The sequence below is a fragment of the Desulfobaculum sp. SPO524 genome (assembly GCF_044987625.1).
Taxonomy (GTDB): Bacteria; Desulfobacterota; Desulfovibrionia; order Desulfovibrionales; family Desulfovibrionaceae; genus Desulfobaculum.
In genome coordinates, this window is sequence record NZ_JBJDSB010000002.1 from 1,025,331 (window position 1) to 1,081,356 (window position 56,026).

The 56,026-nt window shown below is 59.3% G+C and carries 57 protein-coding genes (2 of these 57 only partly in view); 25 read left to right on the top strand and 32 right to left on the bottom strand.

Translation table 11 applies throughout. The features are described from left to right. From ACI3L3_RS10135 to ACI3L3_RS10185, 11 genes are all read right to left on the bottom strand, one after another. Positions 1-878, bottom strand: partial view of a N4-gp56 family major capsid protein gene (locus ACI3L3_RS10135; protein WP_404844988.1) — the 5' portion only. 226 nt of this gene lie to the left of the window's left edge; the window shows 878 of its 1,104 coding nt (coding positions 1-878); its start codon is at positions 876-878; its stop codon lies beyond the left edge, outside the window. A 32-nt stretch (positions 879-910) separates the two neighbouring features. Next, positions 911-2,131 carry a hypothetical protein gene (locus ACI3L3_RS10140; RefSeq protein WP_404844989.1) on the bottom strand — a complete coding sequence of 407 codons (1,221 nt, stop codon included), beginning with the start codon at positions 2,129-2,131 and terminating at the stop codon, positions 911-913. A gap of 103 nt (positions 2,132-2,234) precedes the next feature. After that, positions 2,235-2,426, bottom strand: coding sequence for a hypothetical protein (locus ACI3L3_RS10145; RefSeq protein ID WP_404844990.1), 192 nt, complete (start codon positions 2,424-2,426; stop codon positions 2,235-2,237). Then, positions 2,423-4,450: a hypothetical protein gene (locus tag ACI3L3_RS10150; RefSeq protein WP_404844991.1), complete on the bottom strand. Its 2,028-nt coding sequence runs from the start codon at positions 4,448-4,450 to the stop codon at positions 2,423-2,425. Before ACI3L3_RS10150 ends, ACI3L3_RS10145 begins: the two co-directional genes overlap by 4 nt. A 2-nt stretch (positions 4,451-4,452) precedes the next feature. Continuing rightward, positions 4,453-5,961 (bottom strand): hypothetical protein, encoded by a 1,509-nt coding sequence (locus ACI3L3_RS10155; protein WP_404844992.1) that lies wholly within the window; start codon positions 5,959-5,961, stop codon positions 4,453-4,455. Further along, a complete protein-coding gene (locus ACI3L3_RS10160; RefSeq protein ID WP_404844993.1) occupies positions 5,921-6,526 on the bottom strand; it encodes a terminase small subunit in 606 nt (201 codons plus the stop codon). The genes ACI3L3_RS10155 and ACI3L3_RS10160 overlap by 41 nt, the downstream gene beginning before the upstream one ends. A 3-nt stretch (positions 6,527-6,529) precedes the next feature. After that, complete coding sequence (locus ACI3L3_RS10165; protein WP_404844994.1) at positions 6,530-6,910, bottom strand: hypothetical protein; 381 nt, start codon at positions 6,908-6,910, stop codon at positions 6,530-6,532. A gap of 5 nt (positions 6,911-6,915) precedes the next feature. Further along, positions 6,916-7,470, bottom strand: coding sequence for a hypothetical protein (locus tag ACI3L3_RS10170; RefSeq protein WP_404844995.1), 555 nt, complete (start codon positions 7,468-7,470; stop codon positions 6,916-6,918). A 379-nt stretch (positions 7,471-7,849) separates the two neighbouring features. Beyond that, the gene (locus ACI3L3_RS10175; protein ID WP_404844996.1) at positions 7,850-9,256 is read right to left on the bottom strand and encodes a hypothetical protein; all 1,407 of its coding nucleotides are present in this window, start codon (positions 9,254-9,256) and stop codon (positions 7,850-7,852) included. Then, positions 9,253-9,828, bottom strand: coding sequence for a DUF4406 domain-containing protein (locus ACI3L3_RS10180; protein ID WP_404844997.1), 576 nt, complete (start codon positions 9,826-9,828; stop codon positions 9,253-9,255). The genes ACI3L3_RS10175 and ACI3L3_RS10180 overlap by 4 nt, the downstream gene beginning before the upstream one ends. A 36-nt stretch (positions 9,829-9,864) precedes the next feature. Beyond that, positions 9,865-12,396 carry an AAA family ATPase gene (locus tag ACI3L3_RS10185; protein WP_404844998.1) on the bottom strand — a complete coding sequence of 844 codons (2,532 nt, stop codon included), beginning with the start codon at positions 12,394-12,396 and terminating at the stop codon, positions 9,865-9,867. A 454-nt stretch (positions 12,397-12,850) separates the two neighbouring features. Between ACI3L3_RS10185 and ACI3L3_RS10190 the strand changes: the two genes are divergently transcribed. Continuing rightward, positions 12,851-13,468, top strand: coding sequence for a type IV toxin-antitoxin system AbiEi family antitoxin domain-containing protein (locus ACI3L3_RS10190; RefSeq protein ID WP_404844999.1), 618 nt, complete (start codon positions 12,851-12,853; stop codon positions 13,466-13,468). 155 nt (positions 13,469-13,623) lie between these two features. On the opposite strand, the gene ACI3L3_RS10195 is transcribed toward ACI3L3_RS10190, so the two are convergent. From ACI3L3_RS10195 to ACI3L3_RS10245, 11 genes are all read right to left on the bottom strand, one after another. After that, positions 13,624-13,875 carry a hypothetical protein gene (locus ACI3L3_RS10195; protein ID WP_404845000.1) on the bottom strand — a complete coding sequence of 84 codons (252 nt, stop codon included), beginning with the start codon at positions 13,873-13,875 and terminating at the stop codon, positions 13,624-13,626. After that, complete coding sequence (locus ACI3L3_RS10200; protein WP_404845001.1) at positions 13,872-14,486, bottom strand: glycoside hydrolase family 108 protein; 615 nt, start codon at positions 14,484-14,486, stop codon at positions 13,872-13,874. The genes ACI3L3_RS10195 and ACI3L3_RS10200 overlap by 4 nt, the downstream gene beginning before the upstream one ends. Next, the gene (locus tag ACI3L3_RS10205) at positions 14,465-15,016 is read right to left on the bottom strand and encodes a VRR-NUC domain-containing protein (protein ID WP_404845002.1); all 552 of its coding nucleotides are present in this window, start codon (positions 15,014-15,016) and stop codon (positions 14,465-14,467) included. Before ACI3L3_RS10205 ends, ACI3L3_RS10200 begins: the two co-directional genes overlap by 22 nt. Beyond that, on the bottom strand, positions 15,006-15,248 hold the full coding sequence (locus ACI3L3_RS10210) for a hypothetical protein (protein ID WP_404845003.1): 243 nt from the start codon (positions 15,246-15,248) through the stop codon (positions 15,006-15,008). The genes ACI3L3_RS10205 and ACI3L3_RS10210 overlap by 11 nt, the downstream gene beginning before the upstream one ends. A gap of 8 nt (positions 15,249-15,256) precedes the next feature. Further along, positions 15,257-15,718, bottom strand: coding sequence for a hypothetical protein (locus ACI3L3_RS10215; protein WP_404845004.1), 462 nt, complete (start codon positions 15,716-15,718; stop codon positions 15,257-15,259). After that, positions 15,705-16,214 carry a single-stranded DNA-binding protein gene (locus ACI3L3_RS10220; protein WP_404845005.1) on the bottom strand — a complete coding sequence of 170 codons (510 nt, stop codon included), beginning with the start codon at positions 16,212-16,214 and terminating at the stop codon, positions 15,705-15,707. Before ACI3L3_RS10220 ends, ACI3L3_RS10215 begins: the two co-directional genes overlap by 14 nt. Continuing rightward, positions 16,214-16,417, bottom strand: a complete 204-nt coding sequence (locus ACI3L3_RS10225; protein ID WP_404845006.1) for a hypothetical protein — start codon at positions 16,415-16,417, stop codon at positions 16,214-16,216. The genes ACI3L3_RS10220 and ACI3L3_RS10225 overlap by 1 nt, the downstream gene beginning before the upstream one ends. Beyond that, a complete protein-coding gene (locus ACI3L3_RS10230) occupies positions 16,414-16,992 on the bottom strand; it encodes a hypothetical protein (protein WP_404845007.1) in 579 nt (192 codons plus the stop codon). Before ACI3L3_RS10230 ends, ACI3L3_RS10225 begins: the two co-directional genes overlap by 4 nt. After that, entirely contained in the window at positions 16,989-17,822 is an 834-nt protein-coding gene (locus ACI3L3_RS10235) for a hypothetical protein (protein WP_404845008.1), read from the bottom strand. Before ACI3L3_RS10235 ends, ACI3L3_RS10230 begins: the two co-directional genes overlap by 4 nt. A gap of 131 nt (positions 17,823-17,953) precedes the next feature. Continuing rightward, positions 17,954-18,223: a DUF4258 domain-containing protein gene (locus ACI3L3_RS10240; protein ID WP_404845009.1), complete on the bottom strand. Its 270-nt coding sequence runs from the start codon at positions 18,221-18,223 to the stop codon at positions 17,954-17,956. Between the two features lie 17 nt (positions 18,224-18,240). After that, positions 18,241-18,696 (bottom strand): phage regulatory CII family protein, encoded by a 456-nt coding sequence (locus ACI3L3_RS10245; RefSeq protein ID WP_404845010.1) that lies wholly within the window; start codon positions 18,694-18,696, stop codon positions 18,241-18,243. A 135-nt stretch (positions 18,697-18,831) separates the two neighbouring features. Here ACI3L3_RS10245 and ACI3L3_RS10250 point away from each other — a divergent pair, with 135 nt between their 5' ends. From ACI3L3_RS10250 to ACI3L3_RS10315, 14 genes are all read left to right on the top strand, one after another. Further along, positions 18,832-19,191: a GIY-YIG nuclease family protein gene (locus ACI3L3_RS10250; protein ID WP_404845011.1), complete on the top strand. Its 360-nt coding sequence runs from the start codon at positions 18,832-18,834 to the stop codon at positions 19,189-19,191. A gap of 295 nt (positions 19,192-19,486) precedes the next feature. Beyond that, positions 19,487-20,143, top strand: coding sequence for a S24 family peptidase (locus ACI3L3_RS10255; RefSeq protein WP_404845012.1), 657 nt, complete (start codon positions 19,487-19,489; stop codon positions 20,141-20,143). A gap of 422 nt (positions 20,144-20,565) precedes the next feature. After that, positions 20,566-20,715, top strand: a complete 150-nt coding sequence (locus tag ACI3L3_RS10260) for a hypothetical protein (protein ID WP_404845013.1) — start codon at positions 20,566-20,568, stop codon at positions 20,713-20,715. Then, positions 20,712-20,885: a hypothetical protein gene (locus ACI3L3_RS10265; protein WP_404845014.1), complete on the top strand. Its 174-nt coding sequence runs from the start codon at positions 20,712-20,714 to the stop codon at positions 20,883-20,885. Before ACI3L3_RS10260 ends, ACI3L3_RS10265 begins: the two co-directional genes overlap by 4 nt. Next, positions 20,885-21,127, top strand: a complete 243-nt coding sequence (locus tag ACI3L3_RS10270) for a hypothetical protein (protein WP_404845015.1) — start codon at positions 20,885-20,887, stop codon at positions 21,125-21,127. The genes ACI3L3_RS10265 and ACI3L3_RS10270 overlap by 1 nt, the downstream gene beginning before the upstream one ends. Further along, positions 21,124-22,098, top strand: coding sequence for a hypothetical protein (locus tag ACI3L3_RS10275; RefSeq protein ID WP_404845016.1), 975 nt, complete (start codon positions 21,124-21,126; stop codon positions 22,096-22,098). Before ACI3L3_RS10270 ends, ACI3L3_RS10275 begins: the two co-directional genes overlap by 4 nt. Positions 22,099-22,108: 10 nt before the next feature. Next, positions 22,109-22,636, top strand: a complete 528-nt coding sequence (locus ACI3L3_RS10280; RefSeq protein ID WP_404845017.1) for a siphovirus Gp157 family protein — start codon at positions 22,109-22,111, stop codon at positions 22,634-22,636. 130 nt (positions 22,637-22,766) lie between these two features. Further along, positions 22,767-23,129 (top strand): hypothetical protein, encoded by a 363-nt coding sequence (locus ACI3L3_RS10285; protein WP_404845018.1) that lies wholly within the window; start codon positions 22,767-22,769, stop codon positions 23,127-23,129. Beyond that, positions 23,120-23,344 carry a hypothetical protein gene (locus ACI3L3_RS10290; protein ID WP_404845019.1) on the top strand — a complete coding sequence of 75 codons (225 nt, stop codon included), beginning with the start codon at positions 23,120-23,122 and terminating at the stop codon, positions 23,342-23,344. The genes ACI3L3_RS10285 and ACI3L3_RS10290 overlap by 10 nt, the downstream gene beginning before the upstream one ends. An 11-nt stretch (positions 23,345-23,355) precedes the next feature. Then, positions 23,356-23,721, top strand: coding sequence for a hypothetical protein (locus ACI3L3_RS10295; RefSeq protein ID WP_404845020.1), 366 nt, complete (start codon positions 23,356-23,358; stop codon positions 23,719-23,721). Beyond that, positions 23,712-23,996 carry a hypothetical protein gene (locus ACI3L3_RS10300; RefSeq protein WP_404845021.1) on the top strand — a complete coding sequence of 95 codons (285 nt, stop codon included), beginning with the start codon at positions 23,712-23,714 and terminating at the stop codon, positions 23,994-23,996. Before ACI3L3_RS10295 ends, ACI3L3_RS10300 begins: the two co-directional genes overlap by 10 nt. A 158-nt stretch (positions 23,997-24,154) precedes the next feature. Further along, the gene (locus ACI3L3_RS10305) at positions 24,155-25,420 is read left to right on the top strand and encodes a DNA cytosine methyltransferase (protein WP_404845224.1); all 1,266 of its coding nucleotides are present in this window, start codon (positions 24,155-24,157) and stop codon (positions 25,418-25,420) included. Between the two features lie 201 nt (positions 25,421-25,621). Beyond that, a complete protein-coding gene (locus tag ACI3L3_RS10310) occupies positions 25,622-26,797 on the top strand; it encodes a tyrosine-type recombinase/integrase (protein WP_404845022.1) in 1,176 nt (391 codons plus the stop codon). A 965-nt stretch (positions 26,798-27,762) separates the two neighbouring features. Continuing rightward, positions 27,763-29,160, top strand: coding sequence for an alanine/glycine:cation symporter family protein (locus ACI3L3_RS10315; RefSeq protein WP_404845023.1), 1,398 nt, complete (start codon positions 27,763-27,765; stop codon positions 29,158-29,160). Between the two features lie 87 nt (positions 29,161-29,247). On the opposite strand, the gene ACI3L3_RS10320 is transcribed toward ACI3L3_RS10315, so the two are convergent. The 7 genes from ACI3L3_RS10320 to ACI3L3_RS10350 form a co-directional block, all read right to left on the bottom strand. Continuing rightward, entirely contained in the window at positions 29,248-30,360 is a 1,113-nt protein-coding gene (locus ACI3L3_RS10320; RefSeq protein WP_404845024.1) for a mechanosensitive ion channel family protein, read from the bottom strand. 269 nt (positions 30,361-30,629) lie between these two features. Further along, positions 30,630-31,508: a 30S ribosomal protein S6--L-glutamate ligase gene (gene rimK / locus ACI3L3_RS10325; RefSeq protein WP_404845025.1), complete on the bottom strand. Its 879-nt coding sequence runs from the start codon at positions 31,506-31,508 to the stop codon at positions 30,630-30,632. Next, the gene (locus tag ACI3L3_RS10330; protein ID WP_404845026.1) at positions 31,505-31,969 is read right to left on the bottom strand and encodes an ATP-dependent zinc protease; all 465 of its coding nucleotides are present in this window, start codon (positions 31,967-31,969) and stop codon (positions 31,505-31,507) included. The genes rimK and ACI3L3_RS10330 overlap by 4 nt, the downstream gene beginning before the upstream one ends. Before the next feature lie 258 nt (positions 31,970-32,227). Next, positions 32,228-32,773, bottom strand: coding sequence for a GNAT family N-acetyltransferase (locus tag ACI3L3_RS10335; protein ID WP_404845027.1), 546 nt, complete (start codon positions 32,771-32,773; stop codon positions 32,228-32,230). Next, a complete protein-coding gene (locus ACI3L3_RS10340) occupies positions 32,770-33,783 on the bottom strand; it encodes a D-alanine--D-alanine ligase (RefSeq protein WP_404845028.1) in 1,014 nt (337 codons plus the stop codon). Before ACI3L3_RS10340 ends, ACI3L3_RS10335 begins: the two co-directional genes overlap by 4 nt. Then, on the bottom strand, positions 33,780-34,796 hold the full coding sequence (locus ACI3L3_RS10345) for a D-alanine--D-alanine ligase (RefSeq protein ID WP_404845029.1): 1,017 nt from the start codon (positions 34,794-34,796) through the stop codon (positions 33,780-33,782). Before ACI3L3_RS10345 ends, ACI3L3_RS10340 begins: the two co-directional genes overlap by 4 nt. Before the next feature lie 18 nt (positions 34,797-34,814). Further along, a complete protein-coding gene (locus ACI3L3_RS10350) occupies positions 34,815-35,966 on the bottom strand; it encodes a KamA family radical SAM protein (RefSeq protein ID WP_404845030.1) in 1,152 nt (383 codons plus the stop codon). A gap of 812 nt (positions 35,967-36,778) precedes the next feature. Here ACI3L3_RS10350 and ACI3L3_RS10355 point away from each other — a divergent pair. From ACI3L3_RS10355 to ACI3L3_RS10400, 10 genes are all read left to right on the top strand, one after another. Next, positions 36,779-37,855 (top strand): YeiH family protein, encoded by a 1,077-nt coding sequence (locus ACI3L3_RS10355; RefSeq protein ID WP_404845031.1) that lies wholly within the window; start codon positions 36,779-36,781, stop codon positions 37,853-37,855. A gap of 191 nt (positions 37,856-38,046) precedes the next feature. Continuing rightward, complete coding sequence (locus tag ACI3L3_RS10360) at positions 38,047-38,490, top strand: universal stress protein (RefSeq protein WP_404845032.1); 444 nt, start codon at positions 38,047-38,049, stop codon at positions 38,488-38,490. 25 nt (positions 38,491-38,515) lie between these two features. After that, positions 38,516-39,388 carry a phosphate/phosphite/phosphonate ABC transporter substrate-binding protein gene (phnD, locus tag ACI3L3_RS10365; RefSeq protein ID WP_404845033.1) on the top strand — a complete coding sequence of 291 codons (873 nt, stop codon included), beginning with the start codon at positions 38,516-38,518 and terminating at the stop codon, positions 39,386-39,388. After that, on the top strand, positions 39,366-40,856 hold the full coding sequence (locus ACI3L3_RS10370; protein ID WP_404845034.1) for an ATP-binding protein: 1,491 nt from the start codon (positions 39,366-39,368) through the stop codon (positions 40,854-40,856). The genes phnD and ACI3L3_RS10370 overlap by 23 nt, the downstream gene beginning before the upstream one ends. Further along, complete coding sequence (locus ACI3L3_RS10375; RefSeq protein ID WP_404845035.1) at positions 40,853-42,208, top strand: sigma-54-dependent transcriptional regulator; 1,356 nt, start codon at positions 40,853-40,855, stop codon at positions 42,206-42,208. The genes ACI3L3_RS10370 and ACI3L3_RS10375 overlap by 4 nt, the downstream gene beginning before the upstream one ends. A 361-nt stretch (positions 42,209-42,569) precedes the next feature. After that, on the top strand, positions 42,570-45,305 hold the full coding sequence (locus ACI3L3_RS10380; protein ID WP_404845036.1) for an SPOR domain-containing protein: 2,736 nt from the start codon (positions 42,570-42,572) through the stop codon (positions 45,303-45,305). Continuing rightward, positions 45,302-46,339, top strand: coding sequence for an HlyD family secretion protein (locus ACI3L3_RS10385; protein WP_404845037.1), 1,038 nt, complete (start codon positions 45,302-45,304; stop codon positions 46,337-46,339). The genes ACI3L3_RS10380 and ACI3L3_RS10385 overlap by 4 nt, the downstream gene beginning before the upstream one ends. After that, positions 46,314-47,759, top strand: a complete 1,446-nt coding sequence (locus ACI3L3_RS10390; protein WP_404845038.1) for a hypothetical protein — start codon at positions 46,314-46,316, stop codon at positions 47,757-47,759. Before ACI3L3_RS10385 ends, ACI3L3_RS10390 begins: the two co-directional genes overlap by 26 nt. After that, entirely contained in the window at positions 47,749-49,056 is a 1,308-nt protein-coding gene (locus ACI3L3_RS10395) for a glycosyltransferase family 2 protein (protein WP_404845039.1), read from the top strand. The genes ACI3L3_RS10390 and ACI3L3_RS10395 overlap by 11 nt, the downstream gene beginning before the upstream one ends. Before the next feature lie 77 nt (positions 49,057-49,133). Further along, on the top strand, positions 49,134-51,143 hold the full coding sequence (locus tag ACI3L3_RS10400; protein ID WP_404845040.1) for a copper-translocating P-type ATPase: 2,010 nt from the start codon (positions 49,134-49,136) through the stop codon (positions 51,141-51,143). 80 nt (positions 51,144-51,223) lie between these two features. On the opposite strand, the gene ACI3L3_RS10405 is transcribed toward ACI3L3_RS10400, so the two are convergent. The 3 genes in view from ACI3L3_RS10405 to ACI3L3_RS10415 are tightly spaced (at most 12 nt apart) and all read right to left on the bottom strand, a layout consistent with a single transcriptional unit that may run on beyond the window. Next, positions 51,224-51,685, bottom strand: coding sequence for a hypothetical protein (locus tag ACI3L3_RS10405; protein ID WP_404845041.1), 462 nt, complete (start codon positions 51,683-51,685; stop codon positions 51,224-51,226). A 6-nt stretch (positions 51,686-51,691) separates the two neighbouring features. Then, positions 51,692-55,639, bottom strand: a complete 3,948-nt coding sequence (locus ACI3L3_RS10410; RefSeq protein ID WP_404845042.1) for an efflux RND transporter permease subunit — start codon at positions 55,637-55,639, stop codon at positions 51,692-51,694. A gap of 12 nt (positions 55,640-55,651) precedes the next feature. Next, positions 55,652-56,026, bottom strand: partial view of an efflux RND transporter periplasmic adaptor subunit gene (locus ACI3L3_RS10415; protein WP_404845043.1) — the 3' end only. The gene runs 1,767 nt beyond the window's last position; 375 of the gene's 2,142 nt are visible here — the last part of the coding sequence; the start codon falls outside the window, past its right edge; it ends in the stop codon at positions 55,652-55,654.

Consider the following 56,026-nt stretch of genomic DNA (forward strand, 5'->3'; position numbering starts at 1 on the left):
AGCGCCCGCGCCGCCGGAAGGTCGCCGCCAGCGCCGTAGTCGCTGAAGCGCACGACGTTGCGGTGCTTGTGCATGATGCAGTCGGCGTATTCGCCAAGGGCATTGTGGTAGACCTTGTTCTTCTTGCCGCGCTCGCCCGTCGCCTTCTGGATTTCGAGCCAGTCGTTTTCCGAAGTGCCGGTGCGCAACTGGTACGCCTGGAAGGTGTGAACGAGCAGGATGTACTTCTTCTCGCCCTGAATCTTCACCGGGCGGATCATGGGATCCGTGGTTTCGGCAAAGGCCACAAGGCGCTCCAGCATGGACAGATGCATGATGTCGCTGGCGTCAAGGTCGGCCTTGCCCGAGGCGTCGCCCCCATAGATGAGCCGGTCCGGCGGCGTCAGCGGATTGCCCGCACGCCCGGTCCAGTCCAGCGCCACCTTGTACGAGGGATCGATGCCCCGCGCGCCGGCGAGGTACATCATGATCTGTTCGTCGTAGTCCTCGGACCACCACGTCTTGAGGGCGCTGCGCCCCTTCAGCCGGATATCGTGCGGCACGCGCTGGTCGGACATTTTGCCCTTGTTCAGCGTGCTTTTGCGGCGCTGGTCCACAAAGACGGCGTCGTGGAAGAAGTCCAGCCCTTCCTCGGCCTGCGAGCCTTCAAGGGTGCTGTCGCCTTCCACACCGTCGCCCGAGAGCTTGCGCACCAGCTCGACGGTAATCTTGTCACCGGCCTTGTTCTTCAGCTCGTTCTGGATCTTGATGATGTCGTCCTCACCAGAACCCATGAACTTGCTCCAATACTGGGACTTCAGCGTTTCAACGGCGAGGTCCTTGCCCCAGCGTTTTCGCGCGCTGGGATGGTTGACCGGAAACTCGGTTGGGATACTCATGGCTCATCTCCTCCGGCGCGGCCGCTATCCGGCTATTCGCCCTTGAGCAGGCGCTCGCGCTCCGCTTCTGGGAGCCGGGCCCACTCCTCCTCGCTCATGTTCTCGGCATCCGCCCCGGAAACCGGCGTGTCGCCACTGCCGGGCCCGTCGCCAAGACTGCGGTAGCCGGACGCCTCCGCGCCCTTGAACTTCTGCGTCAGTTCCTTGGTCACGCGCTGCGTGATCTCCTGTTCCATTTCCGCCTTCAGCTCCTTGCGGAGCGTTTCCGGGTCAGCGGCCTTCTTCCCGGCCTCATTCAGGGTATGCAGGAGCGTCCAGACGCCAACGGCGCCGTCGCCCATGTAGTAGACCTGCTCCGAGCCCGGCGGCTGAATGAGGGTGCCGGGATTGGTGACGGCGGCGAGGAAATCGCTGTGCATGCCGTTGTCCATGGCAAACTTCGCCAGCTCGCCGGGGACGGCACTGCCTTCGTCATAGGCGCCGGGCACGGCCTCGCTGATGCGCTGCATGCACCCGGAGATGTAGTCCTCCGCCTCGCGGCTCATGCGCGTGGCCTCGGCCTGCTCCTGCCTACGTTCGGCGTCCGTCACCCGGCGGTCCGCCAGCATCCCCCGCGCATCGCGCAGGGCGTCCAGCGCGCCGTACTCGGAGAGCACCTCACGCAGGAGCTTGCCGTCCTCGGAATCCTCGCGGGCGATGGCCGCGGCCTCGGGGCTGCGCCGCTCAAGGGCCGTCAGTTCCGCCTGCAGCTCCGCCGGAATATCCACGGATGCAGGCTTCTCCGCCTTGTCCTCGTCCTTGGCGCCAGCCTTCTGCACCCGCGTTTCAAGCTCCTCCAGCCTGCGTTGCAGGTCCTGCCGCTTGCTGCGTTCCTCGTGCAGGGCGCCGATGGGCACATAGCGGTCCGGGGGCCGCTGGCCCTGCGCCTCGTCCTTGCCGCCTGCGTTGTCGTCTGTAGTGGTGTCCGGCTGATCCGCGCCGTCCTGCGCGCTGTCGTCCGTGTCGTCTGTCGGCGGGGACGCCTCGCCGTGTTCCGTCCCTGACGAATCGGACGCCTCCGCCGCGCCGGTGTCCTCCTGCTCCTCGTCATCGTCCTCAAAGGCTTCGTCGAGCCAGTCCGGCACCTCTTCGGTGTCCGTGTCCTGCCCGTCGTGGTCTGCCTCTGGGCCGCTGGTGGGAGCATCAAAGGACGGCTGCGCGTCCAGCCCCTGCGCCTCTGCCTGCTGAGCGTTGTGCTCATGACTCTTGTCCATGTGCGTCTCCTTTTACGTCCTGACTCGACGATTCTCCGGTTGGTGACGGGGCCGGGTCCCCGAGGTATGCGGTCGGCGGTCTCGCCCGCCGGTGGCGACAAAATCACACGCCCGTGCCGGGCGCGGGGCTCTCCCAGCGTATCTGGTCAAAATTGCTGCGGTAGCTGGCAAGGTCCTCTTTGGTGCGGGAATGGAAGCTGTTCCAGAGGAAGTTGCGCCCCGGCAAAAGCTCCCGCTGGCCCTTGAAATGCTTCTCGGCCTTGCGCTCGAAGGCCAGTTCCTCCTGCCGCGTCATGGCTGTCCTCCCTGTTCGCCCAGCACCCGGCGGGCCACGTCCACGCCATCCTTCACAGACTCGCGCTCCTCCTTGGACCGGGCGTTCTGGATGGCCGCAAGGGTTTCGGCGATCTTGGCGCGCTGCTCTTCAATGTCGAGGCGGAGCTTTTCCACCTCCAGCCCGGCCTTGGCCTGCTCAAGCTGTGCGGCCTGCGCCTGAAGCGCCTTTTGCTGTTCAAGCTGCTGCATGACCGCGGCCTTCACTTCCTCGGGGCTCATGTCCTCTTCGCCGGGGATGCCGCCCAGCAGCGGCTTGATCTTAGCCAGAAGCTGTTCCTTGTTGGGCAGGTTCGACATCTCAAACGCCATGCCCATCAAAATGGGGATGACCTCCGGCGGTGACTTCTTCACCCATTCGATGATGAGGTTTAGGTTCTGCTCGCGGATGGTGTCCGTGGCGGGCTGGTCGCTGATGATGATGTCGTAGGTGCCTTGCGTGATGTTGTTCTTCACTTCCTGCGGCCCGGATGCGCCGGTGACGCGCTCGTTCACGGTGACGAAGCGCTCGGCCTTGGTCAGCCGGTCCGTCACGCGCAGGACCTTCTCCCCGGTCCATGAGCCCTGAATCAGGCTGTAGAGCTGCGTGCCGAGGCGGTGCAGACTGCGGCGGTAGTTCGTAAACAGCGGCGCGGTGATGGTTGCGCCCTGCATCTGGCGGCGCTCAATGGCCTTGCCGCTGGTGGCGTTGGATGAATAGCCAAGCTGTTCGTCATTGGCCCCGCTGATCTGCTGGATTTCCTTCTCCGCCTCGTTGAGCAAGGCCACCTGCGGCGTCACAAGTCCGGCGTTCTCTTCCACGCGCACCCTGCCATCGCGCAACGCGCCGCCCGCCACCACCATGAAGCCATCGAGCTTGTTGGCCTCCTCGTAGAAGCCTTCCAAATCTTCGGTGGCGCCCTCCTCCACCATCACGCGGCGCGTCTTGAGGAGTGCAAGGCCCACGCTGCGGCGGATGTTCACTTCCTCATCCTGCGGGCGGATCTGCCGCGGCACGCCGTAGGGGAAGCCAAACCGGTCCGTGTAGGCCACAAAGGGCACAAGGGGGTACTGATCGTGCGGGTACGGGCTTGGCATGTCCTGCAGCACCTGCTTGCCGAGGAAGGTCATGGTGCGCATCTTACGAACCATGGCCGGCACCAGCTCCTGCGCGGTATTGACGATCCGCACCAGCTCGTTCGGGGGCACGCCGTCGCCCACCTCAATGGCGCGTCCGTCGGCAAACAGCGCAAACAGGCACCTTTCGTACACCGGATACCAAAGCTCCACCGGGCGCACGCGTTTGCGCCTGCTGTCCGCCCACTGCGAGCCCATGAAGCTGCGGCGCTCCTCCTCCACAAGGGTGGCCTCGTCATCAAACAGGCCTGTGGACTCCGCCGTGCTGCTGCCCGCGAGGTCGCTGAAATTCTCCTTGAGCTCCTGCGCCTTGTCCGGGAACACGGCCTGCAGGTCCTCTAGGTCCATCCACCGGCGGTGGAACATGTAGCGGCAGCTCTCCGGCTCCAGCCACGGGTCGCTGAACGGATCCCACCAGATTTCCTTCCAGTCCCGCAGGGCGATGCGTACGCGCTCGCGCCGTGGGTCGAGGCTGAAGCCCGGTGCCAGAAAGCCCACGCCGGCCACGATGCTGTCGCGGAAGGCCGTGCCGACCTTGAACTGCCCCTGCGACTGGTCCATGACGAACTTGATGCACTCCGTCATCACCTCGGACAGCTCGGAATCCGCTTGCGTACGGCCCTTGGCCTGAATGTCCAGCCGGTTCACGGACTGCTGGCCTAGGAGCAGGTTCACGGCGGGAAAGGTGCGGTTCACCGGGATAGGATCGATGCCCTTTTCCGCAAAGGCGCGGAAGTCCTCTTCCATAAACTGGTCGCCGTCGTACATTTCCTGATCGCGCCACGACTCCGCGCGCCAATTCCGCGAGGCGAACTGGGCATCGGACACCCACTTGAGGGCGGTCTTCACGCCAATCTTCCCAAGGGGCATGCTTAGCGCCTCCTCCGGCCTATCTGCCGGGCCGTGCGGCGCGGCCTCCACGCCGACGCACCGGACGGCGCATAGCCCGTGGCGAACTGGCGAAAGCTCGCCTCCCCGTGGCTTGCCCAGTCATGCTTCGGCTTGTCCTTCCAGCATCCGTTCACCGGGTCCCACTCCCGCTTGTAGTTATCCAGACAGTCGATGAGGTCTTTGCAGTTGGCGGCGTCGAGCCAGCACGTCGGCAGGATGTTTCGGACGGCGTGGACGCCGTCGGCCATGTGCGTGATGCGCTCCACCACTTGCGTCTTCTCGCCGGGCATGAGCCGCTGAAACGTCTTGAGGCGCGAGGTGCCGGTGCCAAGCTCGTTCACCGACATGTCGTGCGGAAAATAGTGCGTGCCGTAGAGGTAGCCGAGGCGTTTCAGTTCCGCGCAGTAGAATTCCAGCCCCTCGCCCGAGTTCTTGATGTGATTGATGAAGCGGTTCTCCTTGCCCACGCGCTGGTGGAAGCAGATGTGCATCTCGTCGTGCATGCCGAGGTCCCAGAAGGTATTGACCGGAATGCCCGGCTCCCACGGTACTGACGTGATGCGTCCGTTCTGGCGCAGCCACGCCATTTGCTTGCGGTAGTACGCGCCCTCGACGGATGCCTCGAAGGCCTCGTCCGGCGTGCTGGGGTGCTCGCGCTTCATCTTGTCCGTCAGGGTTGCGGCCTTCTTCACGTACCAGGCCTTCTGGCCGGTGCTGAGCGTGATGCCGTGGTCCTCCTCCAGCCGGGTGAAATATTCGCGGTGCTCCTTGTCGATGACGGTGCGCTCCGTCTCGTCCGGGGCCAGAATCCGGCCGGGGTGCCGCCACCACGGGAAGAAATGAAACCGCATGTCGAGGCGCGTCAGGTCCCGGCCCTCGCCCTGCATGCGCCGGGCGTGCTCCGTGTATTCAAAGAACCGTCCGGCCTTGCCCTCCGCCGTGGACTCAATCCACAGCATGGAGCCGGGGTGCAGCGCCTCCAGCGAGCCCGAGACGATTTCCTCGGCCTTCTCGGGATAGCGGGCGGCAATCTTGCCGAACTCCGAGACGTGCAGGCGCTGCAGGGTGCCGGAACGCGCGCTGACGCCGACGCCCACCACACTGCCGTTGCCGAACTGGAATTCGCTCATGTTCGCCGAAAGCAGCGGACGCTGGTCGCGCAGCCAATCCGGCAGATTCTCGTACGGGAACTTGATCTTGCGCCGGAAAATCTTGATGGCGTCGTCCTTGGTGTGCGCGACAATCCCGGCTTCAAGGTTCGGGATGAACAGGCAGTCGTCCAGGATGAAGATGTCAATGAACGTGGTGAACCCAAGCTGGCGCGCCTTGAGGATGAGGTTCCAGTACCAGAGGTTGTCGTAGAGCTGTTCCTGCGCCCAGTTGGGGCGGAATTTCACCCGCCGGCCAGACTCGTCGATGATCCAGTAGAGGTTGTTCAGCCTCCACCACTTATTCCCCAATTTTCTCTTGAGTGAGGTTGGGCAATCCATCGGCGCGTCCTTCTCCGGCAATCTCCATCAAGAGCCTCTCCAGCACCGCGTTGCGCGTCTCCACAGGAATGTCCCCGCCGTCCGGGCCGCTGACCTCGTGCCGCTGCGCCGGATACAGCCCCAGATGCCGCCCCAGAAGCTCCAGCGCCCGCGTCTTGCTGTGTAGTTTGATGCGCCTAGAGCCGCCAAACTGCGTCACGGTCTCGCTCACTTCGCTGACGCACGCGCTCTGGTCCGGCGTCAGCCCGTCCGAGGCTGTGAGCTCAACGCCCTTGGGTCCCCACGAGAGGAAATCCGCCATGTCCGAGAACCCGATGCGGGCCAGCTCCTGAAGCACGCGCTCCTGCGTGATGTCGGTGCGCCGGGCAAGGCGTGCTTGGGCCTGTTCGATGGCCTTGGCGATTTCAGGTTTTCTCAGGTTCTCAAACCCCACCGAATACGCCGTTTTTTCGCTGTATCCCGCACGGATAGCGGCTTGTGTGGCGTTCAAATCAACAAGGTACTCCTCAACGAAGCGCCGCTGCTTCTCTGTGAGCCGTTTTGAGGGCTTTGCGGAGCGCGGCATGGGCTACTTCCCGTCCGTGGTCTGCGGGTGGTTTTGGGGCTGGCAGGGAGCGGTCTTCCGTGGGCCGGTCGTGGCTGTAAGGACCGGGGCTTGGCCGGGGCGGAGGCGAAGGGCCGGTGGGCGCACGGGGTGGCCGCTGGTCTGGCTTCGGCCCTGCTCCCAGAACTGTTGCTCCAGCCGCTGCAGCACGCCGTCCATACGTTCGAGAATGGTCTCCATGCGCTCCAGCCGCGGCTGCGCCTGTTCACGAAAGGCGGTGTTGGCCTCCACATCTCGCCAGATACCGCCAATCCAGATGGCGGTGGTCAGGAGCGCGGCAATAAGCGTCCAGATCACCGCGCACCACGCAGGCTGGAGACCACCCCGTTCGCTTCGCGGCGTCATAAGCGTCAGCCCTCCCGTATCGCTCGCACGATGCGCGCAATATCGCGGATGACAACCGCCAGTTCCTTTCGGTGCAGGAGCAGTTCATGGATGTTTTCAGGGGAAGGCGAGGCGGCGTAGAGCTCAGCCGCATGGCGGAGAAGCGGAAAGATGGTGGCGGCCTTGGTCAGGATGGGATCGACCTTGGCGCGGAGTCCTGCGGCGTCGTCGGCGTCCAGCTCATCCAGAAGCAGTTCATACCCGGCCAACGCCGTTTCATAGGCGGCTTCCGCCTGCGCCACAGCAAGGCTGACCTCCTCAGGCGGCGGAAGCTGGGAATTCCCGCCACTGCCTTGCTTCGCCGCACACCCTGTACTCAGGGCAACGACGGTGACGAGGAGCACTAGAAGCATCTTCGCACCGGGCAACTTCCCCAGCGCGCGAAGCGCGCCCTTCAGTGCAGTAAGGATCAGATCATCATGCTTGGTGGGACTCGCCGCCACGACCTTATCGGCCACCAGCAGCGACGTGGGAATAAGCCAGTCGGCATTGGCAAGAAGCCACGCAAAGAGCGCTTCCATGGTCTACCTCGTGCGTCTGTAGATTCCGGGACCAAAGAATCGTCCCCACGCACGGGCAAGCAGTCTGGCACTGGATTTCGGAAGAAAAGAGCACAGCCGGCAGTAGACATGAGCCTCATTGCCGTAGTGCTGAAAGAAAGCTCTCAAACCTGCCATCACACGCGCTCCGCACAGTAGGGAAAACCCGTTTGTGGAAGCGTTAGCAGGTGGTTAGGTCAGGAGCGAATGTCAATGGAGGGAGTCAGAGGGGGGGGGAACGAGACATCCCCCCCTGAAAATTTGATAATGCTGAGATAATTGTAGCCTGGCGCTGGTCATCAATCACAAAACCGGCGCAAATTAAGACATCAACAAGGCGCCTTCATTCACATGAAACTGATTACTTAGATACAATTCTGGACGCAACTTCGCTTTTGCGCAGTACATCTGCGATATGACTGGACATCCCGATATTGCCATGAACCAGTATTGAACAATTTGTCTCTTTTGCTTCTTTCACCAGGCCCCTAAGGGTCTCGAGTCCTTCTTCAACATTGAAATCTAGGACACAATCAAAATCACCAGGGAAAATAACCCGTTCTGAACTTTGGACAACTCCGGTGTGGAGCTGCACAATCCAGGGGGACTGCCCATCATGGACCCATTCAAAACGAACAGGCCCGAAAGTCTCAACTAATTGCCCGTGTAACTGCTTTAAATCGTCTTTAATCCTTTGAGGCAATTCACTGGGGGCTACTTTTCCAAGCATAAAGAGATCGCCAAACCCTTTAACTCCTTCCAAAATAGCCCCTTCTGATGTTGTGAGCATGGCACCAGAATATTGAGCAGGAATTTCTTGCTGCGCCAAACAAGAAGAAATTTTGTCACCCTCTGGATCATCCTTTTCCATTAATACATAAGGGTCTTGCCACCCTCGAGCAGTAATAAAATGACCTGGGACTTGCTCGGATGGGCACGTACGCATCCAGATTTCGGAACTGTCAGTGCGCACTCCAAAAGTGAAGATACCTAACAGTTCGTTCCGCGCGAACACCGTGGTTCGAGGAACTGGAAAACCAAGGCAATGAGCGACCAAAAGACCATATGCCTTATCTCCAATGAACTTACTGAAGGAGGTCGGCCAAACGAAAAAAGGCTCAATAGCATGAGAAGAAAACTCTTCCTCTTCCCATATGATAGTATGACTTCTCTTCCAACCGCGCCTTTTGGGGTGGATACTGAACTCAACCCGCATGTTGTATTTATAGTGCGCTATTTCAGGTTCAAAACCGTACACAGTCCGCAGCATCTGGACCGTTACATCTAACGGAATAGACGAAACAGCCTCAGCAGACGATTTCTCAACAAATCTAGGAACAACCCCAGGAGAAAACTCAACCTGCCCCCCCTGTAAAACCCCTGACACACCACCGTCGTCTACATCAACTGTTTCATTTACAATTGTATAGAGTCCTTCAGAAGAAATGCGGTGTAAATTTTGTACAACCTCTTCTACAGACTTAAGTCCATAAATAAATTCATGGCTTTGAGGTTGGTCAGGTAAAAAAGACCGAATGTTCACGGACGACTCTGGGCTGGCAGCAAGCAAAGCCGATACAGATTCAACTACCGAGTCAAATGCATAATTGGGGGGGAAACCATAAATTCGTGCGTACCTTTGCTCGAGTTTTGGAGAAAAGCTCACAAACTGCGCAACATTTGTCGTGTCCGCGAGCTTATCCAGCACTAAATCTTTAAATAATCCGTTATGATTTTGTTCGGCCTTGCTATTTTTCTTTAAATTCATAATGCAATCTTTGTTGATTTCAACTGACTTGCCAGTCTTCTCAGTGTTGAGGTCTCAACACCAACGTCTTCCAGCTCTGTCGCTGCTTTGAGTATCATTGGAATCGCACAATCCACATCCACAACGCTCCCGTCATGGACATATGTTGGCAACCCTTGATTTACCGCAACAGAGAATTCGTAAACGCACCCATTGCTATATTGCCATCCCACATTGAATATAACCAAGGAGGCAAACTCACAAATAACCTTCTCCCATAAATCGAGATAGTCTTGTTGACTCCAACCTTCTACAAAAAAGCATGAAGGGTCGATAACAACCTCTCCCCTTTCCCGCCTCAGCTTGTTGGCAAACGCTTGAGCCGCTTTGCAATTGGGAACTATTACTTCTTCTTGTTTGAAACGTTGTACCTGTTCTGCCGCCTGGTCCATGATATGCGGGTTGTTTTTTAGAGCAGAAATAATTCGGGGGCCATTGGTCACTGGTGTACTCACATAAATCGCACCTTCTGGAGGCACTGCACATGAGTATGCCTTAACAATCGATTCTATCTGCTCCAGTCTGACATTCATCAAGAATCTCCTAAGAGAATGTTTTGTGACAAAAAACTATACCTTCTGTCCAAGACACTTCTTTATCACCTCCCCTACAACATCATCAAAGTCTTTACTTACACCCTTTGTATCTTTACTCTCCCCCGCAACAACCTCATCAGAACATTCACTTACATTCTTTGTGTCTTTTGAATCGTGTCTATCACCATTGCACCCGCTTACAACATGCTTGTAAGAGTCTTCAATCTCCTTTAATTTCAAATTATGGTATGAACGTAATTCGTTGTTCGCTTGCTCATTTTTCAATAAATAAAGCCAGAAATACTCAACCCAAGGAGTCTGTTTAACCGACTCCTTGATCTCCTTCCCTTCAAAAAACCTTGAACGGTAATTCCCGAGCTGAATGCTTGAAGAATTATCTTCTGTGTAGGCCCTTAAATCATTTTCAATGTCAGTTGGGTTAAAGTTCTTGAGGCTCTGCACCGCTTTAGCTAATTCCCCAAAAGTCCAGAGAGTCGTGTTGTCAAGAGCATCGCCTAAGTCAATACCGTCAAGACTCACTCCTCTATCCATGAGTAACTCATTCAATATGCTTTCACGCCGCATTCGACAAGGCGGGAGCAATAAAAGGTGTTCATCTATTCGCCCCTGCCTTTTAATCGCACTGTCTATTCGTTCTGCAAAATTGGTAGCTACAATGAAAATGACTTTGCCAGAGTCTCTCAGCCGCTGAAGCTTGGGAAGCATTCCAGGCGTCATGAACTGAAAAATACCAGTTTGACCTTTGTACTCTTCAGACTGCCTATCCAAAAGGAAATGATCGATTTCATCAAATAAAACAACGGACTCATCCTGTTGTTCTAACATTTGAAAAATTGCTTTGGCTCGTTGCTCAACCTCAGCAGCACCGCCAGCCAAGAAATCACTCGGAGTCACCGTGATAAACTGGTATCCAAGTTCCTTCGCCAGTTCCTTAGAAAAACGCGTTTTCCCCGTTCCAGGAGGTCCATAAAGGAGGAAGGAGCACAAAGATGATGCAGCACTTTTACCCTGTACGCATCTTGGTGTGGCATCCTCTCGAGGAGCTATATAGTCATCATAAATAACACTGGTTATCCGCCAATCAGAATTTTCAACTAGGGAACATAATGCATCTCCTAAAATCTCTTTTTGCCACCCCTTTGGCTTGCTATCGTCTTTCTCTTCTTCTTTATCTTGCATGTCCTTTGTTGAGACAACATCAAGCCCAGAATATTCCAGCGCGGTCCGAGCAATCATTTTGGAGAGCATCGACTGGTAACGATCCAAGAATCCAAAAATTTGGCTCGTCTGCCAGAGGTGGATGGCTCCATCATGTGGCGCATGTTCGGACGTCCAACCTTCAAACGAACCTTTCTTTGACTCAACAGTACAGTATTGTGCCATTAACCATTTTTTGTATCGCTTAAACAAGTCAACATATTTCACAAAGAAAGAATCGTGCTGTGTGTCTTCATCTACAATTTCACACGTCGCCAGCAACGAACTCACCACTTCGACGCTCAAGGGTAAAAGGACTTCTCCCCCCTTGGTGGAATAAATTGGCTTCACAGGCCGCCAATATGGGCTAGCACTCTGGTATCCCTTTAAAACATCAAAGACCCTTTCTTGAACCTCTCGGCTTACGCGCTTTTTATCACACAGCAACATTCCTTCGAGGCTAAAGGCCAGCTCTGCTGGATCAAATCTGCTATCTGGTATATTATAAAATGAAAGTTGCTGGTGTAATACACGCTCACAAAACTCAAAAATTTTACCATATGCATCTGAAAATGTACTATCTTCACCTTTTTCCCTTTTATACAAACGGAGCAATCTTGCAATCCAGAGCACAATGAAAGCATGATCATTTTTATATTTCTGCTGACACTTCGAGCGAGAGTCTAGTTCTAAATTTTTACACTCTTTTCCAGAACCATCTACACCAACAAGACGCTCATGCAATACTTTTAAAACATACTCTTCAATTTCAGATGAATGCACATCACCGATGTCTATTTTTAATGTATCAAAATCATGGCTCAAAGCAAAAAGCCAGAATAATGAGAGAGGGTCGTCTAACCCATACGTGTTCGAATGAACCTTTGCCTTTCCGTTATCTTCTCCTTTACAAGGGGCAAAATCTGGCCAAACACAAAAGCATGTTTTGCTTGGTTCTTTTTTTGTATCTTCTTTACTGCAAGCCTTACATTTACTTTTGTCGTCATCACCTTCAGTCACGGTCTGATAAATGTTTTTGTATACGCCTTTCAATTTCTGGATCAAATCTTTATAATCAGAATCCTTTGGTCTTTTATATTCCAAAATTGAGTAGAGTATCATTGAGTTCGTACTAATTGAAAAGGGCGCTTTATTATTTGAATGGCCTTCGGTACCATCTTCAACACCCACTTCATAAGGCCATGCATAGCTATCCTTGCATTCTTGATCGTTCTCGCAGGCGTTCATCAGAGACCTAAAAACCTCCTCGCAAGTCTTGCGAACCCTCCTCCGCTCATCATCGACAACTTTGTATTCACCATTTAAATAATTCTCTAAGTTATTCATCTGACGCGTTACCTTTCTTTATAAATTTATATCCAAATATGGCAAAACTTTTTGGCTAAGATGTCAGCTTAAAAAGTTATTTGCAAGCTCCCGCCCCCCCCGCTCCGCCTTCAGTCAAATCCATGCATGGACGCGGCAGGGTCAGACCATGACGGCGGATTGGCGGCGTCGGCCTATGCGGATTTTAAAGAGGCTGCCGAGTCGAAGAGTTTTTGGATCTGGATTGGTTTGGGTTTGGCAGGAATGACAAATTTTTGCCACTGCCTAACTCGCTCTTATCCTGCCACACAAACAGGCCCCCTCTACCGGAATCTGCCAAATGCTCCCACTCGTAGCCTCACGCTTCCTTCTTCAACGAACATGGCGCCCGGAGTTCGGCTATATTCACCCTTGCCTTCCACCATGGAAATGATAAAAACAACGCCAGATATCAAAACCTGGACCGTTTTTTATCATGACTAAAGCTGACACAAAATCATCACTACACAAAGCAATCCAAGTATTTAAGGAAAGAGGTGGAATGCTGCGCACAGGGGAAGCCCTTAAGCTCGGCATCCATCCTGCTGTGCTGTATCGCCTGCGCGACACCGGTCAAATCGAACAGCTCAGCCGTGGGCTTTTTCGGCTTGCCAGCAGCCCCGAGATGGAAAACCCTGACCTCGCAACCGTTGCCGCCCCTGTGCCAAAAGGCGTCGTCTGCCTCATTTCTGCCCTATCCTTCCATGGGATTACGACCCAAATCCCCCACGAGGTGCACGTCGCTATCCCTCGGGACAAGACGCCTCCTCACGTCACCTTTCCCCCGGTATCCATACACCGGTTCTCGGGTGAGGCTTATACCATGGGGATTGAGGAGCACGAGATTGACGGGGTTACCGTCAAGGTCTACTCCCCGGAGAAAACGCTGGCAGACTGCGTCAAGTTTCGGAATTCGGTCGGTGTAGACACCGTTGTCGAGGCATTTCGCATGTACAAAGCAGGCGGGAAAATCCGTGTGAGCGACATACTCCGTTTTGCAGACGTTTGCCGCGTCAGAACAAGAACAGAGACCTATCTCGAAGCACTACTATAATGGCACAAAAGAAAGACATATCAGTTTCTGTCCGGCAAAAGCTCCTGAACAAGGCTCGCGAATCATCGCGCCCTTTCAACGAGCTATTGTAACACGTAGCCAGTGCATTACGTTTGAAACGGAAATCACAAGATAATCAACCCCCTACCCCTCCATCACAACTCCCCCCGCTCGACCTTCAGCCGGATCCATGCTTGGACGCGGCTGGGCCAGGCCATGACGACGGTTTGGCGGCGTCGGCCTATGCGGATTTTGAAGAGGCAGCCGGAGTCGAAGAGGTCTTGGGCGTAGGTGGTTCTGAGTTTGGTGAGGGAGAAGAAGGGTTTTGGGCCTTGGTGGGTTTCGTAGTGAAAGAGGCGGCGCCAGATTTCTTCCCAGGTGGCGATTGCGCGTTCTTCGTTCATCATGAGGTGGCCTCCTGCAGGTTCATGGTTCGGTTCAGCCAGCCGAGTAGGTATTTTCTGGCCCAGCTCCGGCGTGCGGCGAGGTTCGTGTAGTGTCTGGTTCGGCGCAGGAGCAGAGCTTCCGTGAGGTAGAAGGCGTTTCCTGAGACCTTGGCTTCCTCCAGCCGCTCAAGGGTTTTCGGGCCGACAAGGCCGTCCAGCGCAAGCGCGCCGTCCCAGTGGCCCAGCCCCCGCGTTCTGCGGTTTAGCTCCTCCTGCAGCCAGCGCCCGGCCCGGAGCCGCCCCACGTTCACCGCCGTATCAAAGAGCACCAGCCCGAGCGGCTCCACGAGGCGCACCACGTCGTCCAGCCGCAGGCGCCGCCAGAAGTAGTTTCGGTAGATGCGCTGGGCATCGCGTTCCTTCATGGCCGCCACGTCCTGCCACGTCACCCGTCCGTCGCGGTTCACATCCGCATCCCTGAGGGGCAGCCCCTTGAGAAAGCGGTAGCTCACGCCATACTTGGTTGCCCCGCCGGGGTCGTCCGGGTCCTGCGTGAAGCGCTCCCCGCCCTCCCATTTCATGACGAAGAGGTATGCCTCCTCAAAGCCCATCAGCTCTTGGAATCCACGCATGTCGCCTCGCCTGAGCGTTGAGTGTTTGGAGCGCGAAGGTAGTCCCGGATGCATTCCGCCGCGGCTTCTGCGCCGTAGCAAACCTCCACCCGATGCCCCTGCTCCCGGAGCCGCTGTGCAAACGCCTTCTGGTGGCCGGTCATTGTGTTCCGGCCCACCTTCATCTCAATCCACAAGCCGTGAAATCCCCCGCGCGCCACGGGCAGATGAATATCCGGCACGCCCGGACGCACGCCTTCGGCCTTGAGCTTCACCGCGACAGGGCGCCGCCTGTGGCCACCGTTGGGCACCGCGTAGAGAAGCGCCAGTTCCGGCACAGCGGCCTCGTTCTCGCGCACCCAGCGAAACAGCGCGACCTGTTCCTCATGCTCGCTGGCTCCGACGCGCGTTGCTGGCGGCTTTCGTGAGGGGCAACCATGTCTCCGGTCGCCTTTTCCCCCGCCCTCCTGCCCGCCCTGCGCCCCGCGTGGTCTCTTCCCGGTGCGGAAGAACTCCCGCGCCTCCTTGGCGCTCCAGCGTTCAGTCGTCATCGCTACCAAATCCCGCCCGCGTCAGGGCTTCCATGGCGTCCTGCGAAATCGCGTGGACCACAAAGCCTGAGGCCAACCCGTCCAGCGCGAGGTCCCGAAGCGCCCGGAACTGCCGCGCGCATTGCCGGAGCAGTGCCGCGTCCGAGGGGACAACATGATCCTGTTCCGGCAACTCCAGCCAGCTCACGCCGCCGTATGGATCCTCAAAACATCCAATCCGCACACGCTTCATATCGCCCCCTAGAACCCCAGATTCGGGTCCACAATCTGTGATGCCGTGCCGCTCAGCGTGCCGTTGTCCCACGGATCCTTGGGCACGTTGCGCCGTCTGCGCGTTTCGCCGGGTTCGCGGTAGCCGGGACAATGCGAGCCGCCCCGCGCCTTCTTGCGCCGCGCGCGAATGGCGGCGTTCAGCGCCTCCACCTTGGGCCGCATGCGGTCCACCCAGATGTAATCCGGCGTGAAGTCGCTCTTGATGGCGCGGAGCAGGGACACGACGTCAAACGACTTGGTCCTGCCGTTGATGGTGAGCTTGTAGAACACGTGGGAGCCGTTGCGCAGAGGCACGAGATAGCACTGCACCTCGCCGGTCCACACGTCCTTGCGCCGGACAAGGCCTTGGTCGCAAATCTCGTAGTTTCGGCCCCCGCCCGGCACCTGCCGCCAATTCGTTGTTTCGTAGAGCTTCTTAGAACGGGACATCGTCCATCCCCGAGGCTTGGGACGGGAACGCCGGGCCAAGGTCCTCCTGCGGCGACGCGTTCCAGTCAGTTTGCTGAGCCTGCTGCGGCTGCGCCGCCGATTCCTGCTGGGGCCGCGCTCCCTGCGCCTCCTGCGCGCTCTGGCGGGACTGCTGTCCCGCTCCCGAGGCGCGTTGCAGGAAGAGCACCCGGCGCGACTTGATTTGCGTGGTGTACCGGTCACTGCCGTCCCGCGCTTGCCACTTGTGGGTTTGCAGCGCCCCTTCCACGCTCACCAGACTGCCCTTGGCGAGATGGTTGGCGCACGGCTCGGCCTGATTGCCGAAGACCACCACCCGATGCCACTCGGTGCGCTCCACGCGCTGGCCCTGCTGGTTGGTGAACGATTCATCCGTGGCGATATTCAGCGTTGTGACGGGCTGTCCGGCCTGCGTGTAGCGCAGTTCCGGATCCCGCCCCAAGCGCCCGATGATGAACACCCGATTCAAACTCGCCATCAGCGTTTCTCCCTTGCGCCGCGTGTGCGGCCCTTTTCGGTCTCACGCATACGAATCACCCGTATCCGCTCCCGGATGCCCTCCTCGTCCCACATGCACCGCCCGTCTATGATCTCGCCAAAGCAGTTGCCGAAATGCGGCCTGTTCGCCGCGCAATAGCGGCACGCCTCGGGAAAGCGCCGACGGACATCCTCGGGATTCATTCCCCGCCCTCCAGACCTCGCGGCACCCAGCCTTCGGTCTCGGGCGTTCGAACGGCCCGGTTCTGGCGCATCTGCGGCATGGTGTCCTGCAGCTCCCACCCCGCGTCCAGAAGCTGATTCACCGTGGCCAGCGGCATTCCTGCAGGGCCACGACAGCACCGGGCGCACCCGAACGCCGCGGTCTGGATACGGTCGTGCTCCCGGCCATCCGGGCCGAGATACGGCACGTGTCGCCCGTCACGCCCAAGGTGCAGGCGCTGGACGTAGATCACGCCGCCGATGCACTCCGCACAGGGTGCGCCGGAACTCTCGGTGTGCGATGTCTGGCGCTCCGGGTGTTCCTTGAGCCACAGCGCCCAGTAGGCACGAACGGTTTTGGGAAGATTGCGGGGGAAGAAATCGCAGTCCTGCTGGATGCGCAGGGCGATCCAGTCCAGCGGCTCGGCGGGCAGTTCCTGCACCACGCGGAACCAGAGGCCCACCTGCGCGGCCGTAGTTTCGTCGGCGAGGTCCATGGTGCGCCCGTAGTAGCTGCACAGGCCTTTCAGGAAGCTGGCGAAGTCCTGCCGCGTCATTGCGTGCCTCCGGCCACTCCGCTGGCGTCACCCTGCTTGGCCCACTCGTCGAGGGTCGTCACGGCTCCGGGGCGCTTTGCCCGTGGCGGGCGGTCTTTCCAGCGCCCACTGCGCAGCCACTTGGCTGGCGAGGGGATGTAGCGCCCACCGTCACGCCGCCAATCCTCGCCCTCCTCCTGCTGGCCGAGTGCGGCGAGAAGCGCGCTCAGGCCGGGAAAATCAAGCCGCGCGCAGACCTCGCACCACGCCAGCCACGCATCGTCCTGCCCGACCTGCTTCGGGTAGGCCTCCCAGAATTGCAAAAACTCCAGCGAGTAGCCCGGCACGGTCCGGGGCGGTCCCGTGGCACGCGGCTGGGCCTCCGGCGCGGACTTCGGCTCCGGAGTGGGTGGCGATTTTTCCGGAGAGGGGGGACTATAGGGGGGAGAGTCTCTCTCTTCTTCTTTATCTACTTCTGTAAGAAGCTCAGGAGCCGCTCCGGAGTTGCTCCGTTTGTACTCCGGAGTCACTCCGGAGTTTTTGCGCTTGCGCCGTGACCATTCATCCCGGTATTCCACAAGCTTGGGGCAATCCACGGTGATGAATTCCCCGGAAATTTCCAGCGAAATTTTGCCTTTTTCTTGGAAGAACTCAGCGAATTTCAGCCATTTTCTGGGCGAAATCCGGCAGTTTCTTGCCCAAGTTTTGCGGTGAAAACGGGCAAAAGTTCGGCAAGTTTCGTCCATTTCTTCGGCAATCATTTCCAGAATAATGAACCAACAGCCGTAGCCTTCCAGCCCCAACACATCGAGCACCTCGGCGAGGAACTCATCCGCGTGGCTTCGTGTCATGTGCTTGAACCACCGCATAGGCACTCCACTTGACGCAATCGTCTTTTGTCTGGTTCAACGCGGAACCACGGTAGAGGATTCAAATCATCCTCTATCTCCCCACGGCCTCCGGCATGTGCCGGGGGCCTTTTCTATCGCCGGGAGCGGGGCGGTTTCCCGTGTCCTGCCCCGCCCCGGCGGCGGTGCCCCCACGACGTCTGGCGCGAGCGCTTTGGCTCCAGCCAGGCCGTGATGACAAGACCTGCGCCGTCCGTGATGACGACAAGCCGCCCGTGGTCGTAGCGGAAGCGTCCACCCCGCTGTTCGTGCGGCGTGCCGTAGCAGACGGCGTTTTCTACCTGTTTGCGTGTGATGCCCCGCTCACTCATCCGCTTGCGGGCATGGGAGCAGGTGAAAAGCATTGCCGAGCGTTCCCGCCCTACTCGTCCTCACCGGGGCGGGGACGGTACATGGCGCGCTCGTGCATGGACTGTGTCTCTTCGATTTCACGAATGGCCTTGAGGGCGAGCTCGCGCGTTACTTCGACGGGAGCGCCATCCTGAATGGCCGTAGCGAACGCGGCATGAGCCAGATGGTCGTGAACCATCTCCTCATGAATGCTTGCCCCGTCGGGCATGGGGCAGTCTGCGGGAATGAATTTGAAGCCGTAGCGGACGCAAAAGGCTTTCAGGACGGGAGTGGGATCGAGCTGATCCATAAGAAGAAGGAACTGACGCATGTTCAGTTCCCGTTCATCGTAGGGGTTGAGTTTGGAATACAGCGAGCTGGCGGCGATGCCGACGGATTCGGCGAGTTCTTCCATGGTGTGGTCCTGTTGGCTGTGGACCATTTCATGGACGGCCTTAATCACGGGACGTATGGAACGGTATCGCATGGGAAACCCTCCGAGAGGTTATCCTTGTTCAATGCCGACTCATTGCTAAACTCATATCCTGAAAAATATTCTATCGAGCTCTCCGTTCTGTTAGTGTGAAAAGGTTATCCCTAACCTTTCACCAAGGAGCGGAAGATGCTTTTATTCAGGGAGTATATTTTCCAACCGGAGTTTGCCGACCCGCCGCCCTACGCATTCAGTGTTTTCAGTCCAGAATCAGAGTTCCCAAAGATAAATGGGGTGTACATCTTCGGTGAATTGATGGATTTGCCAAGCCGCCCCAATTTCATTGAGCCTCTTTATGTTGGCGAAACAGAGGACTTTTCCCGACGCTGGCAAGAGCACCTCAATTCTCCGAAAGGCAAGTGGCCCTGCGCAAAGCAGTATGGGGGAAACTGCGTTTGCCTCCTTGAGGTAGACCCAAACCATGATCGCCTGGGGATTCAAAACCTCTTCATCGAAGTCCTCGACCCGCCATGCAATGAGAGGAGATAAGGCTCCACTTTCATTACGGGGCATCGAACACATCCGGGCGCAACTCATGGGCCGGAATTCCAATTCCTTTTTCATATTTCTTGGCTGCTACCGGGCTAACCCTGCGTACACCTTGACAATGACGCCAAACTGATGGAGCCCGAAGCCCTACCAACTGCGCCATGGCTTCATAGGTCAAAGAATTCACCCGTCGGAAACGTTCAAGTGCGTTCATGCGCAATAAATTACCATCTGGAAATTACTTAATCAAGAAACACTTCCCCTTGGAAACTAAAAAGAGCATAAGTAGTAAGATATGAGATATTTCGCCGAATACTCCAACATTGTGGACCTCATCATTCACCGTATTGAAACCCTCAAACGCGAAGGGCAGAGCTATGCGGCCACCGCCAAGCTTATTGGCGTAAAACCCCCAACCATCACCCGCTGGATGAAGGGAGACCGCTCCAAGCTTTCGCTGGATATATTCCTTAAATGCTTAGATGCCCTAGACTTGCACCCTCACGATTTATTTTCTGGCATGACCCCTAACCTTCAGGAATACGACTTTATTCCTAAGGTTGCCGCCAAGCTTGGCTGTGGCAGCGGCTCTCTCCAGGTCGAAAAAAATGTAAAAGGCCTTTACGCCTTTCGTTCAGACTTCCTTGATATGTGGGGGAGCCATAAGAACAAGCTGGTAATGTTCGACGCGACAGGCGACAGCATGAGCCCAACAATCGAGGACGGGGACACAATTCTTGTCACCACCTCCGACGAGCTGAGCCCGCGCACAGGCGAACTCTGGGCTGTGGGCATTGATGACGAGTTGCTTATCAAACGCATAGAACGCAAGCCCGGAGTCCTCATCTTCAAGTCTGACAACCCTTCATACAGCCCCATTGAGATCCCCCTCAATGATCACACTAACATCAGGCTCATTGGCAAAGCCCTGTGGTTAGCCCGCACTCTCTAAGCCTTTTTTCCCTTTTGTTAATTTTTTTATTTCCGGCGTGTAATATTTTTGTTGACCAATTTATTACCAAGCGGCAATATATTACCAAGAACAGCATGCAGACAAACAAGTCCGGCTGTTCCTGCCTGCACTCCCGAAGCACAGCGCGCCACGGCCGCTCAAGTAGGGAACCCGCAGGTGTCGGAAGCTGAAATCTTTTGCACAGCAGGGATGACGGCGACCACGAGAACCACACTCTCACCCCTCTTTGAACAGCCGGGGTTTGCGGAGAGAGAGCCGCCGAAGGAAAGCTGGCGTACCGCTCTGCCAAGGGGATTCCTTCACCCGCGAGCGCGCGCCGCTGGCGGTCACTCCTCACCGGGAAGGCACGGGCATGTCCTTCCCGGCTCCCCCCAAGCCCCGGCACGGCAACGGAGGCCGTCATGGAATGGATTTATGACAGCAAGTCACACCTTCTGATGACGTTCGTGAAAACCCGCAACGGGCGCATCATGCAGATTGTCGCGCACAGTCTCAGCGAACTGCGCGCCCAGTATGCCGCCCTCATCCAAAGTAAAAGGATGACGGCATGACCATGATCCGCACAGAAACACTCCAGCGCCGCAATGCGCGCTGGCGGGCCATCTTCGCCCTACTCGCCCTCATCTGGGATGCTCTGCAATTCTACCTCTGGGCTACGCTCCTCGTCCTCGCCCTTGGCCTGTTCTGGTTCATGGGAAACATCCTCACCGGAGGTATGTGATGGAAAAGAAGCTCTGCCCCAAGTGCCTTGCCACGTCGCAATGCCGTCGGCTCAACCGGCACAACGGCATTCTGTTCTGCACCGCGCACGGATGCTACTGGTTCGGCTCGCACGACCAGTGGAAGGAAGCCATGCGCGAAACCGTCTACGCCGCTTGCCGCAGGTCCCACCTGCCTTGCCCGGACTCTATGCGCCCCGCATGGGCACGCAGCACGCCCCACATCAAGGAGGTGCTGCAATGACCACAACATCCAACGCCCCGGCGCGCACCGGCAACCAGCACCCAGCCCGGCAACACAACGCCATCGAACTCTTCGCCATGAAGACCGAGGAGCTGCGCGGGCAGGTGGCGCTTATCCAGAACGTGATGCACAGCGTCATGAAGAACGGCGAGCACTTCGGCGTCATCAACGGATGCGGCAACAAGCCCATCCTGCTCAAGTCCGGCGCGGAAAAGCTGGCCATGACCTTCCGCCTCGCCCCCACCTACGACATCGAGCGCACGGACCTGCCAAACGGCCACCGCGAATACCACATCGTCGCCACACTGCGCTCCATCGTGACGGAGGCGCTTATCGGGCAGGGCGTCGGCGCCTGCTCCACCACCGAGAGCAAGTACCGCTTCCGCACGCAGGACACCGGAAACCCCGTGCCCAAGGAATACTGGGACACGCGCGACCCGAAGATTCTGGGCGGAAGCCAGTTCTCGCCGCGCAAGGTGCGCGTGAACGGCGGGCAGGAGTGGCGGATTTTCGAGCGCGTGGAGCACGACAACCCCGCCGACTACTACAATACCTGCCTCAAGATGGCGAAGAAGCGCGCCCTTGTGGACGCCACACTCACCGCCACCGCCGCATCGGACATCTTCACGCAGGACTTGGAAGACAACCCCGGTCTGTTCGGCGGCGACGAGAACGCCACGCCGACGTCCGGCCCGGAACCGCGCCAGCATCCGCAGGGCGCGGCAGGCGGCAACGGCCAGAACGCCGCGGCATCCGACAAGCAGCTCAAGATGATTGAACGGTTGGTACTGGATCGTCTGGGATGGGACTACGCCACCACCGTCGCCGCGGCCAACGACCTCAACGGCACGTCCGTGGAGCAACTGAGCGAGCTTTCAAAGCGGCAGGCGTCCAACGTCATTTCCGCACTGCAGGCCAATACCCTGACCGCTCCGAACGCCACGGGCCAAATGGACGACGTCCCGTATTAGGAGGAATCCCATGCTTAAGATTTTGGACACGGAGCAAGCAATCCATGACCTCTTTGACGCCGCAGAGGAACTGGCATCCCGGCCCGAGGACTTCACTGACGAGGACCGCGCTGAAATCTTCGACGCGTTGGAAGAACAGGCCACCCTGCTCGCCAAGGAAGAATCAAAGCACGCAGACCGCTACGCATTCGTGATCCGCCACCGCCTCAACGAGGCCACCTTCCTGCGCGAGGAAGCACGGCGGCTCACCGACCGGGCCAAGGCCATTGAAAACAACGTGGAGCGATTCAAGGCCGCCATCACAGCGGCGTTCAAGCGCTTCGGCGTCCAGAACGTGAAGGGCCAGAAGTACACCGTGTTTCTGCGCCGCTCCGAGGCCGTCGCCCTCGACGTCGCTCCGGCCGACCTGCCCGCGGCATTCCGCGACGAGGTTGTGGAATACAAGGCGCGCAAGGCCGACATCAAAGCGGCCATCAAAAACGGCACTACCGTGCCGGGCGCGCACATCGAGGAGCGCCAAAGCCTGAACATCCGCTAGCCCCTCCAGCCGTATCCTTTCGTGATGCGGATTCATGCACACGGGGCATGACTGCACCATCTGCCCCACCACCTCTAACCCGCCCCGGTCCGGGCTCCCTCTCACCGGACCGGGGCCAGCGGAGGCCCACATGAGCACCATGACGCCTCACGACGTTGCCGACATCGTGGTCGGCGTGGTCAAGGCCCGGACGCTCTCCCGCTTTCTGGCCATCCACGGCGCGGCCCTGCCGAGCGACGTCAGCTCAACCCTTTGGGACATCGTGGACGCCCTGACTCCGGCGGAAACCGCGCTGGAGCGAGCCATATCCCTTCCCGGCGAACTGGCCGACTTCGACGCCCTGCGCGAAGCCGCAGACCGCATCGAAACGGACGAGCAGATGCAGGAGCTGGCCGAAGAACTGGAAAGCAACCCGCCCCGCGCCCTGCTCCGCGAACAGGCCGGATGCGAGGAACACCACCTGCGCAAGGAAGAGCCCACAGCATGCGCATAACCACGGCACTCACCCCCTCTCCCCTACCGGGCGTGTTCCCCGACATACAGCGCGGGGAACGCGTCCGGATACGAACCGCTTCAGGCGACCACCGCAAAAGCTTCGCCCTCTCGTCCGTCACCTACGACAAGGACAACGGCCAATGGGGCGTGCATGTGGCGGGGGAAGGCTTTGTGCGGATGGGGGATTTGTTGGGGAAGATTGAGAAGCCGTAAGGAGAGCGAGCATGACACTCCAATGCTCCTGCTACTGCGATGAGAGCCCGCAGTTTTATTGCGAGCGAACGGTCACGGCGCGCAAGGCGCACGTCTGCGAGGAATGCGGGGAACAGATTCAGCCCGACGAAAGGTACATCACCGGTTCAGGCAAGTTCGACGGGGCATTCTTCACAAGAAAGGTCTGCCTGCAATGCGAACAACTCGGCCAGAACTTCGGCTGTTACTGCCTCGGCGCGCTGTATGACGAGATTCTCGAATGGGGACTGGAAGCGGGCAGCGACCTGCCCCCGGAACTGTTCGACGGCCTAAGCGCAGCCGGCGCGGCAAAGCTGGAACGCCTCGTCCTCAACAAACTGGAGGCCACATGCTTCTGACGGAAGACCAAGCCAAAACCAAATGGTGCCCCTTCACCCGCTGCGCCGAAACCCGCGACGACGAATTGGAAGGCCCATTCAACCGCTACCACTCCGCCTCAGAACAAGCCCACATCACCGAGCAAGCCCTCTGCATCGGCCACAAATGCATGGCCTGGCGCTGGACCCCATTCGCCCTCGACATGATCAACGCCGCCGACGATCCCAACACCGTACGCAAGGACGCCCGAGGCTACTGCGGACTGGCAGGATCACCGGTGCGGGGTGCGTGGTGAGATTTGGGTCAATTTGCTCGGGAATTGAAGCCGCTTCCATCGCATGGCAACCACTTGGGTGGAATTGCGCATTCGTGTCTGAAATCGATCCCTTCCCGTGCGCTATCCTCTGTCACCGCTTGGGAGCCACGAGGCCCCAAGCCATGCCTAACCCACTAATGGCCTCAACACCTCAAGAAGCCCGTCAACGAGAAGCTGCATGTCGGCAGATTAGGCAACTTCCTGTGTGGGGCGACCTCCCTAATCTTGGCGACGTGAATAAAATACAGGGTCGCACTTGGCGCGGAAAGATCGATGTGCTCGTTGGCGGAACTCCATGCCAAGCCTTTTCAATTGCAGGAAAGAGACAATCCCTTCAGGACGAACGCGGCAATCTCTCATTGAAATTCGTGGAGCTCGCGCATGAAACAGATGTCCCTGTTGTCGTATGGGAGAATGTCCCAGGAGTCCTTTCAACGCGAGACAACGCTTTCGGCTGCTTCCTCGCTGCGCTGGTTGGAGCAAAGCGCCCCCTCGTATCAACTAAACGCGCAGGATGGCCTCGTGCAGGTCTGGTTGCCGGACCTAAGCGCACATGCGCATGGCGGGTCCTTGATGCGCAATATTTCGGAGTGGCCCAGCGTAGACGCCGTGTGTTCCTCGTTAGCTTCCGTACTCGTGACGGACTCAATCCCGGAGCGGTACTTTTTGAGCCCGAAAGCGTGCCAAGGGATTCTTCGCCGCGCTCGGGAAAGGAAGCGTCCACTGCCAAAACACTTAGAGCGCGCCCTAGCAACAGTCATCGAGCCGACTCTGACAACTTTGTAACTCAACACGGACCACTTAAGAAATCAGTGCCCGGCCGCAACGGCGACTCTCCGTGCCCTATTCAAAGGCCGGACATCATCACCCACTATGTAGGAAATGCTGAAGGAGGAGCATTGGAGCTTCCTAGCCTTACGCGTTGCAATCTAGGCAAAGGTGTTCACAACCAGTCGCCTCTTCTCCTCGCATTTGAACACCATATGCAAGACAGCAGAGTCAAAAGTATCAAGACCGTTTTTCCGCAACTCAACGCCAAAGCGGGGACAGGCGGTGGCAATCTGCCTCTCGTGATGCACACACCAGTAACCTTCAAAATTCGATGTGGATGTGACGGCGGAGGGAAAGGATATTTAGAAAGCCGTAATCAAGCCATGACTATTGCAACAGGCACTGAGCAACATGTGTTTGAAAGCTCACGGGTTCGACGGTTATTGCCACTTGAATGCGAACGCCTTCAAGGCTTTCCTGATGGCTTTACCGACATTCCATTCGGGAGACCTAGGGCCCAAGACCAGCGCTGCCCTGACGGGCCAAGATACAAGGCTCTAGGAAACAGCATTGCCATTCCCGTTCTCCAATGGATAGGAACCCGTATCAACAAGGTTTTGCAGGCAATCTAACCAGAATCCATCCTTTGCTACTCGCACATAACCGCTTGCCGGATACGGGATATCCACTCCCTCCCCAGCACCCACGTTTCGCCTTTATCGATAAACAAAATGAACAAGGTGTAGCAATTCAACATGTTCCAGTCACCTTGGAGAAATCATCACCCACGTGGTAATCTCGTCTCCCGTGTCCGTAACGGAGGTGAGTTATGCATGACTGGGGAGATTTATTCACGAGAAAAGTGTCCACTCTGTGGAGGCCGACTGGTTCATGATCCGCGCCGTAATGGCCTCTTTTGCCAAGAGCATCCCAAACAGCACGCGCAAAAGAGCTTTTACGTCAAGTTCGGACGTGAAGTGAACCGCCATTTCAGCACCTACGAGAAGGCGCTCTATTTCCTGAATGGTCTTCGGTTCAAGACCTACGAAGGGACCTTCGACGCCGACGACTATCAAAGCGGCGCTCCGCATGCGTTCACGACCCTAGCTGACGCCTTCCTGCGAGAAAAGAAGCATCTGAAGTCATATCGATCGGTTCGGAATCATATGACCAAAGCCAAGGCGTACTTTGGCGACATGAACATCAAAGAGATCAAGCGTAGGCATATCCGAAAGTTTCTCTTTTCTCTCAAGGTCTCGGACAAGACCCGCTTCAACTACCGCTCCACTCTTCACCATTTCTTCGTGTCATTCCTCGTGGACGAGGAATACATCAAGCTTTCTGACGTCCCACGCTTCCCTTCCATTGACTACGAGCTCGGCTATCGAAACATCGTCGACATCCCCACTCAGAACGAGATCGTGGAGCAGGTTCGGGAAAACACGTGGGATCTGAACCCCAAGATATGGCTCGGCATTGATATCCTTCGGACCTACATATCCCTGCGCCCGGACGATTTGCGACGCCTCACCGAAGAGGATGTGGACGCGCGTGGCGGCTATCTACTGATCTGGCGGCCGACGAAGACCCGCGGCAAGTTCAAGCGCAAGACCGTTGTCCTGATGCCGGATCACGTTGAACTCATCCGGGAAATGAAGAAGACCTTTACCGCTATGCCGCACCTTCCATTTTTCCGGTGGCACGGCGGCGAAGGCAACAATACAAGAGCGGGACAACCTTTTGGGCCTAAAGTCTTCTACAAGTACTGGCGCAAGGCTTGTAGCGATATAGGTGTTCCGAATGTCGACCTCTACGGTGGAACACGCCATAGTACCACCACGGCCCTCTCGCTTGAGGTAGGAAGAGACTCAGCGAAAGTCGCAACTGACCATGGTACGAACAAAGCTTTTGACCGCTACTGTCAGGCCGAGAATGTGGAGGCTATTCGGATGTCGAAGGTCATCCAAAAGATCCAAGGAAAAGTCATAAAGCTGAAGGACAAAAAATAGGGAAAAATGCGCCCGGTGGTGAATCGGTGGTGAACGCCTCAAAAAACACAAAGCAATACAAGAGGTTAGACCCTAAGACGGGGGTTCGATTCCCCCCGCCTCCACCAGATACCCCAACAAAATCAAGCCCTTGGATCCGTCCAAGGGCTTTTTTGGGTTGTAAAAAAGTTGTAAAATCGAGCTAAGCCCAATGCACGTAAGTCGATTTTCGGTTTTGCAACTTACGTGCTTTTTGCCTCCCCAAAAGAAGCGAGCCGAAGCTTCTCCGACGTCCTCTTTCGCAGCTCTGAACGCCCCTCTTTTCTCCTCTTCTTACCCTCATTTTTTTGCTCTTTTCCTCCCCTTTTTTTGCCCAATGCCTGTCGCTTCTCCCGGCAACGGGCTTTCTATTACGATATTTGTTGGATAGCGGGGGTTTGTGGCGGGTGCAATGGTCAAAGGTGAGTGGTAGATTGCGGAGTGTAGGAATGGAGCAGGTTCGTGGGTTGTTTGGGACCATATAGTAGCAAGTAGAAAAGATAAGGGCTTAATCTTTAAGTTTTCGAAAGAAAAAGGAGCGCATATTTTCCAAACAGAAAGAACGCAGGGCGAAGCAAAAATGCAGGTATTTTAGTGCCTTGTGAGCTTTCATATCCGAAAACAGTATTGACAACTTTGGCCTTTATTTCGTAGCCCCATCATATGCTGCGCGTTATCCGCAACGCGCGAGGATCGTCAGCAGAGCAACACTCCCCTAAGTAATCGAAACTGCACGCAAAGGTCGGACAAGGCCGCTCCGTGGGACGAGCGCCATCGCACCGGCCTGCCGCGCCCTTGAACTGGAGACTGACAAGGCTGTCGCCACTGGCGTCGCCGTGCCTTTAGTCTTGGCTCTTGTGGGCGGGGGCATGCCGATTTTCGGTTGCAAGGGGAATTTTCGATAGTCGCGTATATGGGACTCTGAGATTCGAAACCAAGGGGATAAGATGGACTTTATGACTTCATTGGATGCAATTGTGGCTAAAGCAGGGGCCTTCGCCTGGGGCGTGCCGATGCTCATTCTGCTTGTCGGAACCGGCCTTGTGCTCACCATCGCACTGCGCGGCCTGCAATTCAGAAAATTATGGCATGCCCTTTACCTTGCACTGGTCAAACGCAAAGACGAGTCTGACCAGCAGGGAGATATTTCCCACTTTCAGGCACTGATGACCGCGCTGTCCGCAACCGTTGGTACCGGTAACATTGCGGGTGTTGCCACCGCCATCGCCGTAGGTGGTCCGGGCGCGCTGTTCTGGATGTGGATTACCGGCCTTGTGGGCATGGCCACCAAATACGCCGAGGCCGTGCTGGCTGTGAAGTACCGCGTGGTGGACGAAAACGGCGAGATGAGCGGCGGCCCCATGTATTACATTTCCAAGGGACTCAAGCTGCCGTGGCTGGGTGTTGCCTTTGCCGTGTTCGCATCGTTTGCGGCCTTTGGAATTGGCAATATGGTGCAGTCCAACTCCGTGGCCGACGCTGTGGAAGCCACCTACAGCATCTCCCCGCTGGTGACCGGCCTGGTGCTGATGGTGTGTACCGCCGCCGTTATCCTTGGCGGCATCAAGAAGATTGGTAAGGTTACCGCCTTCTTCGTGCCGATCATGATTGTGTTCTACGTTGCTGGCGCGCTGTACATCATCCTTATCAATGCCGCCGAAGTTCCCGCCGCCATCGTCTTCATCGTGGAGCAGGCCTTCAACCCCACGGCTGCCGTCGGCGGCTTTGCCGGTGCCACCATTATGCTGGCCATCCGCATGGGTGTTGCGCGCGGCGTGTTCTCCAACGAATCCGGCCTCGGTACGGCTCCCATCGCCGCTGCCGCCGCCAAGACCAACTGTCCTGTGACGCAGGCGCTCATCTCCATGACGCAGACGTTCATCGACACCATCATCGTGTGCTCCATGACTGGTCTGGTGCTGGTGCTGACCGGCGTATGGTCCAGCGGCGCAACAGGCGCAGAGCTGACCACCATGGGCTTTGCCGCCGGCTTCTCCGGTGGCGAGCACATTGTCACCCTTGGTCTGATCCTCTTTGCCTACTCCACCATCCTTGGCTGGAGCTACTACGGCGAGAAGTCCATTGAGTACCTGTTTGGCGTTAAGGCCATCCTGCCCTACCGCATCGTCTTCATCTGCTTCGTGGGTGTTGGCGCTGTGGCCAAGCTCAGCCTTGTCTGGAACATCTCTGATGCCATGAACGGCCTGATGGCCATCCCGAACCTTATCGGCCTGCTGTTCCTGACGCCGGTTGTGGTCTCGGAAACGCGCAAGTACTTTGAAAAGCAGAAAGCGGACGAATCGGGCGAGCTCGAAACCTCCGTTGCCTACGAAAGCCAGGACTAATCCCACTACGGGAGAGTCTTTGTGACGGGCCTTTCTTCTGCGGCGTCAAGCCAACGGGAGAAAGGCCCGTTCTTTTTTCGTCTTTTCCTAACTCTGCCCCTTCGTATCCGGCCCTATGGGCACGTCCATCATTCCCCCGCCCTGCTCGCGCCGCGCTTCAAGAACCACCCGCCGCCGCGGCAGGCACTCGGGATACTGGCGTTGCAGGAACTCGATAAGCCCTTCGCGCACCTTGCATCGCAGGTCCCACGCCTTGGAGGCGTTGGGGGAGCTCATAATCGCCCGCAGGGTCATGCAGTCGGCGGCGGTGTCCGTCACCTGCAGGACGCAGGTTGCGCCGTTCCACAGGTCCGGGGACTTCTGACACAAGCGCTCCAGCTCTGCGCGCAGCGGCGCGATGGGCGTAGCAAAGTCCACATGCAAAAAGACGGAACCGATGATTTCCGCGCTGGTCCGCGTCCAGTTTTGAAACGGCGTCTCAAGGAAGTAGTTCACCGGCACCACAAGGCGCCGCAAATCCCAAATGCGAACAACGACATACGTAAAAGTGATGTCCTCGATGCGCCCCCATTCGCCTTCGACGATGACCACGTCGTCGATGTTGATGGGGTGCGACAGCGCCACCTGAATGCCCGCGAGAATAGCGCCAAAGGTCTTCTGCGCGGACAAACCTATGACGATGCTCAAAACGCCAGCAGAGGCAAGAAGCGTCCCGCCTAGCATCCTGAACCTGTCGAACAACATCAGCGCAGCGGCAAAGGCACCTATCCAGATGAGCACGATGACAATGCGCTGCAGGATGTTGATCTTGGTATGAACCTGCCGCGCCACAAGGTTGTCCGGCGTGCTGAGGTCGTACTTCCAGTCCACCATAACCCGCAGCGCCCATGAGGCGAGGGTTGCCGCCCACGCCGCCATAACAACCCACAAGACGTCCAAGGCCTTCACCAGCCCATGCCACGTCCCGTCCGTAAGCCCGAGGAAGGGGACGAGAAGCGTCAGCACAAAGAGCGACGCCACGCACACGATAAACAGCGCAAGGCGTGGCTGAAGCGCGTTTGCCAGAGCGCGCAGCAGGCCTTTTTCATCGTCTTCACCTTGACGTTTTTTGAACCATCGCATCACCGCGAGCGCCAGCCATAGAAGCAGTACCGCCACAAATGCCCGCGCCGCCCAGCTTACCATTCCTGCTGTGTGCATACGTCCTCCCGGTCCTCGGGGTCATTCTCTTTACCAATCAACACAGCATTGTATGATATTGGGCGCAGGATGCAACGCCTTGTGACAACGGACGAGGCCGCCCGCCTTTCCCCCATCGCTTCCCTGCTCCTTTACCCTCCCAACACGCACGTCCATAGAGCGGCAACAGCGGCCCTGCAACGCGCCTTTATCCTCCGCCCTCACGCCCAAAAAAAGGGCGCCCGGCCTCTTGCCGCGCACCCTTGCAGATGTGGTGGGAACAGACGCGGTCAGCTCGCCGCGTTGTCCTCCACGAATTTGATAATACTCCCGGCAATGTCCTTGCCGGTTGCGTTTTCAATACCCTCCAGACCGGGCGAGGAGTTGACCTCCAGCACCACCGGGCCGTGGTTGGAGCGCAGAATGTCCACGCCCGCCACATTCAGGCCCATAATGCGCGCCGCGCGCACGGCTGTAGAGCGCTCCTCCGGGGTGATTTTCACGGGTATGGCGGTGCCGCCCCGGTGCAGGTTGGAGCGGAATTCGCCCTCCTTGCAGGTGCGCATCATGGCCGCGACCACCTTTTTGCCGACCACAAAGCAGCGGATGTCGCAGCCCTTGGACTCGCCAATGTACTCCTGCACAAGAAAGTTGGCCTTCAGTCCGCGGAAGGCTTCAATAACGCTCTCCGCCGCCTTGTCGGTTTCCGCCAGCACAACGCCGAGGCCCTGCGTGCCTTCCAGCAGCTTCACCACCAGCGGCGCGCCGCCCACAAGGTCGATAAGCTCGCGCGTGAACTTGGTGGAATGGGCAAACCCGGTCACCGGCAGACCAATGCCCTTCTGCGCCAACAGTTGCAGGCTGCGCAGCTTATCGCGCGAGCGATTGATGGCGACGGACTTGTTCAGCGTGGACACGCCCATCATTTCAAACTGACGGACAACGGCCGTCCCGTAGAAGGTGATGGACGCCCCAATGCGCGGGATGATGGCGTCAAAGCCCTCAAGGCGCTCGCCGCGGTAGTACACGGCGGGGCTGTGCGAGGTGATGTTCACATAGCACCGCAGCGGGTCGATAACGTGCACCTCGTGCCCATGTTCCTGCGCGGCCTCTTCAAGCCTGCGGGTGGAATAAATCTGCGGCCTGCGCGAAAGAATGCCAATTTTCATGCTTTTCCAGCCCCCCGGAGGTACGCTCCGGCCAGTTGCTTGCCGCACACATATGACGCAGCAGAGTCGATGAGAAAGTGATTTTCCAAGGCAGTGCGCCCAACCAACATCCGAAAGCCCATCCCCTCGCGGTTGGTGAGTGTCACTTCCACAGGCCGCACCACATTGCCAATGCGCAGCGGCGTTGCGATGACGATACGTTCCTCGCTTTGCCCGCCGGAGTTGGTAATGGTGCGTGTGTCCACCACAGGGGCGGTGCACCATATTTCAACCCGCGCATGCCTGCGCAAAGGATGCATCCCAAAACGCACGTACCGCACGCCCTGCGCCTCGTAGGTCACCAGGTCAAAGGCGTGCAGGGCCGAAGTCCTCGCGCCGGTGTCCATTTTGGCCTTGAGCGCGGGGATGCCGAGTTCGGGAAGGGCCACCCACTCACGCCAACCAATGATTGTCTTCTCCATAGCCTGTAAGGTCCCCTCACAAGAAAATGCCGCGCGGAAGATTCCCCCTCCGCGCGGCCTGAAAATCCATGTGTCTCAAACGTGGAACAGTCCGGCTCACACCGTGGCGCCACGGGATACGTGGCATACGCACAAGGCGCATTGTGGACATATTCCTCGGAAGGAAAAGCCACATAGAGCAATTCGAACCCTACGCCAAGACATTTCTTCTCATTTTGGCAGGTTTTATGTCATCCACTCTCAAAGCGACTCTGCGCCCTATGCGCAATACTCTCCCCACGCGTTATACGCATCGCCGGATTCAAAACCTGTGGCGAGCTCGCGCGTGTAGGTGAGGCGGGATTCACCGGGGGCGTAGAAGTCCGCATCCTCGCGCGTCACCACGTAGCCAAAGCTTTCGTAGAACGCGCGAGTCGGGGCGTATTGCTCGCGCGCGGATGTTTCTATGCGCACGGTCTGTCCGCCGGCAAAGATGATCATATCCTCGGCAAGATTCAGCAGCATGCGCCCCACGTGCCGCCCCCGGTACTCCTGCAGGACGCCTATCCAGTACAGGTCGAACAGCGCCGGGTTATCCTCCGACGGGCCGTAGCAGGCAAACCCGACCACCTGCCCGCCAACCTCGGCAAACAGAAACTCATAGCCGCTTTCCGCGCCCCTTTCCCTGTGTTCTTGCACCAGCGAGACCGCCATGTCTTCCTCCCAGTCGGTGAAGAACCCACTGGACGACACAATGCGGCGCACGGCCTGTTCATCGTCTGCGTGTACACAGCTGCGGAGAACCACATCCATTTCCGGCTTCATTGTATTGCCTCCAGGGCAGATGCTTTCCCTGCCACCGAAGTGGCGGCAAGAATCCGCGCAATGGCGTCTGTGTAAGCAATGCCCGCGCGCTCAAGGGCGGCGGCATAGCCTGCATCCGGCGACAGGCACGGGTTGGCGTTCACGTCGATAATATTCAGCTCGCCACGGGTATTGGTCCGAAAGTCAATGCGTGCGTACCCGGACAGGCCAAAGGCCCGCCAGCAGGCCAGCGCTGTGGTGCGCAGGTCCGCATTCAGGCTCGGGCACCTTTGGCACACGTCAAAGTCGCGCCGCACGGTCACATACTCCGAGGACGAGACGTCCCACTTGGCCCGGTAGCCAATAATGCGCACCGTGCCGACCTGCTCCTCAAAGCACATCCGCGCCGCTGGCAGAACCTCCGGCCCATCTGGAGAATCCAGCAGCGCCACGCAGTATTCGTGGCCATCCAGATAGCGCTCCGCAAGGCATTCTCCGCCAAGGCGTGTACAAAACCGCCGCACAGCATCACGAAGCGCTTTACGCCCGCCCACCTGCACCACACAGTCGGCCTCCAGCCCGGCGGAGGCATGCTCCCACGCGGACTTGATGATAAACCGCCCCTGTACGTCGCGGGTGCCACTTTCAAGCTGCCGCAGACTGCGCCACGCCGGGGTGGGCAGTCCTGCCGCACGCATCACGACCTTCGCCATGAGCTTGTTGGACGACAGGGCCATCGCAGTGCTGCCCGCCCCGGTAAAGGGCAGGCCCATTTCCTCGAGAAGCGCCGGAGCAAAATGAATAAACCGCCCCCGCCCCTCGGCCCCCTCGCACAGGTTAAAGACCACATCCGGGCGTACCTCGGCCAACTGCTGCCGCACGGCGGTCAGGTTCAGCGTAAAGGGGACGCTCACGGCCTCATGCCCCAGCGCTTGGGCCGCATCGGCCACGGCGCGCAGTTGCGTCAGGGCATCACGGTCGTCCTCGCCGCAGTGCTCGGGCGGCGGACTGTAAAGAAGAGCCAGCCTCACCGCCATGCCTCCGCGTGCGCCATCATAGGCTCCACCGCTTCGCCCTGCCGCTTCAGGGCCAACTGCACAATGCCGGTAATCAAATCCGAATAGCTGATTCCGGCCAAACGGCAGATGATGGGCAGGTCCGAGTCATCGGGGTTGAGGCCGGGGAGCGGGTTGGCCTCAATGAACATGGGCACGCCGCGCGCGTCGAGGCGCACGTCCACGCGGCCGGCATCGCGGCAGCCAAGGGCCGCCCACGCCTGCACAGCCAATTCAGCGGAAGCCATGGCCTCGCGGTCCGAGACAAGGCGGTAGGATACCCGCTCCTCATACTCCTGCTTGGCGGCGTAGCTGTACACAGCGCCAGAGCCGCCGCCGTCGGCCACCACTTCCATGACGCCCAGCACCCGGGCGCTGCCGCCCGAGCCAAGAATGCCCACCGTAAACTCCCGCCCCGGCAAATACCGCTCCACAAGCACCGGCTGCGCGTGACGCAGAAGCAGGCACTCGCACACGCGGCGCAGGGCGCGCTCGTCCTCCACCAACGACGCCCCGGTCACGCCCTTGCTGGTGCCCTCGGCAACGGGCTTGGCAAACACCGGAAACTCCAGCGAAAAGCCGTCCACATCGCCCAGGCGCTCCACCACGCGAAAGTCCGGCGTAGGGATGCCCGCGTCACGGACAAGGCGTTTGGTGGTGGCCTTATGCAGGCACACGGCCAGCGTCAGGGAATCCGAAAAGGTACACGGAATACGCCACGCTTCCAGCAGCGCCGGGATGGCTGCCTCGCGCCCGAAGCCGTGCAGCCCCTCGGCGATATTGAAAACAAGGTCCCACCTGCGTCCGCCGGAAAGCCGCTCCACAAGGGCGTCAATCCCGCCAATGCGCTCTACGGCGTGGCCTGCGGCAACGAGGGCGGATTCAATGCCCTCAATGGTGCGCAGGCTGTCGAACTCCGCCGTTTCATCCAAGGAATAGCCCCGCGCCAGATAGTCGCTGCGCAGGTCGTACGTCATGCCGATGTTCACAGTATTCTCCTGAGCGCCTTAGGCTGCCGGGACCGGACCGGGCGCAGGGTCAAGGGTGCGGAACTGCCGTCCCTCGTAGTTTTCAAAGACAAGCTCCTGCCCATCGCGCCCCACAAGATATTGGGGGAGGACAGGCGTTTTGCCGCCACCGCCGGGCAGGTCCACCACAAAATGCGGCACCGCGTAGCCGGAGGTGAACCCCCGCAGGGAGTGCATAATCTCCACCCCGCGCGCCAGTGGCGTCCGAAAATGCGCCGTCCCCGCTACCTGATCGCACTGGTACAGATAATATGGCCGTACACGACACCGCAGCAGCCCGCGCATCAGCCGGCCTATGGTCTGCTCGTCATCATTTATGCCCTTCAGGAGCACAGTCTGGCTCCCAAGGGGAATTCCGGCATCGGCAAGACGTCCGCACGCCTGCACCGCCTCGGGCGTCAGCTCCGCCGGGTGCGTGCAGTGGATGCTGACGAACAGCGGATGATACCGCCGCAGCATCCGTACAAGGGCGGGCGTCACCCGCTGGGGCAGAACCATAGGCGCCTTGGTCCCAATGCGGATCATCTCCACATGCGAGAGCGCCCGAAGTTGAGACACAATGTACTCCAGCGCGCTGTCCGGCAGCATGAAGGGATCGCCGCCGGAGATGAGCACGTCGCGCACCTGGGGATTTCGGCGCACATAATCGATGGCTCCGTCCCACATCCGCATGTGGAAGGTGCGGGTCTCCTTTTGTCCCACCAGCCGCGAACGCGTGCAGTATCGGCAATAGGTGGAGCAGATGTCCGTGGCCAAAAACAGCACGCGGTCCGGATAGCGATGCACAATGCCCGGAACAGGGCTGTCGTGCTCCTCGGCCAGCGGGTCGCCGCATTCGCCGCATGCTGTCATCCGCTCCGCCTCCGCGGGGATAACGCAGCGCCGCAAAGCTTGCGCCCCGTCACCTCCAGCCAGCAGGGCGGCATAGTACGGCGTCACGGCCACAGGCAGACGCAGGCCGTCCATACTCAGCGCCATGCGCTCTTCTGGACTCAGGCCCACCATGCGGGCAAAATCCACAACGCTGGTCAGCCTGTTTCGCATCTGCCAGCGCCAGTCGCACCATGTGTCGTCGCTGACGCCGGGAAAATGCGCGTCACGAAATGCACGCGACGCCGTCCCAACAGCCATATGAGGCCCTTTTCGGCGGCGCTGTTCTGCCGGCGCAGTCGCCCCGGTCGTCTGTTCAATCAGTTGCGCCACGTGAGCGGCGCATGCCTGCCCTGTGCCCAAGGGAGGGCGCTCTTCCTGTTCGATGATGTCTTCCATCGTTCCTTGTCCGCCCTGATGGCAGGGGCTGAGCCACCACCGCCGGGACCGTTCCAACCGTTATGGGAAAACGCGCCTTACAGCCGAAAAGCGCGCCAAAGCGTCCACCATGGGACACTGCCCAAACAGCAAGGGATGCGCCAAAATATAACCACCTAAAATATAACACTTTTTAATCACCACCCCACCACAAAGCGGAAGCGAAAGGACCGCTTCCGTGCCACACAGCCTCTCTTGCGAAAGGGATCACCATAATTCCAAGCCCCACAGGTCCATTGCGCCGCCCTCCCCGCGCCCCAAGGGGGAACCACAGGATCCTCTTTTCACAAAAGGGAACTTGCGCTTCCGCTCTGCGCCAGCCCGAGGCTGCGGCACCCATGCTTTTTGTACTGAGAAACCAGACGGCGCTCATAATGCGTTGCCCCGCTGTTGGGGCGGTCTTTTGGGGAATCGAGGGCGGACGGTATGCGAAAGAGCCCTTATGGCGGGAGCTTGCGCAAGTGTTCCCCAGTGGGAACACGGCGAGGGAGACGGCGTTCCCGCGCGGGAACGATTTCGCCCTGCCTGAGGAATGACTGACAAAATAAAGACTGGAAAAACAAGATGTTGTGGCCTCAAGGCGGCTTGGCGTGCAAGTTGCTTAGTGAAATGCATCACGATTACGGGAGGACTGCATGTCAACGAATACTCAGGCAATGGACGGATCACTGCGCAGGGATTTTTTCCAGGAAATTCTGGAGAGTATACCGGGATTTCTGCTGGTAATCTCTGTAGCTGTTTTCGCGCACGTTACCGCGCCGCTTCTGAAACACTATGAGTTTTTCAGAACGTACTTGACCATTAAGGACTTTATTCTGGCTATTTTGGTGGGCATCGCCATCCGCAACACGGTGGGAGTTCCCAATGTGCTGCGCCCGGGGCTTCGGTTTTCCACCATCCTCACCAAAACCGGCATCGTCGTCATGGGCGCCAAGTATTCCTTGGCGGGGCTGGTAACGGTTGGCGGGCAGGCGCTGGGGCTTATCGCCTTTTTCCTCTTCGCCTCCGCTGTGGTGCTGATGTGGATTGGCAAGAAGATGAACATCTCCACCTCGCTGAGCGCGTGCCTTGCCGCTGGGCTGTCGGTATGCGGCGTTTCGGCCACCATCGCGGTGGCCCCGGCCGTCAACGCCAAAAAGGAAGAGATGGCCTACTCCATCGCCGTGGTGCTGATGTTTGGCCTGCTGGCGCTGGTGGTGTTTCCGCCGCTGGGCCAGTGGCTGGGCCTGACGGACGCGCAGTATGGCGCGTTTGCGGGTGTGGGCATCATCAACTCCGCGCAGGTGCTAGCCGCCGGGTTTGGCTTTAGCGACGACGCAGGCGTTATCGCGGGCGTGTACAACATTGGCCGCGTTATCTTCCTGCCCTTTGTTGTGCTGATGCTGACCATCATGGCCTGCCAGCGCTCCTCCGAGCTGTCCTGCGAGCCCATCAACAAGTGGCAGATTATCGTTTCCAAGTTCCCGGTGTTTGTCCTTGGCTTCCTCATCGTTGTGCTGATGAACACGGCGGGCATGATCAGCGATCCTGCCGTAAAGACGGCCAAGACCTTCATGGAGTGGGCCTTCCTGCTCGGCTTTGCCAGCATCGGCTTGACCACCCGCCTGGCCGACCTCAAGGCCGCGGGCTTCACCGGCGTGCTTGTGGGCTTTACCGTAGCGTCGCTGAAGGCAGGCCTTGCCCTGCTCGCGGTGCTCTACTTCATTAATTAGAATTAACGTAGGGAGTTAGCCATGCTGCGTGCATTAAAGAACCTCTCGGCCAGCCGCAAACAGGACCTTATGGTTTGCCTCCTCGGCATTGGTTTGGTGTTTGTGGCCATCATTATGAACTAGGCCGACTCATGACGAACGTTGGGGGAGCGCATCAGGGAGCGCTTCCCCAACACCCTTTGGGAGGGACTATGCAGACAAGTACCATCGTTTTGGCAACCACCGGCGGGCAGTGTTGCAAGAATGCCGAGGATTACGCACTGGCCTACTGCGCCAAAAACAGCGCATCCCTCGGCATTGTTCACGTTGTGGAGTCTAGCCTTTCGCACTATGGCTTGGTAGATTCCCTTGCCACCGAGGGCGACCGGCACGACTTTATCCGCCACGCCCGCACGCAGGAGATGCCCGAGGTGGAGCGCCGCCTTGCCCGCCTCATCTCGCGGGCGGAGGCCATGCACATTCCTTACAGGCTGCATGTGGGCTGGCAGTCGCCGCTATACTGCATCCTCAAGCAGCTACGGGACAACGACGCCCAGATGCTCATCGTGGGCAGCAAGCACAGCCGCCCCAACCCGTTTAGCCTCACCAGCTGTCTGCGCCGCAAGGCCCCCTGCGATGTGAGGCAAATCCGTTAACCCCTTACAACAAGCGCCATATGCAATGATACGACGCGTCCTTTTCACCGTTTGCCTGCTTTTTGCCCTTGCCGCACCGGCCAGCGCGCAGGCCCCGCCGTCCGGGCGCATCACGTTTGGCGTCATCACGCTGAACCATCCGCTGATGATGTACCGGCAGTACCTGCCCTTTACCGATTTTCTCTCGGAGCGGATGGGCCTTCCCGTTGAGCTGGTGCTGGCACGGGACTACGCCACCATCATTGACGACCTGACCTCCGGCCGCATAGACATCGCCCTGCTGGGCGGCTTTTCCTACATTGAGGCACGCGAGGCCAGCGCCGAGGTCAGCCCGCTGTGCGCGGTGCTGTCCCCGGACGGCACGCCCACCCACCGCACCATCATCTTTACGACCAAGGCCCGCACGGATATTACCACTCTGCGCGACCTACGCGGCAAGGCCTTTGCCTTTGCGTCCAAGCATTCCACATCCGGCTACCTGCACCCGCTGTGCTATTTGGGCGCCCACGGCGTCAGCAAGCAGGACTTTGCCACCGCCACCAACCTGCGCACACACGAGGCCGTTGTCCGCTCCGTCACCCGTGGCAATCACGACGCCGGAGCCATCTCCGTCGCGACTTTTGAACGCTTTGCGGACAGTGGCCTGCGCGCCATCGCCAAGACCGGGCCGCACCCCGGCTTTGTGCTGGTGGCCCGCAAGGCCGGTGTTCCCGAGCTTCAGCGCCTGAAGCACCTTTTGCTGCGTACGGACTTTTCCACCCCAGCCATGGCCGCCTTGGCCGGACGCTGGACACCCCTTTTGCGTAACGGCTTTGCCCCGGTTTCCGACCATGACTATGCATCAATACGAACCTTGCGAGACTGCGCGATCACTTATGGGTACGGAAACGAGACATAAGCTGTCCCCGCGCGGGCTGCGCTTCAAATTCATCGGCATTGTGCTGCTCTGCCTGACGGGAACCATCTTCTCCACCGCCTATTATATGCTGGAGAAGGAGCGCGACGTCCTTATGCAGACGGCGCGCCAGCAGGCAACATCGCTCACCAAAGCCTCGGCCATCCTCTTCACCAACACGTTCATCTATGAAGAGTTGGACATGTTGGATGAATCAGACATGATCGCCTACCTGTCATATTATGTGTCGGACGTTATGCGCACGGACCCGCGCATTCTCGCCTTTACCGTAGTGGATAAGCACGGGCGGGAGGTGGTCAGCAAAGCGGCGCACGCAGGCCGGGACCACGCCGCCGCGCCCCGCATCTCGCCGCAGGTGCCGGCAGAGGCCAGCGTACAACTGCTGGGCACCGGCGCGGACGCGGTGCTTGCCGTGCAGGAACCGCTGTCCATCGAGTCCAAAACATGGGGCGCATGCCAGTTGCTCTTTTCCCTGCGCGACATTGAGAAGGCCCGCATTTCCGTGCGCAATGAAATTTTGGCCATCTCCGCCGGATGGCTGCTCTTTTCCCTTATTATTGTGGGATTTGGCGCGGAATACCTCATCACCGCACTCCAGAAGCTGTCCGACGCCATGGTCCGCTTTACGGTGCACGGCGACTTTTCGGAGCCGTTCCCCAACCTGCCGCCGCGCAAGGATGAAATCGGCCAGTTGCAGCACAGCTTTGAGTGGATGGTGCAGCGCCTGCGGCGCGAGGAGCAGGAGCGCGCGCAGACCAAGAAAAAGCTCTTCCACACGGAAAAGATGGCCACCATCGGCCAACTGACGGCCAGCATCGCCCACGAGGTGAACAACCCCCTTGGCGGCGTGATGCTGTGCTTCAATAATCTGGTGAAGGGCAATCTGGACGACGCCGGGCGCGAGCAGCACATTGAGGTCATCAACTCCGGCCTCTCGCGCATCCGCAAAATTATGGGCGATTTGCTGGATTATTCCCGCCAGTCGTCGCTGAACATGCAACAGGCGGGCGTGGACGACGTGGTGGGCAAAAGCGTGTCCCTGCTAGAGCTGTTCAGCCAAAAGAAGCGCGTCAGCCTCAGCGCCCTCCTGCCGGGCGAAACGCCGCCCATCCTTATGGACAGCACCAAGATTCAGCAGGTGCTGGTGAACCTCCTCCTCAACGCCATCCACGCCACGCCGGAGGGCGGCGCGGTGACGCTGGAGGGTCAGCTACACGACGACAGCTTTACCTTCATCATCTCGGACACAGGACCGGGCATTGACGAGGCCATTCAGGACAAGATTTTCGATCCCTTCTTCACCACCAAGGGCGAGAAGGGCACAGGACTTGGGCTTGCCCTTGCCAAATCCATTGTGGACCAGCACGGCGGCAGGCTTGAGCTTGTACAATCCACAGCACGCGGAAGCATCTTTGCCATACACCTTCCGCGCACGGGAAAGGACACATGATACGGAGCATCATCGTTGTGGAGGATGAGCTGTCGATGCGCATCGGCATCCAGCACACCCTTTCGGCGGCAGGATATATCATAGAGGCCTTCGAGGACGCGGACAGCGCCCTGCGGGCCATGGCGTCAACCAGCTTTGACCTGCTCATCACGGACATGCGCCTGCCGGGGAAATCCGGCCTCGACATGCTGGGCACGGTGAAGGAGCTGCACCCCGGTACGGGCATGATTCTCATCACGGCCTTTCCGGAGATTGAGCTTGCCGTCAAAGCCATGCGCCTTGGCGCGTTTGACTTCCTGTGCAAGCCCTTCTCCAACGAGGGGCTGCTCATCGCCGTGGAGCGCTACTTCAACTACCACGACCTGAAGCAGGAAAATACGCGCCTTAAAACCAGCAACGGTCTGGACGAGATGATTGGCGGGCAGTCCATGCAGCCGGTCTTTGAGCGCATCCGCGCCGTGGCCGATGCCTGCACGCCAGTGCTGGTCCTTGGTCCCAGCGGCACGGGCAAGGAGCTTGTCGCCAACGCCCTGCACAACCTCAGCCGCCGAAGCGAAAAGCCCTTCCTGAAAATCAACTGCTCCGCCCTGCCGGAACATTTGCTGGAGTCCGAGCTTTTCGGGCACGAGAAGGGCGCGTTCACCGGCGCACACAAGCGCCGCATCGGCAAGTTCGAGGCCGCAAACGGCGGAACGTTCTTCTTTGACGAAGTAGGCGACATGCCGCCCGCGCTGCAGGTGAAGCTGCTGCGCGTCCTTGAGGATGGCGAAATTACGCGCATTGGCGGGAATACGCCCATTACCGTGGACGTACGCAGCATCTTTGCCACGGCCAAAGACCTGGAGGCACTCCTTGAAGACGGCTCCTTCCGCGAGGACCTCTACTACCGCATCAACGTCGTCCCCATCACCCTGCCCCCACTGTGCGAACGCGGGGACGACATCCTCAAGCTGATGCAGCACTTTTTGTTCATCTACGCCTCCCGCCACGGCAAGGAAGGCGTCCAACTGTCGCCAGAGGCCCAAAACGCCCTGCTCCACTACGATTTTCCCGGCAATATCCGCGAGCTGCGCAATATTATGGAGCGCTCCGTTCTGCTGGCGCAGGACGGCGTGATACGCCTTGGGCACCTGCCCCAGCGCGTCTGCGAAGGCGCCGCCCCGCACTACGCCCCCCAAGTCTCCGAGGACCGCACCCTCTCCCTAGAGGAAGGCGTGATGCAATATGAACGCGGGCGCATCATCGCGGCGCTGGAAGCCACGGACAACCGCAAGCAGCGCGCCGCTGAGCTGCTGGGCATAAGCCGAAAGGTCCTGTGGAAGAAGATGAAGGACCTGGACATTATGGCCTAGCGCCGCCCGCTGTCTCCGCATTCTCTGTGTCTGCCGCGTCTTGCGTGACGCAGACGCAGCGCGCCACACGCCGCATCATACCGCGGAATGAGCAAGCGACACCTCCCCCTCCGCATGCCGCGTACCGGACGAGTGCCAAACGCCGCTTCCCCCACGCCACACAGAAACTCATAAGGCCGTCAGGATCCACCTGACGGCCTTTTCGTTGTATGGCGCGCGCCGTGATTCGCCCTGCCGCACCAGTATTTTTTCCCGTTGTGCGGCGCTGTTTTCCACGCGCCGCATGCAACCATACCAATTTCTGCCATAAGTCCCGTGAGGCAGTTGTTCTCCTATGGTTTTGTAGTACAATCCAAGGATAATGAGAAAAATCCGGGTATGCTCCGCCACCTTTGTCCGCCGCGCCGCCGCACTCAGCATTTCCCTTGTGCTGAGTGTGTTCCTCGCGAGTGCGCAGGCGGCAACCATCCGGGAATATTACACTATACAAGTTGGGAGCTACTCGCACGAATCCGGCGCAAGAAGCATGTACCGCACCTTGAAAACCCAACTTCCAAAGCGCATACACGACCTGCTGCGCGTAGAACGGGTGGGACAGTATTATGCCCTGCGCATTGGCGACTTCCGGGGCCGCGCATCAACAGCCGCCATCACGGCCATTTTGGAGGAACACAAGAAGGACTGGGTCCTGCGCCACGCGCCCATCAAGGCGGAGCGCCTGCGCATTGCTCCTAAGGTGCGGCTCTACCCGCCTGCACCCCGCGCCGCCTCGGCCAAACCGTCCCCGCCGCACGCGCCCCCCAAAAAGGAGCGCCGCGCGGATGATACTGCGCCAGCGGCAAAGACCTCCCCCCGTCCAGCCCCTGCACCAGAGCCTGTAGCCCCCAGCGAGGTGGCCCCCGCACCCAGCACGCCCACAGGACACCGTGCCTCTGTGGCGATACGTCCCCGCACCACGCCTCAGCAAGCTGCGTCCTCGCCAGCGCCGCAGGATGCACAGGATGCCCCAGGCATGGCGCCTGCGCCGCGCCCAAAGGACACGCCTCCCGCCGCGCCACCCCCTCAGGACGCAGCGCCGCCAGCCCGGCCGCAGGCGTTTGACGCACAAGCGCCCCCCGCGTCCTCGCCGCCCCTCGACGGGCGCAACGCGGTACTGGTGCTGGCGCAGCGCCTGCTGGACGCCCCGGCGGAGGAAGCGCAGGACGGCGACGCCCTGCTGGAGCATTTTATGACGATGGACGGCGACGGACTGAGCATTACCGACGCTACCGTCGACAACCTTCTTGTCCTTGCCGAGGAAACGCCGCGCGACCTTGGCGTGGACCTGCGGGCCACATGGCGCAACAACGCATGGGACAGCCAAACGGATAATCACCACTTTGACGAAAACGCCATACGCTTCGGCGTTATTTGGGATGTCGTCGCTGACGGTTTTCTGGATACCCGGCGCGAGGCGCAGGACTATCACGACAGGTTCCGGCTAGCGCAAATGGACGCCAACGCCTCGCGGCAGGGGGAGCGGTTCATCTACCGCGACGTGCTCATGGCCATGCATTTTGCCGCACTGCGCCTTGGTCCCCTTGACGCACTCCGCCTGCTCCAGCAGGCGCGGCTGGACGAACTTATCGCCCTTTACCACTCAGGCCGTGTGTTTTTGGATGACGTTATTGAGGCGCAGGGCGAGCTTGCCGAAACCACCGCCCATATCAACGCCATCCACTACGCGCTGGACCAGCTACCGCAGTACCAGCCACCGCTTCAGGCCCACCGCCCCCCGGTGCTGGACCTGAACATGGACGCCCTCGCTCGCGGCCTGCGCGATATCGCCACGCAGGACGGCCAGCGGCTGGCCCTGCAGGAGTCTATCCTCCGCCGCAAATACGACAAGGCCTACGACATCGACCTTGAAGTCTTCTCGGACATCGGCTCGCAAATGGACCGCGATGGCCGGGACGAGGACTTCCGCCTTGGGCTGGACCTGCGCATTCCCATCGCCACGAGCAGCGAGAGGCTCCTTCGGTCCTCCATGCGCAAGGAGCGCGTCGCCCTCGCCTCCACACGGCGCAACCAGCGGCTCGACCTGCTGCGGCGCGCTGGCTCCTACCGCGAGAAGCTGACCGACGCCATCGTCATGCACCACCGCCTGCTCCTCACCAAGGAGCGACTGCGCCGCGCGCTGGCCTCGCACACCCTTGCCCCGCAATCCGGCAGGGAGCACCTTGGGCCGGACCTGCTGCTGGTCAGCAAGCAGGCGACGGAAGTCCTCAAGGTGCAGATTGAACTGCTGGGTGTGAAGGAAAGCCTATACCGCCGCCTGCTGCAACTGCTCACCGAGGCGGGCCTTGCCTACAGCCCGGACATGGTTGCCCTGTGGCAGCCCAAGCACAGCGCCCCCGCAGCCCGGCGCGGCGAGCGGTCCGTGTACATCTGGTCCACGGTGTTCAACGCCACGCCCAGTGACTACATTCTTGAACTGTTCCGCATCAAGAACATCACCCGCGCCCTTGTTTCCGCAAGCCAGCGCATCCACCCCGGCAAGCTGGCGCGATTCCTGACGCAGGCGCAAAAGCGCGGCATCGACGTGGCGCTTATGTATAGTGTGAACGACTGGATTCATCCGGAAAACCACGCCCGAGCGCTGGAGCGCATCACCCGCGACGCCGCCATCACCGGGCACGTACATTTGGACATTGAGCCGTGGACGCTCCCGGACTATGCGCAAAACACCCGCCGCTACCAGCGCGCGCTGGTGACGCTCACGCGGGCATTGCGCCAGCGCCTGCCGCGTCATGTCCACCTCAGCATGTCCATTACGCCGCGCCTTCCCCCGGCGACAGCGCGGGGCCTTCTTGACCACACGGACAGCCTGTATGTCATGATTTACGGCAAACCCCAGCCCGCAGCCATCGCCCGCGTGCTTGAGCGCACGAACCTGCCCCCCGGCGCATGCGTGGTGGCCCTGCGCCCCGCTGATTTTGAAGACGAAGCCGCCCTTGAAGCCGCCATGACGGAACTGGCGGACTCCTCCGGTGTGGCGCGCTTTGCCCTGCATGACCTTGAAGGCTACCTGAACCTTACCGCACGGATACGTCCATGAAACTGAGGAAAAAGCAGTCGGGATTCAACATCGGGCGCGAAGGGCAGCCCCCGAAAAAGCCGCTCATCCGGGTGACCTCAGTGGCGTATATTCTTCTGCTGGTGGGACTGTTTATCTATGTGGCGCATTTTGCGGCCATGCGCATCCTAACCATTGAAGGCGTTGGACGCGTGGAACTGACCCGCGTTTTCGTCGGCGCGGGAAGCGAAGGCATCGTGCGCGCGGTACACGTAACGGAGCGGGAAAAGGTCTCCGCCGGGCAAATCGTGGCGTCGCTGACGCTCAATCCGAACGAGGAGCGCGGCGTAACCTCCGTAACGCCCATCCAGCGCGACATCCTCGGCACCATGAACGACCTTGCCCGCATGCGCTCGCGCCATGGGCTGCTTACCGCGCGTCTGCGGGAGAAGGAGCAGCGCCTTCGCGGCATGCTCAAGCAAGAGGAATACGAACGCGCGCTGGAACTGCGGCTGGCCGAAAACACCGAAACCCAGCGCCTGGTGCGGGACATTGAGGACCTGCGCTACAGCGCCTCGGAACTTGGCGCGGACATCCGGCACGAGGAGGCCTACCTCGCCCAGCTTCAGACCGCGGCGCAAAACGTCCCCCTGCCCTCTCGTCCGGTAACGGAAACCGCCCTGACGTCTCCCGTCAGCGGCACCGTGGTGGCTGTTTTCAAGCAGCTACGGGACTTTTTGACCAAAGAAGACGTCCTGATGGCCATTGTGCCCACGGGCGCGCGGGTGCGCATCCGCGCCTTTTTCGACATTGACGACTTGGAGCACCTCGCCTCCGGGCGCGGCGTGCTTTTGCTCTTTCCCGACGGGCGCAAAATCCACGCCCGCATCGGCGAGATATTCGCCTCCACATCGCGCTCTCGGGCCAGCGCGCCCGATCCGGGACAGACCACGCCCGCACGCGTTGAGGTGGAAGTCTTGCCCCCCAATACCGAGGACTTTCTGTTCTGGCACAAGTACGACAGCATGGACATCAACATAAGGGTGAACCGTGAGTGGTTTGATTTTGGTCTCTGACCGCAAGGATCTCAAGATCTGCGACGGAGTGGACTATGAGGTCATGACTCCGGGCGCAGTGCGCAACCTGCGCTCGTTGGACGCGGACCTCATCATCATTGAAGCGCGGCAGGAGGAGTTTGCCCTCATTGCCTTGGCGGCGGTGCGCCAAAATGGCTCGCCGGATGTCTACCCCATGCCTGTGGTGCTGATGGGCGATGAGACGGAACTCTCCACCCGCCTTGTGGAGGCCGCCGACGAAGTTGCCTCGCGCGAGACCATTTGCTCCTACGGCGGCCTGCATATCCGCGAAAAGTTCACTGCATGGCTCAAGCGCCTGCGCCAAATCCGCTCCATGGCGTCCGCCACATCCGGCGCCGAGACAGGTCCGCCCCACGACGCCAACCTCGGCGTGCGCATTCTGCGCTACATGTACGTGCGGCGCGGGGACATCCTGCCCGTTCGCGGCGTATGGTCCATCTACGGCTACCACTACCCCAAGCTGTCCATGTTTCTGGACTACGACGACCTGAGCGTAACCAAGATGCTTGTGTATCTAGAATCGCAGGCGCTTATTGAAGGGCAATTCCACGACAAGGCCTACGCCTGCGCCCGCTGCGGTTGTAATTTTCTCAATTTTCGCGAAACCTGCCCGCATTGCCACTCCGCCAACCTCAAGGTGGACGACCTTGTCCACCACTTCCGGTGCGGCCACGTGGCCCCTGAGCCGGAATTCAAGCAGGGCAATGCCATGGCCTGCCCCAAATGCAGCCGCGAGCTTACAGGCCTCGGCACGGATTACGACAAGCCCTCCCTTGTCTATTCCTGCCGGGACTGCGGGCATATTTTTCAGGATCCGGACGTCTCGGCAGTGTGCTTTAATTGCAGCTTTTCCGCGCCACCGGAGGACATGACCCACCAAACCATACGCCGCTACAAAATCACTGCCCTTGGGGAGAACGCCGCCATGCACGGGCTGGAATCACTGTTCCGCGAGGTGCTCACAGGCAAGATGCATGTTGTTGACCTTGAAACGTTCAAGGTCTTCGCCGAGGTGGAACGCAACCGCATCCGCCGGTACAAGAAGTCGGAATCCAGCGTTATCTACTTCACCATCCGCAACCTTGGCACCCTGCATATGGAACTTGGCGACAACGCCAAAGCCGTGTTCAACGAGCTTTCCGACGTGGTCTCCGGAACGCTGCGTACGTCTGATGTCGTCAGCCCCCTCAATGAAACAACTTACCTTGCCCTGCTGGCAGAAACGCCGCTCAATGGCGCGCAGATTGCCACCAGGCGGCTGGATGAAAACATCTCGGCGCTGGTGCAGGCCAATATCTCCGACGACGCGGACATCCGCACCCACGCCTTCGCCCTGGACCCGGAAGAAGAAACCGCAGAACTCATCAAACGCGTGATGGACCACGCCAATGCTGAATAACCTGCTGGAATTCATCGGCTCGCGCTCCGCCTCGGAACTGCTCTCGCTGTTCTGGTACTTCTTTTTGTTTGAGCTCACGCGGTACGTCATTTTGGACGGCATCGTCATCATGGCCTTTCTGTCCAAGCGCCTTGTGCATACGCGGCAATTCACCACGGCGCGTGGCATGCTTTTTGGCGAGCGTCCGCTTATCTCCGTCATTTCGCCCGGACGCAATGAGGGCAAGCACATCCCACGGCTGGTGGCCTCGCTTCAGGAGCAAACCTATACAAACTTTGAGCTTATCATCGTCGACGATGGCTCCGATGATAACACCTACGACATCTGCAAACGCCTGTACAAGCAGGGTCACATCACGCGCTTTTTCCGCAACTCGCACCGCGGCGGCAAGGCGTCCGCCGCAAACCTTGCCCTGCGCTATGCCAAGGGGCGGTTCATCGTGCATCTGGACGCGGACTCGCACCTGAAAAGCGACGCGCTGGAGCGCATCATCGCGCCATTTTACATGGACGACCGCATCGGCGCTGTTGGCGGCGACATCCGCGTTGCCAACCTTGATGCCTCGCTGTGCGCGTCACTGCAGTGCATTGAGTATATGAAGGCCCTTTCCACGGGCCGCACCGTGGCCTCCACCCTTGGCATTTTGCGTATTGTTTCCGGGGCGTACGGCGCATTCCGCGCTGACCTGCTGCATCGCCTCAAAGGCTGGGACCCCGGTCCGGGGCTGGACGGCGACATCACCCTCAAAATCCGCAAAATGGGCTACAAGGTTGTGCATGCGCCGGATTCGGCCTGCTACACCAACGTGCCTACCACATTCGGCAAGCTGACCAAACAGCGCTACCGCTGGGAGCGCTCCCTCATCCGCTTTCGGTTCCGCAAGCACAAGGACCTGTTCTCGCTCCGGAACAAAAACTTCAACATTTTCAACACGCTGACCGTTGTGGACAACATCCTCTACAACTTCGTCTTCAACATCAAATGGTGGATATATATCGGCCAGATTTTGTTCTTTAATCAGGACGTCCTCCACTATGTCCTCACCATAAACATCATTCTCTACACCATGAGCAACAGCATTGAATTCCTCATGGCGTGCCTCCTCTATGGGCCAACGCTGCGGCATGCCGAACTTCAGCGGGCCATTTATCTGCCACTCATGCCCTTTTACACAGGCTGGTACCTTCGCATTATCCGGACCTATTCCCACGTCATGGAACTGTTCTTCCATGCCTCCTACCGGGACAAGTGGAATCCATGGAAGGTTTCCAGCGTGGCGCGCAAATCAAAAATGTAAGCCCCTTGCAACAGATACATGATGCTGTACCGTAGGGGCACGATCTGCTTTGGAACTTTAACCTCTCGGGACGAATCATGAATCACGATCATCATGCAGACGACTCGAACGGACACCAATCACATCACGCGCACATGGCGCAGGACTTCCGCACCCGCTTTTTTGTCAGCCTTGCGCTGACCATTCCCATCCTTGCCCTGTCCCCTGCGTTCAAATCCCTTGTCGGGCTTGGGGATATGCTTCGCTTTTCCTTTGAGCAGTACGCCTTGCTGGCCTTTGCCACGGCCGTCTTCATCTACGGCGGCAAGCCCTTCCTCACGGGCCTTCGGGATGAACTGGCAAAGCGCTCGCCGGGGATGATGACCCTTGTGGGGCTGGCCATCACGGTGGCCTACGGCTACAGCGCGGCCGTGGCCCTTGGCCTGCCGGGCAAGACCTTCTTCTGGGAGGCCGCAACGCTTATTGTCATTATGCTGCTGGGGCACTGGATAGAGATGCGTTCCGTTATGGCCGCATCGTCCGCGCTGGAGAAGTTGGCGGCGCTGTTGCCGTCTACGGCGCACCGGCGCTCATCCGGCGGCGATGTTGAGGACGTGCCCGTCTCCGACCTTGCCCCCGGTGACGAAATCATCATCAAGCCCGGAGAAAAAATCCCCGCAGACGGACGCATCACCGAAGGCGAATCCTCCGTCAACGAGGCCATGATTACCGGCGAATCCGTGCCCGTAGGTAAAAGCGCGGGGGACGACGTTATCGGCGGCGCGGTCAACGGCGAAGGCTCCCTCACCGTCGAGGTCGCCAAAACCGGCGACGACTCCTACCTGTCGCAGGTGATTTCCCTTGTGCGGCAGGCGCAGGACAGCAAGTCCCGCTCCCAGAGCCTTGCAGACCGCGCGGCCTTGTGGCTGACCATTATCGCCATTGCCTCGGGCACGCTGACGCTGCTGTTCTGGTTTGGCATTGCGGGGCGCGACTTTGTGTTTTCCTTAGAGCGCACGGTGACGGTGATGGTCATCACCTGTCCGCACGCCCTTGGCCTTGCCATTCCGCTGGTTGCCGCCGTGTCCACATCCATTGCGGCGCAGCATGGGTTCCTCATCCGCAACCGGACGGCCTTTGAACAGGCGCGGCGCATCGGCGCGGTGCTCTTTGACAAAACCGGCACCCTCACCCTTGGTGAATTCCGCGTTGACGCGGTCTACCCCGTGGACGGACGCGAAGAGGACGACGTTTTGCGCCTTGCCGCCAGCGTGGAGGGACATTCGGAGCATCCCATTGCCAAGGGCATTGCCGCCACCGCCGAGGAACGCGGCATCACTCCCGCGTCCCCGCAAAACTTTGAAGCCATCAAGGGCAAAGGCGCACGCGCCACGGTGGACGGCGCGGAAGTTGCCGTGGTCAGCCCCGGATACCTTGAAGAACAGGACATCGACCCTGCCCAGCACCTGCCGCAGGAGGCGCTGGACCATGAGGGCACCATTGTGCATGTGCTGGTGGACGGCCAGCCCGCCGGAGCCATTGCCCTTGCCGACGCCGTACGTGAAACCGCGCGCCCTGCCATCCAGAAGCTGCAATCCATGGGCATCAAGTGCATGATGATTACCGGCGACAACGACAAAACCGCCTACAACGTGGCGCACGAAACCGGGCTGGACGACTACTTTTCCGAGGTGCTGCCCGACCGCAAGGCTGACAAGGTCAAAAAGGTGCAGGACAAGGGCATTGTTACCGCCATGGTGGGCGACGGCATCAACGACGCCCCGGCCCTTGCGCAGGCGGATGTCGGCATTGCCATTGGCGCGGGAACGGACGTCGCCATGGAAACGGCGGACCTTGTGCTGGTGAAAAGCAACCCCGGTGACGTTCCGGCCATCATCAATTTGGCCCACAGCACCCGGCGCAAGATGCTGCAAAACATCTTCTGGGCCACGGCCTACAACGCCCTTGCCATTCCGCTGGCCGCAGGCGTGCTGGCCCCGTGGGGCATTGTGCTGAATCCTGCCACCGGGGCGGTGCTGATGTCGCTGTCCACAGTCATTGTGGCCATCAACGCCCGCCTGCTGCGCATCTCTCCTGCTTCCGCATAAAAAAGGGCGTGGCCCCACAACCGTGGGGCCACGCCTTATCCGGACGCCGGGCGTCCGGGCCTCTGCGCCGGGATCAGGCGCTACATGTCCATCATCTGCTTCATCTGCTGCATTTCGCCCATCATCTTATGCAGGCTGTCCTTCATCATGGGGATGGCGGACTCGCGGTCCTTCTTCATCATGCCCATGCCCTTCATGGCGGACATCATGTGCTTGTCCACCTTCTTCATGGCCTTTTGCATCATGGCGTGCCCGGACTGCTCCGCAGCCTTCTGCACCTCCATCATTCCTTTGTGCATGTCCATCATGTGCTTGTTCATGGACTTCATGTTCTGAGAATCCATGGCGGCATCCATCATGGCCTCAACGTCCTGCATCATCATGTTCAGATTCTTTTCCATGGTCATCATGCCCTGATGCATGTCGGCCTTGCCGTTCATTTCTCCGTGGCCGTCATGTCCACCATGGGACGAGGCAAAGGCAAATCCGGCGGTCAGCACGCCAAGGGCTATGGTCAGGGCGATAAGGGTCATACGTTTCATTTCGGTCTACTCCGTGGTTTGGGGTTCATTCTGCTGTGCCGCGTCCGCTTTGGCCTTGCGCATGCGTCTATGCATGCGGACTTCCTCGGCAAAGCAGTACAGAACCGGCACAACAAAAACAGTCAAAATGGCGATGGTCATGCCGCCAAAGGACGGTATGGCCATGGGCACCATAATATCCGCACCCCGGCCCGTTGATGTGAGCACGGGGATAAGGGCAAGGATGGTTGTGGCCGACGTCATCAGCGCCGGGCGGATGCGCCGCCGCGCGCCGTCCACAATGGCGTTTCGGATGGCCGTAGTTGTGGACATGTCGCGGCGGGTGCGGCTCTCGTCCAGATAGGTCGCCATGATGACGCCGTCGTCGGAGGCGATGCCAAACAGGGCAAGAAAGCCCACCCAAATAGCCACACTCAGGTTAATGGGGCCGACCTGGAACAGGTCGCGCATATTGGTGCCGAACACGGAGAAGTTCAAAAACCACTCCTGCCCGTACAGCCATATCATCAAAAAGCCGCCGGACCACGCCACCAGAATGCCCGAGAACACCATCAGCGTCGTCCCAAGGGACTGGAATTGCAGATACAAGATGATAACGATGACAAGCAGCGCCAACGGCAGAATAAGAGCCAGCCGCTTCTGCGCGCGGACCTGATTCTCGTAGTTACCCGCAAACTCGTAGGACACGCCGCTCGGCACGGTGAGCTCGCCGGAATCCGTCAGGCTTTGCAGGTAGTCCCGCGCATGTTCCACCACGTCCACTTCCGCGTGGCCGGGTTTCTTGTCAAAGAGCACGTAGCCGATAAGGAACGTGTCCTCGCTCTTGATCATCTGCGGGCCGCGCACATAGCGCACGTGGGCAAGCTGGCGCAGGGGAATCTGCTCCCCGCCCGGCGCGGCCACCAGCACGGTATCCAACGACTCGATGCTGTCGCGAAGCTCGCGCATATAGCGCACGCGGATAGGGTACCGCTCACGCCCTTCTACGGTTGTGGACAGCACCTTGCCGCCCAGCGCCACCTCAATGACGCTCTGCACCTTGGTCAGCTTGATGCCGTAGCGGGCAATGGCCTCACGGTCGATGACGATTTCCAGATACGGCTTGCCCACGATGCGGTCGGCAATGACCGTGGCGGGCTGAATGGAGGGGACCTCCTTCAAGTGCCGCTCCAGTGCAAGGCCAAAGCCCTCAATGGCCTCAAGGCTGGGGCCTTTAATCTTGATGCCCATGGGCGCGCGCATGCCGGATTGCAGCATGACGATGCGCGCGGAAATGGGCTGAAGGCGCGGCGCGGAGGTCGTTCCCGGCATTTCTGCCGCATCGGTAATGGCCTGCCAGATGTCGTCCGGCGTCTGGATGCCCGGCCATGCCTCGCGTCCGGGATTCAGCGCCGGGTCCAGCGCCCTGCGCCAAACGCGGAAGGGTTTGCCGTTCTCGGGGTCCGGAATCAAGCGGCCCTCGCCATCACGCGGGTAGTAGCCCTGCACAAGGTAGGGCAGCCCATCCCCGGCAGGCAGCGGCGCGCCGTCCTTGGCCCGAAAGTAGTCCTTTTGGGTCGGGTCAAAACGAAACCGCAAGCGGTTGCCGCTGTCGTCCACAAGGTACTCCGGCGCATAATTGATAACGGTCTCAATCATGGACACGGGCGCAGGGTCCAGCGGGGTTTCCGCACGGCCCAGTTTGCCCACGGCGGTGTCCACCTCCGGGATGTCGAGGATGGCCATGTCCTGCTTGGACAGCACGTCCTGCACCTCGCCGATGGAGGCATGGGGCATGGTGGTGGGCATGTACAGGAACGCGCCCTCGTCCAGCGGCGGCATGAACTCCTTGCCAAGCCCGGGGAAGGCATGCGTCAGCGCCGCCACCGGGCGCGAGGCACGCACGCTGTCCGGCATCCACGAGGTCAGCGGCGCGGCGCCCAGCCAAATCATGCCGCCAAAGGCCACCAGAATGAGCGGCAGGCTCATGAACGCGGCCTTGTGGTCCAGCACCCAGCGCAGCATGCGGGGATACCCACGCTGGAACAGCTGGAAGAACAGCATCACGCCGCCGATAAGTCCGGCCACGAAGATGATATTACGCAGGTCGCCCTTTTCCGGCCCAAGGGGCATCCAGTTTTCGGCAAGCACAATGCCCACCAGCAGGATGACGCCAACGTTCTCGCTGTAGCCTATAAGGCGCTCAATGCGCGGCGGAAGTGCCGGTCCAATCAGCCTGTGCACCGCCGGCACGATGAACAGCAGCCCCAGCCACCACGTGACCAGCACACTCACCGTCACACCGGCGGCCAGCATCAGCGCGCAGCGCATCCACTCGCCAAAGCGTGTGCAGGGCTTCTTTCTGCGCTGGAAGATGAGGTGCGCGAGGGCCGGGAGCACAGTCAGCGCCACAATGATGGAGGCGATAAGGGCGAAGGTTTTGGTATAGGCCAGCGGCTTGAACAGCTTACCCTCCGGCCCGTCCATGACGAACACGGGCAGGAAGCTGACAATGGTCGTGGCCACGGCAGTCATAATGGCCCCGCCCACCTCGGACGCGCCCTTGTAGATGAGGCCGAGCCGCCCCTCACCGGCGCGCGCATGCTCGAACTTTTTCAGAATGTTCTCGCAAATGATGATGCCCATATCCACCATGGTACCGATGGCAATGGCTATGCCGGACAGCGCCACGATGTTGGCGTCCACGCCAAAGAGCTTCATGGCGATAAAGCACATCAAGACCGCCATGGGCAGTAGCGAGGAGATCAGCAGCGAACTGCGCAAATGCATCACCGCTATGAGCACCACAAGGATGGTGATCAAAATCTCCTGCGTCAGCGCGGTATCCAGGGTACCAAGGGTTTCGCCGATTAGGCCGGAACGGTCATAGAAGGGGACGATGGTCACCTTGCTGACTGTGCCGTCCTCCAGCACTTTGGAGGGCAGCCCCGGAGATATCTCGTCGATTTTGGCCTTCACATTTTTAATGACCTGCAAGGGGTTCTCGCCGTAGCGCGCCACCACGACGCCGCCCACAGCCTCGGTGCCGCCCTTGTCCAGCACGCCGCGCCGCAGCGCAGGGCCAAGGGACACCCGCGCCACGTCCGACACGCGGATGGGCACGTTGTTCACCACCTTGATGACGGCCTTCTCAATGTCCCCCAGCTTCTTCACAAAGCCGATGCCGCGGATGAGGTATTCAACGCTGTTGACCTCGATACTGCGCGCGCCAACGTCGAGGTTGGACGCCTTCACCGCCGAGAACACATCCTGAAGCGTCACCCCGGCGGCGCGCATGGCGTCCGGGTCCACGTCAATTTGGTATTCCTTGACGAACCCGCCCACCGAGGCCGCCTCACTCACGCCTTCGGCAGACAGCAGTGCATAGCGCACGTACCAGTCTTGGATACTGCGAAGCTCGTCGGGGTCCCAGCCGCCGGTGGGGTTCCCGTCCTTGTCGCGGCCTTCCAACGTGTACCAGTACACCTGCCCAAGCGCGGTGGCGTCCGGCCCAAGAGTGGGCTGCACGTCCTGCGGCAAAGTGCCCGGTGGCAGGCTGTTCAGCTTTTCGAGCAAGCGCGAGCGCGACCAGTAGAACTCCACATCCTCATCAAAGATGACGTAGATGGTGGAGAAGCCAAACATGGAATAACTGCGCACCGTCTTCACGCCCGGAATGCCCAAAAGCGCCACGGTGAGCGGATAGGTGACCTGATCCTCCATGTCCTGCGGAGACCGGCCCTGCCACTGCGTAAAGACAATCTGCTGGTTTTCACCAATGTCCGGTATGGCGTCCACGGGGACGGGGTCGCGCGGCATGTCGCGCACGTTCCAGTCAAAGGGCGCAACCATCACGCCCCAGCCAAGGGTAAACAGCACCAGCAGCATGACCACCAGCTTCTGCTCCAGGCAGAAGCGGATAACCTTGTCCGCCAGTGTTCGCGCTTCAAGGGGGGAGTCGTTTTTCTGTGTCATACTTCCCCTCCTCTACCGCGCAAGCTGCCGGGTGACTTCGCCGCAGCGGAGCATCGCAGTCCCGAAGTACGGATTGCGCACGGTTTCATTGCGCTGGAGCCATGTTGCGCCCTCATAATCGAAGGCCATGGGGCAGAACATTTCGTATACCGGGCCGTCAGCGGCCACGCCCAGCTTCTGCACGGCCTGCGTCAGCCCGGCGGAAACCGGCTCAAACCCGGCGCGGATGTCCACCAAGCCCTGCGCGTCTCGGATGGTGTCCAGGCCACCTGTCATGGTGGCAAGGGCCTGCGTCCACGCCGCGTGCGAGGGACCGCTCAGGGTGGCGGCGTCCAGCTTGGTCAACGCCTCGGCAAGGCGTGCTGCGGCGGCTTTTGCGCTGTCGGT

Excerpts from the sequence above, each read along its gene's own strand:
- ACI3L3_RS10140 (WP_404844989.1), bottom strand. The coding sequence starts at position 2,131 with ATGGACAAGAGTCATGAGCACAACGCTCAGCAGGCAGAGGCGCAGGGG.
- ACI3L3_RS10145 (WP_404844990.1), bottom strand. The coding sequence starts at position 2,426 with ATGACGCGGCAGGAGGAACTGGCCTTCGAGCGCAAGGCCGAGAAGCAT.
- ACI3L3_RS10150 (WP_404844991.1), bottom strand. The coding sequence starts at position 4,450 with ATGCCCCTTGGGAAGATTGGCGTGAAGACCGCCCTCAAGTGGGTGTCC.
- ACI3L3_RS10155 (WP_404844992.1), bottom strand. The coding sequence starts at position 5,961 with ATGGATTGCCCAACCTCACTCAAGAGAAAATTGGGGAATAAGTGGTGG.
- ACI3L3_RS10160 (WP_404844993.1), bottom strand. The coding sequence starts at position 6,526 with ATGCCGCGCTCCGCAAAGCCCTCAAAACGGCTCACAGAGAAGCAGCGG.
- ACI3L3_RS10165 (WP_404844994.1), bottom strand. The coding sequence starts at position 6,910 with ATGACGCCGCGAAGCGAACGGGGTGGTCTCCAGCCTGCGTGGTGCGCG.
- ACI3L3_RS10170 (WP_404844995.1), bottom strand. The coding sequence starts at position 7,470 with ATGGAAGCGCTCTTTGCGTGGCTTCTTGCCAATGCCGACTGGCTTATT.
- ACI3L3_RS10175 (WP_404844996.1), bottom strand. The coding sequence starts at position 9,256 with ATGAATTTAAAGAAAAATAGCAAGGCCGAACAAAATCATAACGGATTA.
- ACI3L3_RS10180 (WP_404844997.1), bottom strand. The coding sequence starts at position 9,828 with ATGAATGTCAGACTGGAGCAGATAGAATCGATTGTTAAGGCATACTCA.
- ACI3L3_RS10185 (WP_404844998.1), bottom strand. The coding sequence starts at position 12,396 with ATGAATAACTTAGAGAATTATTTAAATGGTGAATACAAAGTTGTCGAT.
- ACI3L3_RS10190 (WP_404844999.1), top strand. The coding sequence starts at position 12,851 with ATGACTAAAGCTGACACAAAATCATCACTACACAAAGCAATCCAAGTA.
- ACI3L3_RS10195 (WP_404845000.1), bottom strand. The coding sequence starts at position 13,875 with ATGATGAACGAAGAACGCGCAATCGCCACCTGGGAAGAAATCTGGCGC.
- ACI3L3_RS10200 (WP_404845001.1), bottom strand. The coding sequence starts at position 14,486 with ATGCGTGGATTCCAAGAGCTGATGGGCTTTGAGGAGGCATACCTCTTC.
- ACI3L3_RS10205 (WP_404845002.1), bottom strand. The coding sequence starts at position 15,016 with ATGACGACTGAACGCTGGAGCGCCAAGGAGGCGCGGGAGTTCTTCCGC.
- ACI3L3_RS10210 (WP_404845003.1), bottom strand. The coding sequence starts at position 15,248 with ATGAAGCGTGTGCGGATTGGATGTTTTGAGGATCCATACGGCGGCGTG.
- ACI3L3_RS10215 (WP_404845004.1), bottom strand. The coding sequence starts at position 15,718 with ATGTCCCGTTCTAAGAAGCTCTACGAAACAACGAATTGGCGGCAGGTG.
- ACI3L3_RS10220 (WP_404845005.1), bottom strand. The coding sequence starts at position 16,214 with ATGGCGAGTTTGAATCGGGTGTTCATCATCGGGCGCTTGGGGCGGGAT.
- ACI3L3_RS10225 (WP_404845006.1), bottom strand. The coding sequence starts at position 16,417 with ATGAATCCCGAGGATGTCCGTCGGCGCTTTCCCGAGGCGTGCCGCTAT.
- ACI3L3_RS10230 (WP_404845007.1), bottom strand. The coding sequence starts at position 16,992 with ATGACGCGGCAGGACTTCGCCAGCTTCCTGAAAGGCCTGTGCAGCTAC.
- ACI3L3_RS10235 (WP_404845008.1), bottom strand. The coding sequence starts at position 17,822 with ATGACACGAAGCCACGCGGATGAGTTCCTCGCCGAGGTGCTCGATGTG.
- ACI3L3_RS10240 (WP_404845009.1), bottom strand. The coding sequence starts at position 18,223 with ATGCTTTTCACCTGCTCCCATGCCCGCAAGCGGATGAGTGAGCGGGGC.
- ACI3L3_RS10245 (WP_404845010.1), bottom strand. The coding sequence starts at position 18,696 with ATGCGATACCGTTCCATACGTCCCGTGATTAAGGCCGTCCATGAAATG.
- ACI3L3_RS10250 (WP_404845011.1), top strand. The coding sequence starts at position 18,832 with ATGCTTTTATTCAGGGAGTATATTTTCCAACCGGAGTTTGCCGACCCG.
- ACI3L3_RS10255 (WP_404845012.1), top strand. The coding sequence starts at position 19,487 with ATGAGATATTTCGCCGAATACTCCAACATTGTGGACCTCATCATTCAC.
- ACI3L3_RS10260 (WP_404845013.1), top strand. The coding sequence starts at position 20,566 with ATGGAATGGATTTATGACAGCAAGTCACACCTTCTGATGACGTTCGTG.
- ACI3L3_RS10265 (WP_404845014.1), top strand. The coding sequence starts at position 20,712 with ATGACCATGATCCGCACAGAAACACTCCAGCGCCGCAATGCGCGCTGG.
- ACI3L3_RS10270 (WP_404845015.1), top strand. The coding sequence starts at position 20,885 with ATGGAAAAGAAGCTCTGCCCCAAGTGCCTTGCCACGTCGCAATGCCGT.
- ACI3L3_RS10275 (WP_404845016.1), top strand. The coding sequence starts at position 21,124 with ATGACCACAACATCCAACGCCCCGGCGCGCACCGGCAACCAGCACCCA.
- ACI3L3_RS10280 (WP_404845017.1), top strand. The coding sequence starts at position 22,109 with ATGCTTAAGATTTTGGACACGGAGCAAGCAATCCATGACCTCTTTGAC.
- ACI3L3_RS10285 (WP_404845018.1), top strand. The coding sequence starts at position 22,767 with ATGAGCACCATGACGCCTCACGACGTTGCCGACATCGTGGTCGGCGTG.
- ACI3L3_RS10290 (WP_404845019.1), top strand. The coding sequence starts at position 23,120 with ATGCGCATAACCACGGCACTCACCCCCTCTCCCCTACCGGGCGTGTTC.
- ACI3L3_RS10295 (WP_404845020.1), top strand. The coding sequence starts at position 23,356 with ATGACACTCCAATGCTCCTGCTACTGCGATGAGAGCCCGCAGTTTTAT.
- ACI3L3_RS10300 (WP_404845021.1), top strand. The coding sequence starts at position 23,712 with ATGCTTCTGACGGAAGACCAAGCCAAAACCAAATGGTGCCCCTTCACC.
- ACI3L3_RS10305 (WP_404845224.1), top strand. The coding sequence starts at position 24,155 with ATGGCCTCAACACCTCAAGAAGCCCGTCAACGAGAAGCTGCATGTCGG.
- ACI3L3_RS10310 (WP_404845022.1), top strand. The coding sequence starts at position 25,622 with ATGACTGGGGAGATTTATTCACGAGAAAAGTGTCCACTCTGTGGAGGC.
- ACI3L3_RS10315 (WP_404845023.1), top strand. The coding sequence starts at position 27,763 with ATGGACTTTATGACTTCATTGGATGCAATTGTGGCTAAAGCAGGGGCC.
- ACI3L3_RS10320 (WP_404845024.1), bottom strand. The coding sequence starts at position 30,360 with ATGCACACAGCAGGAATGGTAAGCTGGGCGGCGCGGGCATTTGTGGCG.
- rimK (WP_404845025.1), bottom strand. The coding sequence starts at position 31,508 with ATGAAAATTGGCATTCTTTCGCGCAGGCCGCAGATTTATTCCACCCGC.
- ACI3L3_RS10330 (WP_404845026.1), bottom strand. The coding sequence starts at position 31,969 with ATGGAGAAGACAATCATTGGTTGGCGTGAGTGGGTGGCCCTTCCCGAA.
- ACI3L3_RS10335 (WP_404845027.1), bottom strand. The coding sequence starts at position 32,773 with ATGAAGCCGGAAATGGATGTGGTTCTCCGCAGCTGTGTACACGCAGAC.
- ACI3L3_RS10350 (WP_404845030.1), bottom strand. The coding sequence starts at position 35,966 with ATGGCTGTTGGGACGGCGTCGCGTGCATTTCGTGACGCGCATTTTCCC.
- ACI3L3_RS10355 (WP_404845031.1), top strand. The coding sequence starts at position 36,779 with ATGTCAACGAATACTCAGGCAATGGACGGATCACTGCGCAGGGATTTT.
- ACI3L3_RS10360 (WP_404845032.1), top strand. The coding sequence starts at position 38,047 with ATGCAGACAAGTACCATCGTTTTGGCAACCACCGGCGGGCAGTGTTGC.
- phnD (WP_404845033.1), top strand. The coding sequence starts at position 38,516 with ATGATACGACGCGTCCTTTTCACCGTTTGCCTGCTTTTTGCCCTTGCC.
- ACI3L3_RS10370 (WP_404845034.1), top strand. The coding sequence starts at position 39,366 with ATGGGTACGGAAACGAGACATAAGCTGTCCCCGCGCGGGCTGCGCTTC.
- ACI3L3_RS10375 (WP_404845035.1), top strand. The coding sequence starts at position 40,853 with ATGATACGGAGCATCATCGTTGTGGAGGATGAGCTGTCGATGCGCATC.
- ACI3L3_RS10380 (WP_404845036.1), top strand. The coding sequence starts at position 42,570 with ATGAGAAAAATCCGGGTATGCTCCGCCACCTTTGTCCGCCGCGCCGCC.
- ACI3L3_RS10385 (WP_404845037.1), top strand. The coding sequence starts at position 45,302 with ATGAAACTGAGGAAAAAGCAGTCGGGATTCAACATCGGGCGCGAAGGG.
- ACI3L3_RS10395 (WP_404845039.1), top strand. The coding sequence starts at position 47,749 with ATGCTGAATAACCTGCTGGAATTCATCGGCTCGCGCTCCGCCTCGGAA.
- ACI3L3_RS10400 (WP_404845040.1), top strand. The coding sequence starts at position 49,134 with ATGAATCACGATCATCATGCAGACGACTCGAACGGACACCAATCACAT.
- ACI3L3_RS10405 (WP_404845041.1), bottom strand. The coding sequence starts at position 51,685 with ATGAAACGTATGACCCTTATCGCCCTGACCATAGCCCTTGGCGTGCTG.
- ACI3L3_RS10410 (WP_404845042.1), bottom strand. The coding sequence starts at position 55,639 with ATGACACAGAAAAACGACTCCCCCCTTGAAGCGCGAACACTGGCGGAC.